This is a genomic window from Arthrobacter rhombi (assembly GCF_039526245.1).
GTDB lineage: Bacteria > Actinomycetota > Actinomycetes > Actinomycetales > Micrococcaceae > Arthrobacter_H > Arthrobacter_H rhombi.
Genome location: NZ_BAAAIV010000025.1, coordinates 224,456 through 279,530, shown reverse-complemented (window position 1 = coordinate 279,530; position 55,075 = coordinate 224,456). Strand labels below are relative to the sequence as shown.

The window sequence follows — 55,075 nt, the reverse complement described above, 5'->3', positions numbered from 1 at the left end:
CCAGCAGCCCGAACGCCACCGAGAGGTCGACGCCGGTGGCCGGGTTTTCCGCCGCCGGGGTCGCGAACGTGTGCTGTTCCGCGGCCAGGGCCTGCATCCACCCGGCGCCCCGGTTCCCGCGCGCCGCGTCGGCGTCCGGCAAGGCCGCGGCGACGGACGCCGGGGTGGCCACGATCTGCTGGTCGATCCGGCCGGCATGGGTGGCCGCATTCGGATCCGCGAGCACGACGACGGTGCTCGCCTCGAGCCCGCGGGTGTACCCGTCGGAGGGGACATCGGAGCGGCCGCAGCCGACGAAGACCAGCAGATCGGCCTCGGCCGTCCGCTCGGCGAGCGCGTCGGAACGGTAGTAGCCCAGGTAGCCGGCCCAGGCGCTCGACGTGTGCGGGACGGCATCGTAGGCGCGCCAGTCGGCGGCGACCGGTACGTGGGCCGCTTCGGCCCAAGCGGCCAGCGTCGCGCCGGCGTTCCGGCCGTTCACTGCTTCGCCCCATCCGTCGCCACCGGCGACGATCAGGGGTCGGTCGGCACCGGCCAGCCGTGAGGCCAGTTCGTCGACCGCGGCCGCCCCGGGCACCGGAGCCGGGACGGGGCGCGGTGGCACGGGCCCGGAGTCCGTCATCCTCACCAGCACGTCCTCGGGTAGCCCGATGACCACGGGGCCGGGCCGTCCGGAGGAGGCCGCGTGCATCGCCTCGGCGACCAGCTCGGCGGCCCGGTGTTCGTCGTCGAGCACCATCACGCGTTTGGCGGTGGTGCCGAACCAGCCATCCAGGCTGAACTCCTGGAAGGAATCACGCCCCCGGTCGGCCACCGGGATGAGACCCACGAAGAGCACCAGGGCGGTGGCATCCTGCCAGGCGGTGTGCACGGAGATCATCGCGTTGGCCGCGCCGGGCCCCCGGGTGACCATGGCGATGCCGGGCAGCCCGGTCAGCCGGGCCTCGGCGAGCGCCATGAACCCGGCGCCACCCTCGTGCCGGGCGACCACGGTGGTGATCGGGGAATCGTGCAGCCCGTCCAACACGTCCAGGAAGCTCTCCCCGGGGACGGAGTACACGCGCTTGACGCCGTGGGCCTCGAGTTGGCGGACGATCAAGTGGCCGGCTGAGGTGCTCATACGGGGTCTCCTTCTAGTGCTTGAAGCCGGGCAGGTCAACGCTCATCCGCGGCGCCAGGTAGCCGGCGACGGCGGTGAACAGGGACAAGACGATCAGGATGGTGGCCGCGGGCCACCAGTGCTTGTCCGCTGCGGCGGTGACACTGACGGCCAGCATCGGGATGAAGCCGGAAAGCATGCCGGCCACATTCTGGGCGAAGCCGACCCCGGTGTAGCGGGTCTTGGCCGGGAAGAGCCCGGTCAGCACGGTGCCGGAGGCGGCGTAGGGGAAGGACAGGGTGGCGACGGCCACGGTCACTCCCAGGATCACCAGTACGTCGTTTCCGCTGTTGACCAGCAGGAAGGCGGGAACCGCAACGACTGCGGAGAGCAGGCCGCCGTAGATGATGACCTTGCTGCCACCGAACCGCTCGCCCAGCCGCCCTCCGGCGATCAGGACCGGGATCTCCACGATGGCGGCGATGATGGTGGCCAGCAGCATCAGCGAGGCGCTGTAGCCGAGGATCTTCGTGCCGTAGTAGACCATGAACGCGGTGACCAGGTAGAAGCCGCCGACGCCGAGCAGTGCCGCCGCCATGCCCACGATGATGTGCTTCCAGCTCTGCTTCAGCACAGTGCGGATCGGGGCCTTCTCGGTGGCTCCGGCTTCCATCAGTTCGGCGAAGACCGGGGACTCGTCGAGCCGCGAGCGGATGTACAGGGCCAGCAGCAGCATCGGGAAGGCCGCCAGGAACGGGATGCGCCAGCCGAAGGAGGTGAAGGATTCCTGCGAGAAGTACAGCGTGGCCAGGAAGAAGCCACCGGAGGAGAGGATCGTGCCGATCGGCGAGCCGATCTGCGGCAGTGCGGCGTAGCGCGCCCGGCGCTTCAGCGGGGCGTTTTCCACCACGATCGTCATGGCGCCGGACCATTCGCCGCCGACGAAGAGGCCCTGGAAGATGCGCAGCAGCACCAGCAGGATGGGGGCGGCGATGCCGATGGCCGCGTAGTCGGGCAGCAAGCCGATCAGGCCCGTGATCAGGCCGATGCCGATGATCGTGACCATCAGCGTCTTGCGCCGGCCGATCCTGTCGCCCATCGCCCCGAAGAACATGCCGCCCAGCGGACGGGCCACCAGGCCCACGCCGAAGGTCGCGAAAGCGGCCATCGCTGCTGCTGTCGCGTTTTCGTTGGCGAAGTAGTGGACGTTGAAGATCAGTGCCGCTGCGGCGCTGAAGAGGAAGAAGTCGTACCACTCCATGGCGGTGCCGACCAGGGCGCCGATGGCGACCTTGGTGGCCTCCTGGTCGGTGACCTGGTGGGTCGCGCCCGCTTCGAGGTTCGTTGGCTGTGTCATGTGTGCCTCCACACTGGTGCTCGGGGCAGGACGGCAACTCTGCCGTGCCCGGGATCACTGTCCATGTTCCACCGTGAGCGCGGTCACCCGAAGAGGAAATTGACACGACTTTACTGCGCCAAAGTGTGCGTAAGCACATAAAGTGGCCCCATGACCTCCGGCAAGGCGTCCAGCACGGTAAAAAACAACAGCACGACGGCGGATCCCGACTCCCGGCGCTGGAATGCACTACTCGACGGCCTGCAGGTGGTCTCGCTGACGGATGACTTCCTGGACCGCGTCCTGCACATGCCCCACTATGAGGAGGGGCGGCTATCGGCCACGGAGTTGCGCCGCACCGGCGAACAGTCCTTCGAGGCACTGATCCGCAGCCTGCGCTCCACCGACCCCACCGGCGCCCCGGCGGATCCGGACGAACTGCGGGACATCAAGCTCGGCATCGCCACCGACGTCGGCGTCTCCCGCGCCCGGGCCGACATCCCGGTCGACGCCCTGATGACGGCCATCCGGCTCGACTTCTCCGTCTTGTGGGACGCGCTGATGGCCCGCGCCACCGCCGACGATGCCCCCTTGCTGGTCTCCCGGGCCAACAGCGTCTGGCATGTGGTCGACGCCTACGCCGCCCAGACCCAGGGCGCCTACATGGCCGAACGCCAGCGCATGGCCACCGAGGCCTCCTCCGTCCGCCAGGGGGCGGTGGCCTCTCTGTTCGGCGAGACCCCGCCGTCGGCGCCCCTGCTCGAACGGGCCGCCACCGCCCTCGGCATCGACCCGGCGGCGACACTCTCGGTGGCCGTGGCCGCCGGCGAGGACGCGGCCGCACTACGCGTGAGCATCGCCCTGGCCGCACGCCGCGGGGCCGAGGTCTTCACCCACCCGCTGGCGGACGCACTCGTGGCCTTCTGGCCCGTCGATGCCCGCCCCGGCTCCGCCCTGAACGAAGCAGGACGGCGGATCACCGCCCTGCGCTGCGGTCTGGTCGAGGCCGTCACGGGCCTGGAGGGCCTGCACGACGCCGGTGGGTTGGCTCTGGAACTCGCCCACCTGGCGACTCCCGACGACGAGGGGGCCCTGGGGCTGGACACCGCCTGGGCGCGACTGGCCGCCTCCCGACTGGGTTCGGACGGCATCCGGCTCGCCGCGAACGTCGACACCGCTCTGGCTACCTGCGGGGCGGTGGAGCGCGAACGGCTCCTGGAGGCGGCACGCGCCTACCTGGCCACCGGCAGCATTGCCGCATCGGCCCAGCGGTTGTTCTGCCACCGCAACACGCAGATGAACCGGATGCGGCGCTTCACCGAACTGACGGGAATCGAGCTATCGGTTCCCGAACAAGCGGCCCGGCTGGTGGTCGCCTGGGCGTGATGGCCCACCGGCCTGTGACTCGACGCGTCACGGGGACTTCTCCCCATCGCGACGGCATCCGACTTCTGCCAGACTGGTACCGATCAACGCACTCACTTTGTTGGAGGAACCTTTGAGCAACCAATATCCCAGCCCTTACGCATCCGCCCCGGTGGCCCCGACCGCCAACGGCGAGGTCCCGCTGGACCAGCCGCTGTATGGAGCCAGCTTCGGCCAGGCCATCAAGCGCTACTTCAAGAAGTACGCCACCTTCAGCGGCCGGGCCAGCCGCAGCGAGTTCTGGTGGGTGCAGCTCTTCAACGCCATCATCGTCACCGTGCTCTATGCCTTCATCATCGGCCTCGGCCTGGCGGGGGCGGATCCGTACACCGGCGAGCCCGGCATGGGCATGCTCTTCCCCTCCCTCTTGCTGATGATCTACGGCCTGGCGGTCATCATCCCCACCATCGCGATGACCGTGCGACGCCTGCACGACGCCAACTTCTCCGGCTTCTTCTACTTCCTGGTCTTCGGCTTTGGCATCGGCGGCTTGGTCCTGCTGATCATGAACCTGCTGCCTTCGGCTCCCGAAGGAGCACGCTTTGACGCCGACGGTGGCGCAGCAGCCAATGCCAACGCCTTTGGTGCCCCAGCCGGCTACCCGGGTGCACCGGCCGGCGGCTACACGGGCCAGAACGCCCCGCAGGGTTACCAGCAGGCAGGCACGCAGCAGGACTTCGGCCAGCCGGGCGGCCCGACCCAGGGCTAATTCGCCCGCTACACTCCGTGGATGTCCCGGCGATGCAGTGCCGCGACGGCCAGCGCGATACACAGCGCGCTGACGCCGAGCAGCAAGACTGCCGACGGGGCATCCACTCCGTTAAGCAGCGGTGGATCCCCGTAAGACCAGTAGTACGGCGAGACGCCTTGCATCCATGCCAGGTCCGGATTCTGGTTGCCCAGCGCATTGAAGACGTAGCCCAGCACGGCCGCCCCGGCGCCGGCGGCGATGCCGTGGACCCTCCGGCCGCCGATGGCCCCTGGTAGGGTCGAGGGGAGATCGCCGCGGCAGCACCGACCCCGAGGAGCAAAGTCATGCAAGACCACGACGGACGCAAGATCCCCCAGGTTGACGAGCATCCGCTCCTGGGCGGAAACCGGGTGACCTCTGCGTTCCGGGAGCCCTTCGACCCGCAGGCCGGACCAAAGAAGCTGCTGCCCCTGGTCATCGGGCTGGTCACCGCGGTGTCGGTGGTGGTCGTACTGCTCTTCGTCGTCTTCTAGACGAAACGAACTGCTGCAGCACTTCTCCCTCTGGATACCCATCAGAGCGTGGCATGTTCCCGATGACCGCACTACCCTTTGTGTCATGGGCGCAATCACGAAGGAGTCTGCGGATTTACGAAAGGCACTTGCCGCCCATCGACCTGCCCTCGACGAAGTCCTCACCCGTTACCGGGCGAGTAATCCGCGATTATTCGGCTCTGTAGCCCGTGGCGAAGCAACGAGCGGCAGCGACCTGGACGTCCTCGTGGACCTGGACCCAAATGGCGGCAATGAGCTACTGCGCGTTGCCGGCATCGGGGAAGAGTTCAGTCGAATTCTCCATCACCGAGTGGATGTCGTCGCACCGGGCCTGCTGCGTGACGCGGTCTCCGAGTCGGCCTTGGCCCAGGCCATCGACCTATGAGCCGCGGGATCCACGAATACTTCCGCGTTGACGCCGCAGTGATCACCGACATCGTGGACACCCAATTGGCCCTCCTTGCCGCGACGATCCGAGAGCATCAAGGACGAGCCGACGGTTAGGACCGGCCCCCAGCCCACGGCCCAGATACCGGTCAGGAAGCCGTCGACCCGCGCACCATCAGCGAGGTGGCCAGGGTGAGCCGCGGCTCATCCAGCGCCCGGCCGTCCATGAGGCCGCGCAGCTGCTCGCCGGCATGGCGCCCCAGCTCCTCGGCGGGCAAGTGCACGCTGGTCAGTGCCGGATTGCTGGTCTGCGAATAGGGCAGGTCGTCGAACCCGGCGACGGCCAGGTCCCCGGGGATCCGCAGACCGGCCACTCGGGCCTCCTGGAGGATGCCGTAGGCGTGCGTGTCGGTGGCACAGGCGACGGCGGTGATCCCCGCGCGCTGCCAGGCGGGCCACGAATCGGCGAAACGAGCAGCGGCGACACCCACGTCGATGGTCGTGGCCACTTGCCCTTCCTCCGGGACCTCGATGCCCCGGGCCGCGGCCTGCTCCAGGAACGCCGCACGGCGCAGCGCAAAGGTCGCCGTGCCGGTGATCCCATCCACATAGGCGACCCGGTGGTGTCCCTGATCGGCCAGGTGGTCCGCCAGCCCGCGGGCTCCCCCCGCCACATCCAGGTCAACGCCCGGCACTCCGGATCCCACGCCCGGGGCATCGAGCAGCACAACGGGCCCCGGGGCTGACAGCTCCTCGAGGAACGCCTCGTCGGGTGCGTCGACCAGCAACCCGGCGGGGCGCAGCGAGAGCAGCTTGCGGGTCTCCTCGGCACTGGGGAACCGCCCGGCGTCGGTGACGGAGAGCAGCAGCTGGTAATCGGTGCCGAGAGCGGCACGGACGCCGGCGATCACGCGGGCGAAGAACGGGTTGGAGATGTCCGGGGCGACGAGGATGACCGTGGAGCTCACGCCCCGGGACAGCGAGGAGCCGATGCCGTCGACGACGTAGCCGAGTTCGCGGATCGCGGCGCGCACGCGCTCCTCGTTCACCGCGGAGACGCGGCCCGAGGATTTGCCGTTGGCCACCAGCGAGACGGTGGCGGTGGAGACCCCTGCCCGTTCGGCGACCAGCGCGGCGGTCACGCGGCGGTGTCCGGGTGTCCCGGAACGGGGGGTCGCAGCTGGAGCGTCGTCGGATTCCATGGTCCCATCCTAGCGAGTGGACACACGAGGCGCGCCAAGGGATCAACCGCTTGACGCCGTCGTCGTGCATCACAGCGTTAAGCGCTTGACGCCGGCGGCGGGGAGGTGCAGAATCTTCCTGAACCCCCTGATCCGCCGGGGCCCTCCCGGCGACCCCAATGACGTGGAGAAAAACATGGGCGCACACCCCGCGACCGACGGCCCCCGCAAGATCATCCTCGACTGCGACCCCGGGCACGACGACGCCGTGGCCATCCTGCTGGCGCACGGCAACCCGGACATCGAACTGCTCGCGGTCACCACAGTGGTCGGCAACCAGACCCTGGCCAAGGTCACCCAGAACGCCCTCGTGGTGGGCACGATCGCCGGGATCACCGGCGTCCCGTTTGCCGCCGGCTGCGACCGCCCGCTGGTGCGCACCATCAAGAATGCCCCGGACATCCACGGCGAATCCGGCATGGACGGACCCGCGCAGCCCGATCCGGCGATCGAACTGGACCCCCGTCACGCGGTGGACCTGATCATCGAGACCGTCATGGCGCACGAGCCGGGCACCGTCACGCTGGTGCCCACCGGTGGGCTGACCAACATCGCCATGGCCGCCCGCAAGGAGCCGCGCATCGTCGAGCGCGTCCGCGAGGTCGTGCTGATGGGCGGCGGCTACCACGTGGGCAACTGGAGTGCCGTGGCCGAATTCAACATCATCATCGACCCCGAGGCCGCGCACATCGTCTTCAACGAGCCGTGGCCCGTGGTCATGGTCGGGCTGGACCTGACGCACCAGGCGCTGGCCACCGACGAGGTCGTCGCCCGGATCGAGGCAGTGGGCACCGGCCCGGCACGGTTCGTGCGCGAGCTGATGGACTTCTTCAAGGCGACCTACCAGGACGCCCAGGGATTCGACTTCCCGCCGGTGCACGATCCCTGCGCCGTCGCCTACGTCATCGACCCGACCATCGTGTCCACCCGCAAGGTCCCGGTCGACATCGAACTGGCCGGGACGCTGACCCTGGGCATGACGGTCGCCGACTTCCGCGCCCCCGCCCCGGCGGACTGCCACACCTCGGTCGCCGTCGAGCTGGACCACGCCCGCTTCTGGGGCCTGGTCACCGACGCGCTGGAACGCATCGGCGAGGTCGACCTCGGCGCAGCCGCAGAGGTGGCCGCGCGATGAGCACCACCTCGACGCGGCGCACCGCCGCCACCGGGGGCACCGGCACCCTGCTCTTCGCACTGCTGGCCGCCTGCATCGCCTTCCAGCTCAACGCCTCCATGCTCAGCCCCGCGCTGGTCACGATGGGCGAGGAACTGCACACCGACCAGGCGGCGATCGGCCTCTCGCAGACCTGGTTCTTCACCACAGCAGCCCTGTTCTCGCTGTTCCTGCCCCGGCTCAGCGATATCGTCGGGCGCAAGCGGATCCTGGTGATCATGCTGGTGCTCACCGCCGTCGGCTCCGTCGTCGCCGCGCTGGCGCCGAACATCGGCTGGCTTTTCGTCGGGCGCATCATCCAGGGCATTTCCGGCCCCACCGTGCCCATGTGCCTGATCATGCTGCGCTCCGCGGTGACCGACCAGCGCCGCTACGGCACCATGATGGGCCTGATCCTCGCCGTCAACGGCGGCGTGGCCGGCGTCGACTCGTTCCTGGGCGGCTACCTGGCCGAGAACTTCGGATTCCGCAGCATCTTCTGGTTCATGGTCGTCCTCTCGGTGCTCGCCGCGGCAGCCGTGGGGTGGAAGACCAGCGAGACCAAACCGCAGGCCGGCACCACCATGGACTGGCGCGGCGTCTTCTGCATCGTCATCGCCGTCGGCGCACTGCTGACCGCCCTGAACGAGGGTGCCGGACTGGTCGGCGGGTTCTCGGCCTCCACGCTGGTGCTCTCACTGGTCCTGCTGGTCGTGGCCATCGCCGCGTTCGCCGCGTTCTGGGCCACCGAAAAGCGCACCCACCAGCCGATGGTGGAGATCGTCCACCTGCGCCAGCGCTCCACCTGGGCCCCGCTGCTGACCACGATCCTGACCATGACCGGCATCTTCGCCGTCATCAACGGCATCATCCCGGCCTACGTCCAGGCGGCCGATCCCGGCTTCGGCATCGGCCCGACCGAGACCGCGCTGCTCATCCTCACCCCGTACGCGCTGTTGGGTTGGATCTTTGGTCCCGTCAGCGGACGCCTGGCTCCCGTGATGGGCTACACCCGGGTGCTGCGGACCGGCATGATCGGCTCCGTGGTGGCCCTGCTGCTCATCCTGTTCCTCGGCTTGGGCAGCCTGCCACTGATGATCGTCGGCACCGCCCTGCTGGGCATCATGTATGCCGGTACCGCGAACATCATGCTCAACGGCCTCGGCGTCGTCCTCTCCCCCGCGGGCAACCCCGGATTCCTGCCGGGCATGAACGCCGGTGCCTTCAACCTGGGCGCCGGACTGAGCTTCCTGGTCCTGCCCGCGGTCCAGGTCGGCACCGCCTCCCTGGGCGCCTCCGGCTCCTATGTGGCGGTCATCGTCACCGGCCTGGTCATCACGCTCGCCGCGTTGGCCGCCTCCCTGCTGATCCCGAAACCCGTCGAAGCGGAGGTCACCGCATGAACACCCCCACCCCGGACCCGGTAGCCGCAGGGCGCATTGTCGTCGTCGGCTCCCTGAACGCCGACCTGACGATCTACACGCAGCGCCTCCCCGGTCCCGGCGAAACCCTGCAGGGCTCCGGCTTCGGGGTGAACCCCGGAGGCAAGAGCGCCAACCAGGCGGTCGCCGCCGGCCGGCTCGGGGCCGACGTGGCCCTGCTCGGCGCCGTCGGGAACGACGCCAACGGGGCCATGCTCCTCGATTCCTGCTCGGCCGCCGGGGTGGATGTTGCGGCAGTGCGCACCGCCGAGGGGGTGGAGACCGGGGTCGCCGTGGTCACCGTGGACGCCGACGGCGAGAACAGCATCGTCATTTCCGCCGGCGCCAACGGGACGCTCTCCCCCGCCGACGTGGACCAGGCTGCCGGGTTGTTCGCCGGCGCCTCGGTGCTCTGCCTGTGCCTGGAGGTGGCCCCGGAGACGGTGCTGGCCGCGGCCCGCGCCGGGCACGACGCCGGCGCCACCGTGGTCCTGAACCTCTCCCCCTACGCGCCGATCAGCGCAGATCTGGCCCAGGCCACCTCGGTGCTGCTGGTCAACGCGCACGAGGCCTCGCAGTTCCTCGACGGCGCACCCATCCCCGGCCCCGACGCCCCCGAAGGCTCGTGGGAGCCGGTCGCCGAACGGTTCGCCGGCCGCGGACTGGACCGCGTCGTCGTCACCCTGGGAGCCCACGGTTCGGTGGTCCTGGATCGAACGCACGACGCCGATGCGCCCATCACGCGCATCTTCCCCACGCGTGTGGAGGCCGTCGACACCACCGGTGCCGGCGATGCCTTCACCGGGGGGCTCGCCAGCCGGCTGGCCGGCGGCGGGAACCTGGCGGACGCCGCGGCCTTCGCCTCGGTGGCCGCCGCCCTGGCCGCCACCCGGAAGGGCACCCAGGCCGCCTACCCGACGGCTGCCGAGGTGGCCGCCGCCCGGGAGGCGAACCCGGCGTAACGCCCGGGCGCGGTACGGCGTGCCTGTGGTGGGATGGTGGCATGAAACTTGCCACCATCCGCCGGCCAGGTGCCGCACAACAGACCTTCGCCGCCGTCGTCCTCGGGGACACCGCGCATGAACTCAGCGGTTTCGGTGATGTCGGGGCGTTCCTGGGTGCCGACGCTGCGGCGCGGCAGGGCGCCTTGGACGCCGCGTCGGGTACAACCGGTGTGCCGGTGGCCGACGCCGGGTTCGGGACGTTGATCCGGTCCCCCGAGAAGGTGTTCTGCATCGGCCTGAACTACCGCAACCACATCCTCGAGACCGGGCAGGAGCTGCCGGCCTACCCGACGGTCTTCACCAAGTTCGCCCGCTCGCTCACCGGCCCCACGGATCCGATCCAGGTTCCGGCGGAGGACCACCGGTTGGATTGGGAAGGCGAACTGGCGATCGTCATCGGCACTGCAGGCCGGCGCATCGCCGAGGAGGACGCAGCGGACCACATCGCCGGGTACGCCGTCTCCAACGATGTCTCGATGCGCGGCTGGCAGGGCCGGACCACCGAGTGGATGCAAGGCAAGGCCTGGGAGGCCTCGACCCCCGTGGGCCCGTTCCTGGTCAGCGCCGACGCATTCCCCGCCGGCGCCAGGATCCGCACGTCGGTCAACGGCGAGGTGGTGCAGGAGGATTCGACAGCCGATCTGGTGTTCGGGCCGGCAGCGCTGGTCGCCTACCTCTCGACCATGGTCACGCTGGCGCCCGGGGACCTCATTCTCACCGGCACCCCCGCCGGTGTTGCGCTGGGCCGGCGCAACGAGGCCGGCCGGCACCCCTGGTTGACGGCAGGAGACGTGCTGGAGACCGCGATCGACGGGCTCGGAGCGCAGCGGAACGAGATCGTCTAGCCCGCGTCAGCCGGCCGTGGTGAACGACAGGCAGTAGGTGAGGTTTGCCGTGGTGCTGCGGGCTGCTGCTTCGCCGTCACCGGCGACGATTGCCTCGAGGACCTCCTCGTGGCCCGCGGCCCGGCATCCGTCGAATCCGGCATGCAGGCGTTGGGCCATCTTCGTGCCGTGGAAGACGTCGCCGAAACTCGCATAGAGCTCCACCAGCAGCGCGTTGCCCGAGGCCCGGGCGACCGCGAGGTGGAATTCCCAGTCGGCGGCGATCCACGCTTCCACGTCTTCGGCCTCCCAGGCGCGGCTCCGTTCGGACAGGATGGCGCGCAGCCCCGCGATCGCCGGGGCATCCGCTGCCGTGGCGGCCAGGCGCGCCGCCTGGGCGTCCAGGGCAAAGCGGACCTGCAGTACATCCTCGTCGGTATGCCGGTCGTAGGCCTGCTGGACGGCCCCTTGGATTTCGCTGCTGGTGCGCACGTAGGTTCCGTCGCCGCGGCGCACCTGGAGCATGCCGGCATGGGCCAGGGCCTTGATGGACTCGCGCAGGGTCCCGCGGGAGACCGAGAAACGTTCCATCAGTGCGGGTTCGGCGGGGATGCGCTCCCCGATCGGCCATTCGCCGGCCGCAATGGCCGCCCGCAACGCCTCGATGACCTCCTGGGCCAGGGGCGTCCGGCTGGCGACGTTCATGCACCCACCCTTTCGGCCCGCAGGGCCTGGGGCCGCCCGGATTCCCCGGCAGTCAGGGCCAGGCACAGCACCATCTGGGCCAACGCCACGCCCACCAGGAGCCACAGCGGCAGCCCCCAGGCCCCGGTCAACCCATGGATCAGACCCATCCCGAACGGGCCGGCGGTGGCCACCAGGTAGCCGACCGACTGGGCAACGGTGGAGATCGCCGTCGTCTCCGCGGCGTTCTGGCCGCTGCGGCTGATCACGATCAGCACCAGCGGGAACACCGAGATGCCCAGCCCCAGGAAGAAGACGGCCAGCACGGAAAGCGAGAGCGGCAGCAGGGCCAGCCCCGCCAAGCCGGCCATCACCGTCACGCAACACAGCATGAACGCACGGCGCAGGCCGTGCGGACGGCCGGCCAGCGGCAGCAGGACCAGCGTGAACGGGACCGTCACCAACTGCATTCCGGCCAACAGCAGCCCCGCCATCGCGGGCTCCATGCCGCGGGAAATCAGGATGACGGGCAGCCAGCTGATCAACGAGTAGGCCAGCAGCGCCTGGACGGTGAACAGGCCGGTGATGAGCAGCCCCTTGCGGGTGCGCAACACCTGCATCGGGGAGAGCCCAGTGGACGTTCCGGGCAGGTTCCGGGGCCGGCTGCCGATGGCCAGCGGGATGAAGACCAGCGCGGAGACCGCCGCCAACAGGGACCAGGCGGCCAGGCCCAGCGTGGGCGACTGAAGCTGCAATGCCAGCGGAACGCCGAGGGCGGAGGCCGCAGTGGCCCCCACCGACATGGTGATCGTATAGGTGCCGGTCAACAGGGAGGTGCGGTGGGCATAGTGTTCGCGGATGAACGAGGGCATGGTCACGTTGCACAGCGCGATGCCGCACATCGCGGCCACGGTGCCCAGCAGCAGCATCCCCACCGAGGGGATCGCCCGGACGCCCAACCCGGCGGCGAGGAGCACCAGCGCCAGCAGGACGGTGCGTTCCAGGCCGACCCGGCGGACCAGCCACGCGGTGGCGGCACCGGCGAAGGCGAAGGTCAGGGTGGGGATGGATGGCAGCACGGCGGCCACCAGCGGCCCATAGCCCAGGACCGCCTGCAGGTCGTGGAACAGTGCCGCGGCACTGGCGATGCCGGCACGCAGGTTCAGCCCGACCAAGACGATCGCGACAACCCCCAGCACCACCACGAACCGGCTGCGTGGGGCCGGGGTGTGGCCGGGGTGCGGTGCGGTGGTCTCATCGGACGTCGCGCCGGGCGCGCTGGGGGAAGGCAGGTGCGGGGGCATGCTTAAACATTAGACGTCTGACGTCTGGGCGGGCGCATGATGTGACGCATCCCCCCCTATGCTGGTTCCATGACGTTCACCACCTGCGACCTGTACGACGACGACGAGACCCTGCAGTCGGTCTCCCTGCAGCTGCAGAACCTGGGCGGCCGGGCCCGCTTCAGCGGTCCGGTCCGCACCATCCGGTGCCACCGGGACAACGGGCTGGTCAAGCAGACCCTCAACGGCCCGGGAGATGGTGCCGTGCTGGTGGTCGACGGCGGCGGTTCGCTGGAGTCGGCCCTCATGGGGGACATGATTGCCGCAGCTGCCGTGGCGAACGGTTGGGCCGGCGTCGTCATCCATGGCGTGATCCGCGACCGGGTCGACGTGGCCGGTCTGGATCTCGGCGTCAAGGCGCTGGGATCCAACCCGCGCAAATCGGCCAAGGACGGGGCCGGGGAGCTCGACGTCGTCCTCGACTTCGGCGGCGTGAGATTCCGCCCCGGGGCCATGCTCCACAGCGATGAAGACGGGATCCTCGTCGAGGCCTGACAGGGACCGCCGCCTTCCGGCGGACCCGATTCGTCCGCTGCGGGCGGGATTCGATATTTTGGTGGGGGTCGCATCCGCGACCCGTCGGCGAAAGGGGATGGCATGAACGCGGCTGCCCCCTTGCGCTTGTGGCGTTCCGCCGCCGTGACCACGACAGTGCTCTCGCTGGCCGCCGGCGCCCACGTCCTCGGTGGCGCACCCCTGCCTGGCGTGCCCGTGCTGATCCTGCTCGCCGCGCTGGTCAACGTACCCGTCGTGCTGCTGGCCGGACGCCGGATGGGGATGCGGACGCTGGTCCCCCTGCTCGGTGTGGGCCAATGGTCCCTGCACCACGCCTTCGCGTGGTTCGGTGCCAGTGGAGCCTGCACCGGGGGATCCGGCCACGGTTCCGCGGGGCACGCCCACCATGTGCAGACCGTGGTGGCCTCCTGCACGGCCGGCGACGGGTCCGCCGCCCTGGCTGACCTCCACGCCACCGGCTGGGGACTGCCCATGCTGGCCGCCCACTTTCTGGCCATCGTCCTGACGGCGCTCGCACTCTCCCGCGGCGAAGACGCCCTCTGGTTGCTCGTCGCCTGGCTGCGCCCGCTGGTGTGGCTTCCGCGCCCCCTCCTCGTCGAGGCACCGGCCCCGCGCCTGCAGGCCATCCGTTCCCTGCCGGTATTGCACCCCCGCTGTCCCGCCCGCGCCGAACGCCATCGCGGACCACCAGCGTTCCCGCACCCGGCACCCGCCATGTCCTGACACAGGAGGGCGGCCCGGGCTCCTTTCGCCGGCCGGATCCCTCCGCCGGTTCCCCGAACCACCCTCCCTGGCCGCGCCCTGCGCGGCCCTGCAAAGGAACGATTTCTGATGACACACACCACCATCCCCGCACGCCACCGTCTGGCCACCACCACGGCCGCCGCAGCAGCCACGGGTGCCCTGATGCTGCTCGGCGCCGGCATGGCTTCGGCCCATGTGACAGTGAGCCCGAACAAGACCGACGAGGGCGCCTACGCCCACGCCACCTTCAGCGTGCCCAATGAGTCCGACAGCGCGAAAACCGACAAGCTCACCGTCTCGCTTCCCGAAAAGACCCCCTTCACCTCGGTCAGCGTCCAGCCGGTGGAAGGCTGGACCGTGAAGGTGAAGCAGGGCAAACTCGCCCAGCCCGTCGAGGTGCACGGCACCACCATCACCGAGGCAGCCACCTCGATCACGTGGACCGCCGACAAGGCCCATCAGATCGGTCCGGATGAGTTCCAGACCTTCACCGTCTCGCTGGGCACGCTGCCGACGTCGGGAACCGATGTGGTCCTGCCAGCCACCCAGCACTACACCGACGGATCGGTCGTGAAATGGGACGATCCGGCGACCACCGACGGCCAGGCAGCGGAGCACCCGGCCCCCTCGTTCACCACCACGGCCGCAGCGGCAGATGATGCCCACGGAGGGTCCGCGGCGTCGTCAGCGCCGGCCGACGAGGCCGCCGCCCCGTCGTCAACGTCCGACAGCGGCGTCGGCATGGCCGGGCTGTGGATCGGTGTGGTCGGCCTCCTGGTGGGCGCGTTCGCCCTGGTGAGGACGTTTGGAAACCGCAAGAACTAGTCTCCGACGTGCCGGTGGCCCGTCACCACGACGGGCCACCGGCCCCTTTGAAAGCGACCCCCATGAACCACCACACCCCCACCACCCGCCTCGGCGCGGTACTCGCAGCCGTCCTGCTGGCACTGCTGGTCCCGATCGGTGCGGCCAGCGCGCATGACACACTCGTGTCCACCGATCCGGCGTCGGGCTCGACCGTGCAGAAGATGCCGCAGAAGATCGGCCTGACGTACGACAACATCCCCATTGCCCTGGGGTCGGAGATCCGCATCATCGACGCCGAGGGCACCAACTGGGCGCAGGGCCAGGCCAAGGTCACCAACCGCGTCGTCAACCAGGGCGTCCAGCCGGGCACTCCGGCCGGCACCTATACCGTGCAGTGGCGCGTCGTCTCCTCCGACGGGCACCCCATCCAGGGGAACTTCACCTTCACCACCCGGACCGGGGCAGCGCCCGGGGCGGCCACGCCGTCGACCGAGGGGTCGGCGCCGGCGCAGCACCAGCAGGACGCACCGGGCCTTCCACCGTGGATCATCCCCGTGGGTGTGGCCGTGCTGATCCTCATCGGTGCAGGGGCCGCCATCGCCTGGCGGCGTCTGGGTACCGACTAGACGGGATCAGGCGTTCCAGAGACCGTACGAATCCGCGAGATCGGCGATCTTCTGGGCGCGGGCAAGACGCGGCAGGTAGGAGCCGTCACCCACGGTGGCACCTGCCGCGTGGGCCTCGAGCAGTTCGTGCGCCCAGGACAGCTCGTCGTTGCTGGGCGAGAGTCCCTGGTTGATGTCGTCCACCTGGGACGGCGCGAGGCTCAGCTTGCCGGTCATGCCCATCGAGGCGGTGACCCGGCAGGCGGCGTGCACATCGGCGGGGGCGGCAGCCGCAGCGGCCGGGCCGTCGATGGCGCCGGGGAGCTGGCCGACGCGCGAGGCGACCACGAGCTTGCCGCGGGCATAGGCCAGGGCCATCGGGTCCTCCGAGACGCCGGTGTCCTTGCGGAAGTCGTTGGTGCCGAACGCCAAGCGGAACGTCCCGGGAGCCGAGGCGATCGCCGTGGCGTTCTCGATGCCGACCGCCGATTCAATCAGGGCCAGCACCGGGGTACCTGCTTGCAGGCGCATGGCCGTGTAGGTCACCTGTTCGGGCTTCTCGGTCATCGCCAGCATGACCCCGCGCAGGCCCTTGGTCTTGGACAGGGCGGCCAGGTCGTCGGCCCAGAAGTCGGTTTCAATGCCGTTGACGCGCACCCACGCGGTCATGCCGGAGTTCAGCGCCTGGACCACCGCGTCCCGGGCGGCAGCCTTCTGGGCGTCCGGAACCGCGGCTTCCATGTCGAAGATGACCGAGTCCGCTTCCGACGCCAGCGCGGCAGCATATGCCTCGGGCTTCGAGGCGTTCACCAGCAGCCAGGAGCGGGAGAGTTTGGCAGGCAGGGACGCGGCGCGACGGTTACGAAGGGACATACCTCCACATTACCGAGTCCACGGCCCGCCATTCCACCGACGGGACGCCGATCACACCGGCAACGTCACCGGGCGGTGGACCCGATCTGTCGACCTGCAGGCGCCGCCCTCTCGCCGAAGGCACCGCGGTAGCGGGCCCCGGGGTGGTTTTCCGGCAGCCGGTCGCGGCCGAAGATCTTCTGGCGCAGCGTACCGGGCCGGTATTCGGTCTGGGCCAGTCCGCGACGTTGCAGCGTGGGCAGGATGCGTTCATTGAATTCCAGGTAGCTGCCGGGAAGCCGCCAATTCATGACGTTGACCCCGTCGATCCCGGCCCCCTGCCATTCCCCGAGCTGGTCGGCAATCTGATCGGGGGTGCCGGCCACGATGCCACGCTGGATCCTCCCACGGGCCAGATCGGCCAAGGTGGGCTCACGGTCCGGATGTGCCCGGCGCAGCCAATCCACGAAGCCCTGCCCGCCGTTGTTGGGAATGTCGCGGAGCTCGGTGTCCTCCGGCAGGCGGGATCCATCGGGAAGGATCCCCAGCGAGGAGTGTGTCAGGTACCCGGTGACTGAGGCGTAGCGGTCATGGTCCTCCCGTTGGCGGTCCACCTCGGCCTGCGTGCTGCCGACAATGAAGCTCAGCCCCTGGAAGAACTTGATGTCCTCGGGGCCGCGGCCGGCGGCCACGACTGCGGCGCGGGCATCCTCGGTGTGTTGGCGGGCGACATCAGGGGTGGGGGGCCCGATGAACACGGCTTCGGCATGCTGGGCGGCGAAGCGGATGCCCCGGGCGGAACCTCCGGCCTGGAAAAGCAGCGGGGTACGTTGGGGGGAGGGCGCCGGCAAGTGGGGCCCCTCCACCGAATAGCGGGGCCCGACATGGTGGATCTTGTGGATGCGCGAGGGGTCTGCATACCGCCCGCCGGCCTTGTCGACCAGAACGGCGTCGTCGTCCCAGGAGCCCTCCCATAACTTGTAGGCCACCTCGAGGTATTCATCGGCCCAGTCATACCGGGCGTCGTGCTCGGGCAGGCCGGGGAGACCGAAGTTCCGGGCCGCGTTCTCCTGGGTACTGGTCACGATGTTCCAGGCCACGCGGCCGCGGGAGAGGTGGTCGAGGGTGGAGATCTGCCGGGCGAAGTTGAACGGGTGGTTCTGCATGACGTTCGACGTATAGGCCAGGCCGATGTCCCGGGTGGCGCCGGCGAGCGCGCCCAGCAGGATGGCCGGGTCGTTCGACGGGATCTGCAGGCCTTCGGTGACGTTGTCGGCATACTGTCCGCCGGCCGGGCCGTAGAGACCGGTGACGTCGGCGAAGAACATGGCGTCGAACAGGCCCTCCTCCAGTGTCCGGGCGAGCTCGATCCAGAGGTCCAGATTGTTGAATTCATGCTGCCGGGCTTCGGGGTGCCGCCACTGTCCGTGGTGGATATGGGACGGCGTGTTCATGAGGAAGGCGTTGAAGAGCAGTGGCGTGCTCATGATGTTTCTCCTGTCGTGGGGTCCGCATCGTGGTTCGGCGTGCCGACATAGATGGCTGTGGTGTGCTGGTCGCCGGTCAGCCGGTGCTGGCCGACTTCCCGGGCACGATAGATGACCGGGTTGTGCTGGCCCAGGACGCGGGCATTGCGCCAATGGCGATCAAGCCCGAGGCCCTCGGATACGGCGGACGCGCCGCCGACCTCGAAGAGCTGGTTCGTCACCGCCAGCGTCTGCTCGACGACGAAGACCTGCGCTTCGGAGACAGCGGCATCGAGTTCCTGCGTGGCGGGCGCATCAAGATCCCCCAAGGCATGCCGCCGGGCCGCCGCCTCGATCCGCTCTCCCAGCGCGTCCAGTACCGCGTCGATGGCGGACACCGAGCTGGAGAGACGGCCAATGACCTCTTGGACGAGCGGATCACGCTGAGCCGAGTCCCCGATTCCATGGGCGAAGGCCCGGGTCCGTCCGCGGACATACCGGACGGCGTCCTGGCGGGCGGCTCCGGCGATCCCTCCGAGGGCAACCAGCAGGTTGGCCTGGACATACGCCGCCGTGAATCCTGGCCCTCCGCGGGGGGCGTCCACCACGTCTTATGGGTCCACGGCGACGTCCTCGAAGTGCGCGGTGCCCGAGGCGGTCAGCCGTTGGCCGAATCCATCCCAGTCATCGATCACGTGCACGCCGTCCGCGTCCCGGCGGACGGTGACACGCACGCTGGCGCCGGTTTCCGTGTCAGCGTGCACCTGGATCCAATCGGCGTAGAGGCTGCCGGTGCTGTAGTACTTGGTTCCGGTCAGGACCAGGTTTCCGCCGCGCTCGATCAGCAGGGTCGAGTTCGTTCCCGGCGCATTGCCCTTTTCAGTGGTGGCGTTTCCGAGGATGCCTCCAGCGGCTATCCGGGCGAACCAGCGGGAACGACGGGTGGCATCCGGCGACGCGAGCAACGACTCAACGGCGGTGAAATGGGCCCTCAGTGCCTGGACCAGGTTGGGGTCGGCCTGGGCCAGCGCACGCAACAGCCGCAGGCTCTGGGACAGGGTGGCCCCACTGCCCCCTTCGGCGCGGGGGATCCGCACGGCGGTGAAGCCGGCCTCCGCGAGCCGGGCGACGGCGTCGTAGGCAAGGGAGCGGGATGCTTCGCGTGCGGCCGCGCCGGCGGCAATGTCCGCCAACAAGGGCGCGAAACGTGCCAGCAGCTCTGCAGTCGTCGGCGGGGAGTCCGTGGTCGGGTCCTCGGTGATGGCCAGGGTGGTCATGGGCGTCCTTCCGGATCGTGGGGTGCTGCCGCCCGGACCGTCCCGGTGGAGGAGGCCAGGCGGGGTGCCGCCTCAAGCAGACGGCGGGTGTAGTCCTGGGTCGGGTGGGCGAAGATCTCCTCGGCCCGGCCCGCCTCCACCACGTGGCCGTCCTGCATCACCAGGATTTCGTCGCTGATGTGCCGGACCACACCCAGGTCGTGGGAGATGAAGATGTAGCTCAGGCCGAATTCACGTTGCAGGGCATCGAGCAGGTCCAATACCTGGGCCTGGATCGAGACGTCCAGCGCGGAGACCGGTTCGTCGCAGATGATGATCTCCGGGCCGCTGGCCAGGGCCCTGGCGATGGAGACGCGCTGGCGTTGCCCCCCGGAGAGCCAGAGGGGCCGGCGGGTGGCCAGCTGGGGAGACAGGCCGACGGTCTCGAGCAGGGCGGCGACTTCGTCGCGCAAGGCGCTGCGGCTGCGTTTTCCGCTGCCTGATACGGCGTCGGCGAGGATCCGTCCCACGCTCCATTGGGGGTCGAAGGAACCCAGTGGATCCTGCGCGATGGTCGCCACGTGGCGGCGGCGGGGTCGACGTTCGCGTTCGGGGGCCGCGCTCCACGGAAGGCCCAGCACCTCGACGCTGCCGCGGTCAGGGCGGGCCAACCCCAAGGCCATGCGGGCCACGGTGCTCTTGCCTGACCCGGACTCCCCCACAATCCCCAGGGTGGTCCCCCTGCGTAGGGCGAAGGACACGTCCCCGACGGCCACGCGGTCGGTGCCGTCGGGGTTCCGGTAGGACTTGCGCAGGTTCACGGCGCTGAGCACGACGTCCGGTTCCCCGTTTCCGGAGGCGTGCGTGCTCGCCCGGGCGGCAATGAGGTGCCGGTGACGCGCCGAGATGACTGTTTCCTCCGCCGACAGCCGACTGCCGCGCGGCTTGTCGGTGGGCACGGCCCGGAGCAGGCGACGCGTGTAGTCGTGGCGGGGGTTGGCCAGCACCTCGGCCGCCGGGCCCGATTCCACGATCCGCCCCGCTTGCATGACGGCGATCTGGTCCGCCAGCTGGGCCACGACTGCCAGGTCATGGCTGATCAGCAGCAGGGCCGAGCCAGCCCGCTTGCGCTCGGCCAACAGGTCAAGGATCTGCGCCTGCACGGTGGCATCCAATGCGGTGGTCGGCTCGTCGGCGACCAGCAATGCCGGGTCGGCCGCGATGGCCGAGGCAATGAGCGCGCGTTGACGCAGACCGCCGGAGAGTTCACCGGAGCGTTGGCGGATGCGTTGTTCCGGATCGGGGATCCCCACCTGGTCGAGCAGCTGCAGGACCCGCTGGCGACGTTGCCTCGGTGGCAGACGGGTGTGGAGGCGCAGGGAGTCGTCGATCTCCGCGCCGATGGTACGCAAGGGGTCCAGCGAAACCAGCGCGTCCTGCAGGATGTATCCCACACGGTCTCCCCGCACGCGGCGCCAGGCGCGGTCGCTGAGGGCCCGCAGGTCCTCCCCGGCCAGATCGATCCGGTCGGCCTGGATCCGGGCCCCGTGTCCGGTCAACCCGATCAGGGTCCTGGCCGTGACCGATTTGCCGGAGCCGGACTCCCCCACGATGGCCAGGCACTCCCCGGCGTGCAGGTCGAACCCGACGCCGTGGACTGCGGGGACGGGGGCGTCGGCGGGGCCGAAACCGATCCGCAGGTTGCGGACGCTGGCCACCGGTGGTGTCTGTGGGGTGCTCATCGGTTCTCCTTCAGGTGTCGTTGCACGCCATGGCCGAGCAGGGTGGTGGTGGCGGCGCTGAGCACGATGCACAGGCCGGGGAAGACGGTCAGCCACCAGGCGTTGCCGATGTAGAGCCGTCCGTTGGAGAGCATCGACCCCCATTCCGGGTCCGGCGGAGTGGCTCCCAGCCCGAGGAAGCTCAGCGACGAGGCCCAGACGATGGCCTGCCCGATGCCCAGCGTGGCCAGGACGAGCAGCGGCGCGGCTACGTTGGGCAGGATGTGGTGCCGGATGATGAACCACCGCGATCGCCCCTGCACCAGCGAGGCCTCCACATAGCCGGAGCGCCGCACCGAGAGGACCTGGGAACGGATCATGCGGGCGTAGCCGGGGGCGGTGGAGAGCCCGACGGCCACCGTCGTGGTGACGACGCCGGGGCCCAGGATGGTGATGACCAGCAGGGCCAGCAGCAGGCCGGGAAACGCGAAGAGGACCTCCAGGAACCGCGAGACCCCGAAGTCCAGCGTCCGGGTGCCCAATCCGGCCAGGGCCCCGAGCACGGTGGCGACGCCCAGGCCGATGACCGTGGCCAGCACGCCGATGAGCAGCGAGCTGCGCGCACCATGGATGACCCGGGAGAAGACGTCCCTCCCGGATTCATCGGTGCCGAACCAGTGGCCGGGCCCGGGCGGGGTGAAGGCCACTGCCGGTTCCATGGTCAACGGCCCGGACGGGGCCAGCAGCCCCGGGATGGCCGCCGCGGCGACCAGCACCGCCAGGATGCCGGCCGGAAGCAGGATGGATGGGCCCATCCGGAGCAGGAGGTTCCGCCTCCTCACGGGTCCCGGGACACCGGGGTCGGTCGGGGCGTGGGAGCCGGCGTCCGGCGCGGCGGTGGCCACCGGGCTGGTTCCGGGGATCGGCGCGCTCATGCGGCACGCAACCGCGGGTCGGCCAGGCGGTCGGCCAGGTCACCGAGCAGGGTGACCACCACGTAGATCGCGGCAACCAGGACCACGACGCCGAGCACCAGCGGGACATCGCGCACCAGCACCGATTGCAGCAGCGTTCGTCCGATGCCGGGACGGGCAAAGACGGTCTCGACGACCACTGCGCCGCTGATCAGCGATCCGATGGCCCAGCCGGACAGGCCGATGGCCGGAAGGGCTGCGTGGCGCAGGGCGTGTCGCAGACTCACCTGCGTCTCCGATTCGCCACGGGCCCGGGCCGAGAGGGCGAACGGCGATTCCATGGCCGTGAGCATCGATTCGCGCATCACCTGCCCCAGGAATCCCGCCAGGGGGATCGCCAGGGTCACTACCGGGAGGATGAGCCCCTGCGCCCCGGGGGCGCCGCTGGTGGCCGGCAACCACTGCAGCTGGACGCTGAAGACCAGGATCAGCAGGCTGCCGAGCCAGAAGTGCGGAACCGCCGCGGAGACGACCTCCAACAGGTTGCCCACTGTGGTGGCCACGCGGCCGCCGCGGGCGGACCACAGGGCCAACACCAGGGCCAACACCCACGCGATGGCCAGGGCAAGGACCGCCAGCAGCAGTGTGCTGCCGAGCTGTTCGCCCAGGATCTTGGCCACCGGTTCACGGAGTTGGTAGGACTGCCCCAGGTCCCCGGTGACCAGTCGGCCGAGGTAGGCGGCGTACTGCACCAGCAGCGGACGGTCCAGCCCGTTGGTCTCGCGCGCTTGCTGGCGCATCGCCTCGGTGGCGTTGTTCCCCGGCCCACCCAGCAGCGCGTCCACCGGGTCGCCGGGGACGAGCCGCAGGGCGAAGAACGCCAGGGTGGCGACGGCCCAGAGCACGACGGCGGCACCCAGGATGCGGTGGACGGCGAGCCGGGCGAACGGTGCCGGGCCCCGTCGTCGTGCAGAGGTCTCGGAGGGTATGGCGGCGGGGGCGGTCTGCACCGCCGGCCGGGTCTCGGTGGGTGTCGTCATGATCGGTCCAACCAGGTGTCGTAGAAGGTGGGCATCCCCAACGGGGACAGGAGCTTGACGCCTTCGACGTCCGCGCGGAACCCGAGCCGGGTCTGCTGGTCGAAGATCGGCAGGGAGAGGTACTGGGCGTCGATGAGCTGTTGCGCCCGGGCGTAGAGCCGGCCACGTGCGTGCTCGTCACCGGTGGTTGCGGCGGCCCGCAGCGCGCCGTCGATCTTCCCGGCCGCCGGACCGGTGAGTCCGTTGTTGTTGGCGTGGTAGCCGCCCTTGATGACGGAGGGAATGTGCGCGGAGTCGTAGACGATGTTTAGCACCGACGGGGAGTTCTTCGTGTAGTAGAGCGGGGACAGCCCGTAGTCCCAGGAGTAGCGCCGGGCGTTGAAGCTGGAGGTCTCCTCCTGGCTGATCCGCAGGTCGAACCCGACGGCCTTGGCGCTGGCCTGGAACTGCTCGAGGACCGACACCGGAACGAGGATCGAGTCATTCTGGATGACAGTGGTCCCCAACCGCTTCCCGTCCTTGCTCCGGTAACCCTCCGCATCGCGGGCGGTCCAGCCTGCCTGATCCAACAGCCGGTTCGCCTTCTCCACATCGGTGGAGTAGACGGCCGGTTCCTGCACGTTGTATTTCGTGATGCTGCTCAGCACCGAGTTCGACCGCGGGACGGTGCCCATGAAGATGCTCTTCAGCGCCGCATCGACGTCGACGGACCTCACGAAGGCCTCGCGGACCCTGACGTCCTCAAAGGGGTCGGTGGTGGTGTTGAACGTCAGGTTCACCACGTGGCCAGGGCGGGATCCGATCAGCGTGTCCAGGGCCGGGTCGGCATCCGCCGCGACGGCGTTTTGCGGCTGCAGGACGTCGATGGCGTCGATCTCGCCGGATTGCAGGGCGGCGAACCGGGCGGCGTGGTCGGGCAGGAAACGCCAGATGATCTTGTCCAGGTAGGCCGGCCCCGTGTGCCCGGCCGTGGGCGGTGGCGTGCCGTAGTCCTCATTGCGCGTGAGCACTACCTCCTGCTGCTTGTCCCACCGCTGGACGGTGAACGGTCCGGTCCCGACCGGCGAGAGGCAATTGGCGTCGGCGCCGCGGGCCAGTGCCTTCTGCGACTGGATCGGCAGCCAGACCTGGGAGAAATGCTCCAGCAGGGCGTTGTCGCGTTCGGAGAGATGCAGCCGGGCGGTGAACTCGTCGACCTTTTCGACGGAGGCGACCTTCTCGACCGCCAACAGCGCGGTGCTGGAAAGCGTCTTCGGGTCCTTGATGTAGGCGACGTTGTCGATGATGGTCTGCGCGTTCAGCTGCTGGCCGTCGGTGAAGTGCACGTCATCGCGGACGGTGATGTCCAGGGAGAGGCGGTCCTTGGACCACTTCCACCGCGTGGCCAGCCACGGAAGGATGTCGCCGTCGTCGTTCTGGAAGAACAGCGGTTCCAGGTACTGCGTGGACACCAGCGCCTGGGGGACGTTCCCGGAGACGATGGGATCCAGGCACGCCGGCTCGACGTCACCGGTGGCAAAGGTCAACGTCCCCCCGGTGACGGGTTTGCCCCCGGAGGCCCCGGTGTCTGCCCGGCTGGTCCCTCCACACGCGCTCAGGGCGAGGGCGAGCACCGCCATCGTGGCGGCCAGCGCCCTCGTGTGGCGCGTTGTCCCGTCCGTGCGGCGATACCGCGAACGGACGGTCGGATCTGGTGGTGCCTGGTACGCCGGCTGGCGATTTTCCACGGATGCTCCTTGACGTCGGCGGCATCCTCGCGGAGAGGTGGATGCCATGCTTCGATGGGACCCCATCCGCGCCCCGCGCCTCAAGCGGGCCGTCATGTGGCGGTTGCCGACGTATTTTCGGGTCACATGACGGAGCCTTCCACCCGCTGTTGAGGGGTTCGCGGCCCGTCAGTGCGTCAGGCGGAGCCACGCGACGACATCTGCTGACTTGTCCTTGACCGGTGGGTCCGCCCCGACTAGGTGCCCGTGGGTGGAATATGGCCACCACGGCGACCCGCTCGGTTGTGGCGCGGATCCCGCACATGTTTGACTTCCCCACAGATGCTTCGACGACCACCCACTTCCCCGAGGAGGTTTCGGATGACCCCGCGACACCAGACAGACCCGGCCCCCGGGACCACGCCTCCGGCCGACGGTGCGGGCAAGCCCTCGGCGCCGCCGGAGTTGACGGGCAGGTCCTGGAAGTACGTGCTCACACGCACCCTCCGGGAATTCACCCGCGACAAATGCACCGATCTGGCGGCGTCGCTGACCTACTTCGCTGTCCTCTCCTTGTTCCCCGCGCTGCTGGCCCTGGTCTCGCTGCTCGGCGTCGTGGGCCAGGCGAAATCGACCACCCAGACGATGATGCGCATCCTCGAGGACGTGGCCAGCCCCCAGGTCGCCGACACGCTGCGCCAGCCGATCGAACAGCTGGCCAGCGCCCCCTCGGCGGGCTTCGCGCTGGTCGCCGGCCTGTTGGGTGCCCTGTGGTCCGCGTCGGGCTATGTCGGGGCGTTCGGCCGAGCCCTGAACCGCATCTACGGGGTCGAGGAGGGACGTCCGTTCTACAAGCTGCGCCCGTTGATGCTCCTGGTCACGCTCGTCATGCTGCTCATCGCGGTCTTCATGGCGATCCTGCTGGTGGTCTCGGGGCCCATTGCCCGGACCCTCGGCGATGCGGTGGGTCTCGGCGAAACAGCGGTCATGGTGTGGAGCATCGCCAAATGGCCCATCTTGGTGCTCTTCGCCGTCGTGCTGATCGCCGTGCTCTACTACGGCACACCCAACGTCAAGCAGCCCCGGTTCAGGTGGATCAGCCTGGGTTCGGTGATCGCCCTGGTGGTGCTCGCCATCGCCACCCTGGGGTTCTTCTTCTACGTCAGCAACTTCGGGAACTACAACAAGACCTACGGCGCCATCGGCGGGGTCATCGTCATGCTCCTGTGGATCTGGATCGCCAACCTCTCGCTGCTGCTCGGGGCCGAATTCGACGCCGAACTGGAGCGCGGGCGCGAGCTCCAAGGCGGCATCCCCGCGGAGGACGCGGTGCAACTGCCCCTGCGCGACACGAAGGCCAGCGACAAGCTCGCCCGGCAGGAGGAGCAGGACATCGAGCAGGGGCGCGAACTCCGGCGGGAAGCCGCAGCCGACGGCGACGACCCAGGAAAAGGCTAGCGGGCCAGCTTCTTCAGGTTCACGGTGGGATCGGCCAGCTGGGCGGGATCCACGCGGATCCGCCGGTCGATGATCCTCCGGGCCGCCCGCACCGCGAGCCCGCCGTCGATGGCGGCGCACCCGGTGAGGTAGCCGTCGTCGTCCAGGCGGAACGCGATGGCCGGTTTCCCGTCGATCTCCCGGATCACCGTGCTCCCCTGGCCCGTCATCGAACCGACACCCTCGACGTGGACGCCGTGGCGGTCCGACCAGAACCAGCTGGCCCCATGGGCGGGCAGGTCTCCGCCGGCGATGGCCGCGGCCGCGGTGTGGCCGGTGTTCATCGCGCTTTCCCAGTGCTCGGCACGGCGCTGCAGGGTCCCGTCGCTGCTGCGGATCCGGGCGGCGTCGCCGACGGCGTAGACGCGCGGGTGGCTGGTGCGCTGGCGTTCGTCCACGATGACGCCCGCTTCCGTTTCCAGCCCGGCGGCCTCGGCGAGCGCCGTGTTCGCGGTGATGCCCACCCCCACCAGCACGGCATCGGCGCCGATGGTCCTGCCATCGTCGAGCCCGATGGCGTAGCTGGTGCCGCTGCGGGTGATGGAGCGGGGGACACCCGTGATCACTTCCAGCCCACGATCGGCGTGCATGTCATGCAGGCGGCGGGCCAGTTCGGGTCCCACCGCGGGCACCAGGGGCGGATCCATGGGGTCGATGAGCACGACGTCGGCCCCCAGTTCCCGGGCTGCCGACGCGGTTTCGGCCCCGATCAGCCCGGCCCCGATAACGGCCAACCGCAACCCGGGACGCAGCACCTCGCGCAGACGGTCGGCATCAGCGCGGGTGCGCAGCTCCAACACGGTGTCCAGATCGCCGCCGGGGATGGGCAGCCGCCGGGCGGTCCCGCCGGTGGCCAGGACCAGGACGTCGGCCTCCAGCACCGTCCCGTCCGCCAGTTCGGCCCGGCCCAGGTCGGGCCGGATGGCCACCACCTCCCCGGTGAGGATTCCGACGTCGTTCCCTGTTGCCCAGGAGGCATCGGCGAGCAGCAGGCCCGCCCGGTCGGTGTTCCCGAGCAGGTAGGCCTTGCTCAGGGGTGGACGGTCATACGGCAGGCCCTCGGGGTCGACCATGCGGATGACTCCCCGGTGGCCGAGGGCGCGCAGCTGCCGGACCGTGGAGAATCCTGCGAGTCCGCCGCCAATGACCAGGACCGAGGAATCCCCCGGTCCCGACGTCGACCCCGGAATCGGGTCCCTGCTGGTGGACCCAGCCATCACATCACTCCTCTGGTTTCCGGCGACAACCGCCCCTGCCAGCCTACCGAGGAACGGGCAGGACATTCCGTTCTGGTCTCGGCGGCCGAATACCGGGCGGCCGCGGCGTAGCATGAGCCCAGAGGCGCCTCCCCCCACCAGCGGTTCCTGGGCTACAGGATCCCCACGTCAACCGGAACGCCACGTACGCGGCCACAGAGCTCCGACCCGTCGGGTCGACCACCGAGTGGGAACGCACCTGTCCCTTCCTGCTCCTGACGCAGCCGCCCGGCTCCATCGTTGCCGCATGGCCCGACCTGCCGAGGCCCATCACCCGTACTTTCCGCAGTTCCCGTATTCAACGTCGAAGCGGGACCTCCACCTCGAGGACACACCATGAGAACCCGATTTGCCCTTCCCGCCCTGACCGCCGCCGCCTTCCTGATGCTGACCGGTTGCGTGGACAACAGCGGAGCCGACGCCCCCCAGGGGGAGGCCTCCGGCAGCAGCGCCGCGGTGACCGTGAAGAAGAACGACGAGTTGGCAGCCCTCCTGCCCGCAAAGATGCAGAAGGCCGGCGTGCTCAATGTGGGCATGGCCAACAACTACCCGCCGAACGAGTTCAAGGACGGCAACGGGGACCCGGCGGGCTGGTCGGTGGACCTGACGAAGGCCATCGGTGCCACGTTGGGCCTGAAGGTGAATTTCGACATCGGCACGTTCGACAACATCCTGCCGGCCGTCAATGCCGGCAAGGACGACATGGGCATGTCCTCCTTCACCGATACGCTCGAACGGGAGAAGCAGGCCGACTTCGTGAACTACTACTCCGCCGGCATCCAGTGGGCGGCACCGGTCGGCAAGACGGTCGATCCGGAGAATGCCTGCGGGCTGAAGGTCGCCGTCCAGGCGACCACGTATGAGGACACCCACGAGGTGCCGGCCAAGTCGAAGGCCTGCGTGAAGGCCGGCAAGAAGCCGATTGAGATCTTCAAGTACGACGCCCAGGACCAGGCGACCAATGCGCTGGTCATCGGGCAGGTCGATGCGATGAGCGCCGACTCACCCGTGACCCTGTATGCGATTTCGAAGACCAAGGAAAAGCTCCAGACCGCTGGCGACGCCTTCGAGGTGGCCCCCTACGGCATCCCCGTCGCCAAGGACAGTGCGTTCACCCCGGTGTTGCAGAAGACGCTCCAGGCGTTGATCGACGACGGCAGCTATACCAAGATCCTCTCCCAGTGGGGCGTCGAGAGCGGCGGAGTCCAGAAGGCCGCCCTCAACGTCGCAGCCAACAAGTAGGCCGGGGTGAGTCCCGACCCCGTGGCGGGCGGCCCGCCACCGACCACGTCTGCCGCCTCCGAAACGTCGGAGGGGGAGGCGATCCGCGCCATTCCGCTGCGCCACCCCTGGCGCATGCTCGTCGCCGTCGTCCTCGTGCTGGGGCTGGCGGTCTTCCTCATCGATGCAGCCCAGCGCGAGGACTACGGGTGGGCGGATGTCGGCAAGTACCTCTTCGACCGGCGCATCAGCGCCGCCGCGTTGGTCACCTTGCAACTGACCGTCTACTCCATGGTCATCGCGATCGCCCTGGGCCTGCTGCTGGCCATCATGCGGCTCTCCCCGAACCCCGTGGTCAAGAGCGTCGCCTGGCTGTACCTGTGGATCTTCCGCGGGACGCCGGTGTACGTGCAGTTGGTGTTCTGGGGCATCGTCGCCCTGATCTACCCCGTCTTCACCTTCGGCATCCCGTTCATGGAGCCCTGGCTGACGGTGCCCAACGACGTCTTCACGAACCTGTTCATCACCGCGATCATCGGTTTGGCCCTGAACGAGGCAGCCTACATGTCAGAGATCGTGCGTGCGGGGCTGCTGTCCGTCGACGAGGGCCAGGAGGAGGCCTCGAAGGCGTTGGCCATGTCGTGGGGGCAGACCATGCGGCACATCGTGGTCCCCCAGGCCATGAAGATCATCATCCCGCCGACCGGCAACGAGGTGATCTCCATGCTGAAGACCACCTCGCTGGTGGCGGCGATTCCGCTGAGCATCGACTTGTACGGGGTATCCCGCGGGATCTCGGCGGTGACGTTCACCCCGGTGCCGCTGCTGATCGTCGCTTCCATCTGGTACCTGCTCTTCACCTCGCTGCTCATGATCGGGCAGCACTTCATCGAGAAGCGCTACTCCCGGGGAACTGGGCGGCGCAAGGACACCGCGGGGCCGGTGCCACCCGGAGTCGCCGCGGCCACCACCGCGCCGACGGGCAACGACCTAGGAGGCAAGGGATGAACGAGATCGACATGGTGCACGCCGACCGGGTGTCCAAGAGTTTTGGCAGCAACCAGGTCCTGCGCAGCATCAGCCTCACCGTGAAGGCCGGCGAGGTGCTGTGCATCGTCGGGCCCAGCGGGTCGGGCAAGTCAACGTTCCTGCGCTGCATCAACCACCTGGAGCGGGTCGATGCCGGACGGCTCTCCGTCCAGGGGCAACTGGTCGGCTACCGGCAGAAAGGGGAAAAGCTCTATGAGCTCCGTCCCAAGGAGGCAGCGTTCCAGCGCCGGGAGATCGGCATGGTGTTCCAGCGTTTCAACCTCTTCCCCCACCTCACGGCGCTGGAGAACATCATCCAGGCACCGATGCGCGTCAAGAAGCTCTCCAAGGCCAAGGCGACGGCCCGGGCCAACGAGCTCCTGGCCCGTGTCGGGTTGGGCGACAAGGGGGACCATTTCCCCGCGCACCTCTCCGGGGGGCAGCAGCAACGGGTGGCCATCGCCCGCGCCCTGGCCATGGACCCCAAGCTGATGCTCTTCGACGAGCCCACCAGTGCGCTGGACCCGGAACTGGTCGGTGAGGTCCTGGAGGTGATGAAGGAGCTGGCCTCCAGTGGGATGACCATGATCGTGGTCACCCACGAGATGGGCTTTGCCCGCGAAGTCGCCGATTCCCTGGTCTTCATGGACGGCGGCGTCGTCGTCGAGTCAGGGGATCCGCGCCAGGTGCTCACCGCGCCCGCCCACGAGCGGACGAAGGCCTTCCTCTCCAAGGTCCTCTGACGGGGCGCCAGGTCCCGGTCAGGGGCGGTGGGAGGCGTGGATCCCTTCGATGATCTCCAGTACGGCGATCGCGTCGGCCGGGTCCACCGGCAGGGGGCCATCGCCGTGCGCGGCGGCGGCAAACCCGCGGTAGAACGCCGGGTAGTCCCCGGTCGCCGCGGGGACCGGCTCCAGCGCACCGGGTACCCCGAGGCTGCCCCACTGGTCCCGGGGCACCTGGCCATAGCCGGGGTCGGTGGGTGAGGCCCCGCCGTCGAGCGCTGCCTCCTGCCCGTCCATGCCCCAGACCTCGTAGCCGGCCTCGGTGCCCAGCACCCGGAATCGGGGCGCGGGGGTGGCGAAGTGCAGTCCCAGCGACAGGTGGGAGTCCACCCCTGAGGCGTGGCGGATCGCGACGAACGCGTCCTCGTCAGCGTCCGATCCCCCTGCGCTGAGCCTGCGGGTTTCGCCGTACACCGAGGTGGCCGGTCCGAAGAGTGCCAGCGCCTGGTCGATGACGTGCGTGCCCAGATCGAACAGGATGCCCCCACCGCCGGCCAGCCCGGCAGTGTCCTTCCAGGCACGCAAGCCCGCAGGTTTCCAGCGTTCGAACCGTGACTCGAACGTGTGCACCGCGCCGAGCGCGCCGTCGGCGACGAGCCGTGAAACGGTCAGGAAATCGGCGTCCCACCTGCGGTTCTGGAACACGGAGAGCACGACGCCGGCCTGCTGGGCCGCGTCGACCACTTCCCGGCCTGCGCGGCTGCTGATGGCGAAGGGCTTGTCCACGACCACGTGCAGACCGTGGCCGATGGCGGCCAACGCCAGCTCGGCATGGGTGTCCGGCGGGGTGCCGATGACCACGACGTCGAAATCGTCGGCGCGCGCGAAGAGCGCCTCGGCGTCGGGCAGGATCTGCGCGCCGGGGTGCAGTGTGGAGGCCTGGGCGGCACGTTCCGGGTTGCCGGTGACGATGGCCTCGAGCGAGTAGGCGGGGTCCGCGACGATCAGGGGTGTGTGGAAGACCCGGCCGGAGAGGCCGAATCCGATGACTGCGGTGCGCAGGGCGGGGTGCTGGTTCACGGCGGCTCCTTCGGGACGGATACAGCCAAACACTACCAATCCGCCCGCCCCCACCGGTCGCGGAACGTATGCTGTTGCCCAGAGCCCCCGTGGCTGGCACACCACCCGTCGAGGAAAGGCATGCAGATGTCGAAGGACCCGCAGAAGAACCCGATGCCCCACCAGGACCCGGTTGATCCCGCCCAGGGCGATCTCGTCGGTGGGACCGCCACCGGACGCCCCGGATCCGAACCGGTGCCGGCCACCACCGCCGAGGACCCGATGCGGGTGACCCGCAGCGGTGTCATGTGGACGGCCACCGTTTTGGCGCTGGTGCTGTTGGTCCTGCTGATCATCTTCATCGCGCAGAACACCAACACCGTGGACCTGCAGTACTTCGGCCTGCGGGGCACCGTCCAGCTGGGCTTGGCGTTGTTCGTCGCGGCAGTGGGCGGCGGCATCGTCGTGGCGATCGCCGGGGCGGCACGGATCATCCAGCTGCGCGCCATCGCCCGCAAGGGCAAGGCGAAGCCGAAGGCCGCGAAGAAGCGCTAGCCACCGCGTGGAATGCGACTGAGACGACCCGCTCTCTGGATCACACGGTGGGGTCGGGAATCGTTCCGTAGGCCAGGGAATTCCAGAAGTCGCCGCGGACATAGCGTTGCTCCGCCCGGGGTTCGAAGTCCCAGTGCTGCACCCGGCCCTGCTGCAGCGCCCTGGCCACCAGCTGGCGACTTCCCTGACTGGCCAGGACCCCGGACTCCAGCGCGGCAAGGTCATACCGTGCCTCGAGCGTCTGGCGTAGCTGGCCGAGCACGTCCGCGTACTCGTGATCCGCGGCCCGGTTGTTCAATTCGTCCGGGTCGTTGCTCAGGTCGAAGAGCTGGTCCGGGTCCCCGGGGCACATGACGTATTTATACCGGCCGCGGACGAGGGTTATCTGGGGTCGGTAGGTGCCTTCCGCCAGGTACTCGATCACGATGTCCCGGTCCTCGGGAGCGGTCTTTCCCTCGATCTCACGACGAGCGGATTCCAGCAGGGACATCCCTGCTGAGCGTGCCTCCGGGGCGCCGGAGAGTTCGACCAGCGTCGGCATGAGATCCAGGAGGCACACCGGGTTGGCGAAGCGCCCCCTCGGCACCAGCTCTTGCGCCCCATGCATGATCAGCGGCACCCTGGACGATTGCTCGTAGGGTGACATCTTGAACCACAGCCCCTTCTCACCGAGCATGTCGCCATGGTCACTGGTCATGATGATGACGGTGTTCTCGGCCAGTCCCAGCTCCTCGAGCCGCCGCTGGATGCGCCCGATGTGGTCGTCGATGTAGCTGACTGCGGCGTAGTACGCGCGACGGGCCCTGCGTACTCCTTCGATGCTCGGATCACGCGTGTCGAACCCACTCATCGCGCGGAGCCGGTGGGTATGCGGATCCTGGTCGGCAGCGGGTACCGCGGGGTTCTTGGGATCCGGGATCGCCACGTCCTCGAAGCGGTCCCAGTGTTCGCGCGGTGGTTCGTACGGGTCATGCGGGTGGATGAATGAGGCCACCATGAGAAAGGGGATGTCTTCGCCCGCCGCCTGGTTTGCCCGCACCCGGTCGTTCAGGTGGCGGATCGCACGAAAACCTACTTCCTCGTCGAAGTCTTGTTGCACCGTGGCCTTCGAGACCCCGGCGTTGAAGACGGCATCGGCGTCGTGGTACCACTGCAACCGCTGGTCCAGCGTGAGGGTCCAGTCCGGAACCATGTCCAGATCTGCGGGGTAGACATCGGTCGTCAGTCGTTCCTCGAACCCATGCTGCTGATCGGGACCGATGAAATGCATGCGGCCGATCAACGTCGTGTGGTAGCCAACGGCGCGTAGGCGATGTGCAAAGGTCGGTGAGGAGGCCGCGAATTCATCCCCGTTGTCGTAGCATCCGACATCCGAGGGCAGCTCCCCCACCATCATCGACGCGCGGGACGGCGCACACAAGGGGGTATTGCAGTAGGCCCTCTCGAACACTGCACCGCTGTTGGCCAACGCGTCGATGTTCGGGGTCTTGGCTGCATCGTCACCATAGGCCCCCAGCGCTTGGGCCGCCATTTGGTCAGCTTGGATGACCACGATGTTCGGTCGTTTCAGGGTCATGGAGATTCCTCTCGGTTGAGGCGTGCAAAGACGGTTCAAGCAACGGTGGTGGCTGCCGCCAACTCCCCTGCCCCGAAGGGTGGGGTCACGGTACGGCGGGGAGCGGCGAGCGCGCCATGGCTCGCGCACAGGTTACGCAGGACCAGATCAGGGGTCTGGCCGGCGGCAGCTGCGCCGGCAACATGAGGTTGGCTCATGGCCAACGCCCGCATGCCGATACAGGTAGCGGGCTTCGTTCCAGAGCGCGCCGTCAGGCAAACTCCACGAAGCCATCGAAGTACACCGGGGGCGGCAGGGGGGGGCGGCTGCCCGGTCAGAACGGAGCCAGCTCGGGCTTCCGGGGGGACCCTGGTTTAGGGTTCGCCGCCCCACCAGCCGATGGCGGCCGGTGACCACGAGTCGTTCGCAAACCCCGCAGGGGAAAGTCCGGCACACGACGTCGGAAGATTGCGGAGAGGGGGTGCCGACACAGCCTTAGTGACGCCTCCACGCATGCGGCGGCGGTCAGCACATAAGGTCGGGTAGGTCATCATCTCGGACACTAACTGGCCCATTAACCACTGTCAACGGGTGGGAGTCTTCCTCAGGACCCCACCGCCTGCTGGCCTGCCATTGAGGCAGAAGTTCGACCGGTTCATCCCGGATCAGCAGTACCTGCAGGAGCGCCCGGCTCGGCGGTGAGGCGTCGCTGCGCCCATGTGCAGCGGGCGAGAGGGTCATGAGGCAGGGTCTGCGCCGCTGGGTGGTCAGGCATGACCTCCCGGGTGGGCCTCCATCGGGTGGGTCTGGACTCATGGCGGCGGCGAATATTAGCCATCACAGAGCACGGCCTGGACGACCCGGACATCGAGGGAAAGAGGCCCAGCCGCGGAACACTTCGCTGATGCGATGCGAAGTTCAGCACCGGGCCAGCTGATGGACGGCGTGCTGACGAACAGCAGCCGATTGGTTGGGTGCCTCGAGGGGATTCCGCAGGTGTGGAGTCCCTTTCCGGAAGGGGCAGCAGGCACCCGGGGAATATGTGCCGAAGCCCTGCCTGTCAGGATTCGGCCCGCCCCGTCATGATGCCGAAACGGGGCCCCAGCGGGATACTCTGACCAGGCTCAAGGCCACCCGGGTCGTTGTATCGGTCCGCGTTGCAGCGTCCGCTGGGGCCCTCGATCAGACCGCCGGTGAGGAAGCCTTGTGGTCCTCGCGGATCATTTCGGCACAGCGTTCGCCGATCATCATGGTGGTGATGTTCGGGTTCACGGTGACCAATTCGGGCATGACCGAGGCGTCGGCGACGCGCAGCCCGGTGACGCCCTTGACCCGCAGCTGGGGATCCAGCGGCGACATGGGATCCTCGGCTGCACCCAAACGCACGGTTCCGGCCGGGTGGTAGACCGTGTTGTGCGTGCGGCGGATGTAGTCGGCGATCTCCTCATCCGACTGCGCCTCGGTGCCCGGGTAGAGCTCCTGGCCCGCCCATTCGGCCATGGCAGGCTGGGAGACGATCTCGCGGGCCTTGCGGATGCCGGCGACCATGACGCGCATGTCGTGGCCTTCTTCATCCGTGAAGTAGCGCGGGTCGACCATGGGCTTGTCGCGGTAGTCGCTGCTGCGCAGGCGGACAGTCCCCCGGGACTTGGCATGGGTGACGTTCGGGGTCAGGCAGAAGCCGTTCTCCGTGGTCGGGTACCCCTGGCGCAGGGTGTGCATGTCGAAGGGCACCGATCCGTAGTGCATCATCAGGTCGGGGCGATCCAGTCCGTCGGTGGTCTGCGTGAAGACGCCGATCTCCCACCACTGGGTCGATTCGGTGACCATCGGCTTCTTGGACTCCCACTGGATGACACCCTCTGGGTGGTCCTGCAGGTGCTCGCCCACTCCTGGCGAGTCCACCCGCACCGGCACGCGGTGTTCCTTCAGGTGCTCTGCCGGGCCGATACCCGAGAGCATCAGCAGCTTCGGCGAGTCGATCGCGCCGGCGGAGACGACGACCTCGTGGCGGGCCGTCAGGTGGAAGGTCTTGCCGAAGGCGTTGTCCACGACGCTGACGCCGGTGCACCGGTTGTCGTCGTCGAAGTCCAGCACCTTGGCGCGCAGGCCGGTGAGCAGGTGGAAGTTCTTCCGATCGGAGATCGGGTGGATGTAGGACACCGAGCTGGAGGAGCGGGTGCCGTCGGCCCGACGGTTGATCTGGAAGAAGTTCGCACCGTTGGTGACGGTTTCATTGTTGTTGAACTTAGCGCGCGGGATGCCTGCCTGTTCGGCGGCATCCAGCAGGGCGACGCCGCTGGGGTCAGCCGGCGGGACGTTCATCAGGTGCACGGGGCCGGAGTCACCGTGGTGCGGGGCATCCGGGCCTGCATCCTCGTTGGTTTCCAGCTGCTGGTACAGCCGGTACGCGGTCTTCGAGTTCCAGCCTGTGGCGCCGAATTTCGTTTCCCATTCGTCCAGGTCCTCGCGCGGGGCCCAGAAGGCGATGCAGGAGTTGTGGCTCGAGCAACCGCCCATGACCTTGGCACGGGCATGGCGCATGAACGAATTGCCGTTTTCCTGCGGTTCGATGGGGTAGTCCCAGTCGTAGCCGGATTCGAGCAGCTCCATCCAGCGGTCCAGCTGCAGGATCTCGTCGATTCCGCGATCGTCGGGGCCGGCCTCCACCAGAGCGACCTCCACGGAGGGGTCCTCACTGAGCCGGGCGGCGACCGCGGCACCGGCGGAACCGCCGCCGATGACGATGTAGTCGTAGCTGGAACCATCCAGCGTCTCAAAATCTGTCATGTCTGTTCTCTCCTAGTTCAGCATCCGAGGGGAAAGGGGGTTAGGACCGCTCGGCGAACCAGCCGGTGACCTGTGGCGCAGTGTTCTGGTAGATGTGCTTGGCCTCCTGGTACTCGCCCAGACCCGTCGGGCCGAGCTCGCGGCCAACACCCGACTGCCCGATGCCGCCCCATTCTGCCTGCGGCAGGTAGGGGTGGAAATCGTTGATCCAGATGGTGCCGTGCCGCAGCCGGCCGGCCACGCGCTGGGCCCGTCCGGCGTCCTGGGTCCACACAGCCCCGGCCAGACCGTAGATGGTGTCGTTGGCGATCGCCACGGCCTCGTCCTCGGTGGAGAACGTCTCGACGGTGACCGTCGGGCCGAACGCCTCGTCCGTGACCACTGACATTCCACGGGAAACCTGGTCCAGGATGGTCGGCAGGTAGTAGTGGCCCTTGCCCAGGCCTGCGCCGTCCTCGTCGGTGGCGGCCCGGCCACCGGTCCTCAGCCGGGCTCCCTCGGCAACGCCCTTCTTGACGTACGCGTCGACCTTCTCCAGGTGGGCTCCGGAAATCAGCGGGCCTGTTTCGGCGTCCTCGTCGTAGGGCCCGCCAATGCGGATGTCCTCGGCCCGGCGGACCAACTCGTCAACGAACCGCTCGGCGATGGACTCGTGGACCACCAGCCGGGCTCCGGCGGAGCAGACCTGGCCGGAGTGCACGAAGGCGCCGTTCAGGGCGTTGTCCACGGCCGCGTCGAAGTCGGCGTCGGCGAAGACCACATTGGGGTTCTTCCCACCCAGCTCCAGGGCCACCTTCTTCACCGTTGCCGCGGCGCTTGCAGCGATGACCCGGCCGGTCAGCAGGCCGCCGGTGAAGGAAACCATGTCGACGTCGGGGTGGGAGGACAGCGGAGCACCAGCCGTGGCTCCGGCACCGGTGACCAGGTTCGCCACGCCGGCCGGGAGGCCGAGTTCGGCGAAGACGTCCATCATGAGGATCGAGGTCGACGGTGTCAGCTCGGCGGGCTTGAGGATGAACGAGCAGCCCGCGGCAATGGCCGGGGCCATCTTCCAGGCAGCCTGCAGCAGCGGATAGTTCCAGGGGGTGATCATCCCGCACACGCCGACGGGTTCGTAGGCGATACGCGAAACGACGGTGTTGTCCCCCGCGTCGACGACGCGCCCCGCATCCTGCCCGGCCAAACGGCCGAAGTACTCGAAGCAGTTGGTGATGTCGTCCATGTCGATGCGGGACTCGAGAATCCGCTTGCCGGTGTCACCGGTTTCTGCGCGGGCAAATTCTTCCTTGCGCTCACGCAGCCGGGCAGCGACCTTGAGGAGGAAGGCGCCGCGTTCCGGGGCAGGGACCGAGGACCAGGCGCCGGAGTCGAAGGAATTCCGGGCCGCGGCGATGGCGCGTTCGGTATCGGCGGCTCCCGCCTCGGAGACAGTGGAGACGTGGGTGCCGTCGGCGGGGCAGATGATGCCGCGGGTTTCCCCGGACGTCGCCGGCTCCCAGGACCCATCGATGAAGAGGGTGTTCACATCGGGGTACGTGGTCTGCGGGATGGCTGACATGGTTACTCCTTTTCGGGATTGCTGGTGGACCCGCGGGTGTTCGTCGGGTCGATGGTTTCGGTCGAAGATGAAGCCGCCGACTCGATCTGGTGGTCGGGACCGGCGCCTTCCTGGACCATCTCGAAGTCGCCCTCCCAATCGGTGATCTCGTCGGTGTCTTCGGCGATCTTGCTGCCGCCGATGCCTCCGTTGTTCTCATGCAGGAAGGCCATGTGGACCTCGTACTGGTCCAGGACGTCGGCGATGACCTGTTCACGGCTGCAGCCCAGCAGGTCGTAGCCGTGGCTTCCCTCCAGTGAGAAGACCTCCATGCGGTAGTACTTCTCTGCCTTGACGGATGCCGTGGCATAGGTGGGAACGTCCAGTTGGACGGGGAAGATCTGGTACTTGAAGGCGCGCTCGTCACCGTGGTTGACCACCAGGTTGACCGAGTCGATGCCGACCAGTTCGACCGTCTCGGTATCCAGGGTCGCTTCGATGCCCTGGGCCGTGAACTCCTCACGCATCTCCTCAAGTGCCGGGCGGGCCACTTCGGTGATGAATCGTTGGGCAGACCGCTTACCCGGGTAGCTGACGGCCCGGGAGAGGCGCTGGCGCCAGCCCCGGCGCGAATCCGCTCCGGCAGCATGGGTACGGGAGGCCAGCACACCGTGCAGACCAGCCCGGAAACTGCCGGCCAGCGCGTTCTCCACGCGCAGTGCCTTGTAAAGGCCGAGCATGATGAACACCAGCACCACCGAGAACGGCAGGCCCATGATCACGGTCGCGTTCTGCAAGGTCGCGACGCCGCCAACCAGCAGCATGGCCAGCGTCAACAGGCCCGTGGCCACCGCCCAGAACACGCGCACCCACTTGGCGGCGTCCTGCTCGGGATCCTTGAGGTTGGAGGTGAAGTTCGCCATGACCAAGGCGCCGGAGTCGGCGCTGGTCACGTAGAACAGCAAGCCGGTGAAGGTGGCGATGGCGGCGCTGAAGGGAACAAACGGATACTGCTCCAGCAGGGCGTAGAAACCCTGCTCCGGTGTGTTCATGGCGACGTCACCAAAGGCCTTGTTGCCGCCGATGATCAGCTCGAGCGCGCTGTTCCCGAAGATGGAGATCCACAGCAGGATGAACGCGAAGGGCACCACGAGCACGCCGACAACGAACTCACGCAATGTGCGGCCGCGCGAGATACGGGCCAGGAACAGGCCCACGAACGGGGCCCAGGCGATCCACCAGGCCCAGAAGAACAGGGTCCAGCCGTTGAGCCAGGCATCAGGCCGATCGTAGGCGAACGTATCCAGTGCCATGGAGGGGAAGCGGGAGAGCGTATCGCCGACGTTGGTGATGATGCCGTCCAGCAGGAAGCGGGTCTTGCCGCCCAACAGGACGAAGAGCATGAGGGCGATGGCGAGCAGGACGTTGAGCTCGGAGAGCCGGCGGATGCCCTTCTCGACGCCGGTCAACACGGAGATGGTTGCCATGATCACGGCAACGGCGATCAGCACCACTTGGGTGCCGGTGCTTTCGGGGATGCCGAACATGAACTTCAGGCCGAAGTTCAGCTGGGCCACCCCAATGCCCAGGGAGGTGGCGATGCCGAAGATCGTGCCCATGACGGCAGCAATGTCCACGACGTTGCCCATCCAGCCGTGGATCCGCTTGCCGAGGATGGGGAACAGTGCCGAGCGGATGCTCAGGGGCAGGTTGTGGCGGTAGGCGAAGTACGCCAGGGCCATGCCCATCAGTGCGTAGAGCCCCCACCCGAGGATGCCGTAGTGGAACAAGGTCCACACCATGGCCTGGCGGGCCGCTTCGGCAGTGCCGCCGTCCCCGCGCGGCGGGGACAGGAACTGGCTGACCGGCTCGGAGACCGAGAAGAACATCAGGTCGATGCCGATGCCTGCGGCGAAGAGCATCGCCGTCCAGGTGAACAGGTTGAAGGTAGGCCGTGAGTGGTCCGGCCCCATCCGGGTCTTCCCGACCTTGCTGATGGCCACCGCGATGACGAAGGCGAGCACCGCCACGACGATCAGCGAGTACCACCAGCCAAAGGATTTGCCGACAAATTCGACGCCGGCGCCGATCACACGGTCGGCGCCCGGTTGGTCGATGATGGCCCACAACGCGATGGCCAGGACCGCAGCGGCGGCGCCAAAGAACACGACCTTGTTGATCGGGTTCCGGCCTTCGGGTGTGTCGGCACCCCTCGTCTCGGCAGGTGGTTTCAGGGCAGATTCAGGCGGATTGCTCGAAGTCATATCCTGCACACTAACAAGTGCGGACTCCCCCGCGCGCGGGTGCGCGCATATTAACATGCAATCTCGGTGATGAACCCCACACTGGCGGGCGGGGCGCCGGGGTGCCCGCCCGCCGTCGCGCTACTGCTGGGAGGCAGCACCGACCGCGGCGGCGACGGCGTCGGCGACCCGCGGATCCAGGGGGGACGGGACGATGAAGTCCGGCGCCAGGTCCTCGGCGGCGAGGTCGGCGATGGCCATGGCGGCGGCGATCTTCATCTCGGGTGTGATGCGCCGTGCTCCGGCGTCAAGTGCCCCGCGGAAGATCCCGGGGAAGGCGAGCACGTTGTTGATCTGGTTCGGGAAATCACTGCGGCCCGTGGCCACCACGGCGGCATAGCGGGCGGCCACGTCGGGCATGACCTCCGGGTCCGGGTTGGAGAGCCCGAAGATGATGGCGTCCTCGTTCATGCCGGCCAGGTCCTCTTCGGCGACCGTTGAGGAGGAGACGCCGACGAATGCGTCGGCCCCGTCGAGGGCCTCGCGGGTCCCGCCCATGATGCCCGCGCGGTTGGTGAGTGCGGCGTACTTGGCCTTGATCGGGTTCAGGTCGTCACGGTCGCGGTGGATGACGCCCTGGGAGTCCAGCAGCACGACGTCCCCGACGCCCACGTTGACCAGGATGTCGGCGATCGCAATGCCGGCGGCACCGGCACCGGAGACGACAACGCGCAGGTCCGCGAGCTGCTTGCCGACCACGCGGGCCGCGTTGGTCAGGGCTGCGAGGACCACGACTGCGGTTCCGTGCTGGTCATCGTGCATCACCGGGCAGTCCAGGGCCTCGATGAGTCGTTCCTCGAGTTCGAAGCAGCGTGGCGCCGAGATGTCCTCGAGGTTCACCGCACCGAAGCTGGGGCGCAGCCGGATGAGCGTCTCGATGATCTCGTCGACGTTGGTGGTTTCCAGGACCAACGGGATGGAGTTGAGGCCGCCGAAGTTCTTGAAGAGCGCTGATTTGCCCTCCATCACCGGCAGCGAGGCGGCGGCACCGATGTTGCCCAGCCCCAGGACGGCGGTGCCGTCGGAGACCACGGCCACCAGGCGCGAGGCCCAGGTGTGCGTGGCATGTTTGGCCGGGTCCGCGGCGATGGCGCGGGACACCTGGGCGACACCGGGGGTGTAGGCGATGGACAAGGCCCGCTTGGAATCCAGCGGCATCGTGGATTCCACGGAGAGTTTGCCGCCGACATGGGCGGAGAAGATGTCTTCTTCGCTGATGGGCGCGGTCGTCGCGGTCGAGTTTTCGGGCGTCACGGTGGACATGGGGATACTCCTGGTGAAAGTCAGCTGATCGGGAAGCGGGCGTGGCACGGATTCCGCGGGCTGCGGCGCCGGCGACTGGGTCGACGGGCGACGGGCAACCTGCCCTGCTCTGCGGAGGCCGGCCAGGGGTGTTGGCTCGCGGCGCTTGCGCAGTGGTCAGTACTTTCTTTAGACCGTTGCACCCACAGTAGGGCATGGACCCTACCCACCCAACCTCTCGGGCCGATCTTTACGGGAGCACCGTCGTCGTTCCCGGAGCAGCGGCGACGCCCGCGGCGTCGAACCGGCGTGCGTTGGAGAGCACCGGCAGCTTGGCGCGCGCGTCGCCGAGTCCTGCCACGTCGAGGTCCACGACGGTCAGGGACGGAGTCAAGGGGGCCGCCGCCAGTGTCTGGCCCAGCGGGGAGATCGCCGCGCTGTGTCCGACCCCCAGTGGCGTGCTGCCGGCAGCCGGGTGTCCGCTGGCGGCCGGGTCTGCCTGGTCGCAGGCGACGACGAAGGTCGTGGTGTCCAGGGCACGGGCGCGGATGAGGGTGTCCCACTGCTCGGCCTTGCCCGGGCCGTCGCCCCAGGAGGCACAGACGATGTTCACGGTGGCGCCCGCTGCGGCGTTGGCCCGGTACAGGTCCGGGAAGCGGACGTCGTAACAGGTCGTGAGCCCGAAGGTGGTGCCCTCGACCTCAAAGGTGGAGATCGATTCCCCGGCAGTGACCGCCTCGGATTCGGCGAACCCGAAGGCATCGTAGAGGTGGATCTTGTCGTAGCTGGCCTCGACCCCGGGACCAGTGGCGAGCAGGGTATTGCGCACCCGGGCCCCCTCGCCGGGAGTGAACATGCCGTGCACGGTGACGATCCCGAGCTCGGCCGACAGCTTCCGCACCCGGGTGGCCCACGGCCCCTCCAGCGGCTCGGCCACCTCGGTCAGCCGGTTTCCGAAGGCGCACATGGTGGCCTCGGGGAAGACGACGACGGCGGCGCCGGCCTCGCGTGCGCGGGTTGCCTGGTCGCGGACGAGCTCGAAGTTGGCTTCCAGATCAGACGTTGAATTGATCTGCGCAATGGCGATTTTCATGTGGGTCCTCCCGAACTTGTTATATACCTTGTGTATGCCAAAGACCCCACCCCCGGCCAGTTCCGGCCGAGACAAAGCCTACGATTACCTGCGCGAACACGTCTTGGTCGACGCCCGGATGCAGGGCAGGTTCCTGAATGAGAAGCAGTTGGCCGAGGAGATCGGTGTCTCCCGGACCCCGGTGCGCGAGGCGCTGCTGTTGCTGGTCGCCGACGGCCTGGTGGAGATGATCCCCCAGCGCGGGGCGCAGATCCCGGTGCTTTCCGGCCGGGACATCTCCGAGCTGATGGAGATGCGCCAGGTCCTGGAGGTGCACGCCGCCGAGGTGGCACTCGCCTCGGGAAATCCCCCCATTGGGGAAATGGAACAGATCATTGCCGAACAGGAGGCCCTGCGCTCCGCCGGTGGCGAGGACAACGCCCAGGCCTTCATCGAACGGGACGCGGCGTTCCACCAGGTGCTCATCGACTCCACGGGCAACGCCCTGATGTCCGCCTCCTACAACAAGCTGCGCGTCCGGCAGGTCCTGGTCGGGGTGGCCGCCCTGTATCGTTCCGCAGACCGGCAGCTCCATGTCTGCCAGGAGCACCGTGGCATCGTCGAGGCCTTGCGCGCCGACGATGCCACCGCTGCCCGCGCAGCCATCGTGAGCCACCTGGCCGTCACCCGCGACGTCCTGCTGAGGGCCTGATCCGCCGGGGCGCTGCCCCGGCGGCCTGGCCCTAGCGGACCGGTTCGGTGACCGGAGCGCCCGACTCGGCGACGTAGGCATGGTCCTCGCTGGTGTTCGAGTCCCGCCCCAAGGCCAGGCCGATGAGCGTGAGCGCGCAGGCCAGCGCCAGGTAGAGCGCGACCGGAACCCAGCTGCCGAAGGCACCGAGCAGCAGCGTGAACATCAACGGGGCGATGGCCCCACCGATGACCCCGGCGAACGTGTAGGCCAGCGAACTGCCGGTGGAACGCAGACGCGGTGAGAACTGCTCGACGACGTAGGCGGCCTGCGGTCCGTACATGAACGAGTGGCACACCAGGCCCAAGACGATCCCGACGATGAGCATGAGCTCCGACTCGCCCTTGAGGACCGCGAAGAACACGAACGTCCAGACCACTGCGGCCACCGCCCCGGCGGCGTAGAGCAGCCGGCGGTTGATCCGGTCGGAGATCGCCCCGGCCAGGGGGATCAGGAACAGCTGGCAGAAGGAACCGATCATCACCGCGGCCAGGACCTGGTTCCGTTCGTAGCCCAGGAACGTGATCCCGTAGGTCAGGGTGAAGACGGTGAACAGTGCGTAGACCACGTCAGGACCGACCCGGCTGAGCACCGCGGCAATCAGGGGCCGCAGTTCGGTGGTCAGGACGTCGCGGACCGGGCTCTTCGGGCGGTCCCCGCGGGCCTCCATGGCCTTGAACACCGGGGTGTCCTCCAGCTGCAGGCGGATCCACAGGCCGAAAGCGACCAGCACGGCCGAGAGGATGAAGGCAATCCGCCAGCCGAAGGAGAGGAACTGCTCTTCGGTCAGCATGAGCGTCAACAGGGCCAGGGCGCCATTGGCCAGCAGGTTGCCTGCTGGCGGGCCGATCTGGGCGGCGGAGGCCCAGAAGCCACGTCGCTCCGGGTCGCCGAATTCACTCGAGAGCAGGACGGCCCCGCCCCATTCACCGCCGACTCCCACACCCTGGGCGAAACGCAGCAGGACCAGGATGATCGGGGCGGCCACACCGATGCTCGCGTAGCCGGGCAACAGTCCGATGAGGAACGTCGCGGCCCCAATCAGCACGAGGGTGACCACGAGGATCTTCTTGCGGCCGATCTTGTCGCCGAGCCGCCCCAGGACGATGCCGCCCACGGGCCGCGAGACATAGCCGACGGCGTACGTCGAGAAGGCCAGGAGCGTTCCGGTCATCGGGTCGGAAGACGGGAAGAAGATCGCCGGGAACACGATCGCTGCGGCCGCCGAGTAGACCGCAAAGTCGTACCACTCGAGTGCCGTTCCGGTCAGCGATGCGGCAAATGCCTTGTAGAGGCCGGGAGGGGCTACGTAGGTGCCGGACCCCTGGGGCCGGACGGTAGATCGTGTCGCCATCATGTTCCTTCGTGTTTGAGGAGGTGATTTCCACCACAATAACACCTAGTGTATACATTAAGCATACGAACTTGCGATGAGTTTCCCTCCGGGTTCCGGACCCCACGGAATCCACCCCGAACGACAGGAAGTTGCCCCATGACCACGCTGGCTTTTGAACTCCCCGACGGCACCATCGAGCGCGTCGACGTCACCACCCTGCTCAATGCCGGATATGCGGGCCGCGAGCAGGAGGAGGTCCAGGCACATATCGACGAGCTGGCACTGCTGGGGATCCCCGGCCCCACCGTGATCCCGGCCCTCTACCCCGTATCGCCCTATCTGGCCCAGCAGACCGCCGAGGTCCCCGCCCAGCACGACCGCACCTCCGGCGAGGCCGAATGGGCGCTGGTCATCACCGAGAACGGCCCGTTGTTGACGGCGGCCTGCGACCACACCGACCGCGATCTCGAAGTACACGGGGTGGCCTGGAGCAAGAATGCCGGCCCGGACGTCATCGCCTCCCGCGCCTGGCGCCTGGAGGACGTCCGCGACCACCTCGACTCGCTGCGGCTGCGGGCCTGGGTCACGCAGGGCAATGGCAGCGAAACGCTCATCCAGGACAGCCCGCTCGCCGCATTGCTCTCCCCCGACTACTGGCTGGACGTCCTTCGGCAGCGCGGTCTGGACCGGCCGGGCACCGTCTTGATTTCCGGCACGGTGGCCATGGTCGACGGCGTAGACCAGTTCGCCGACGCCTGGCGGGTGGAGCTCTCGGACCCGACAACGCAGGAATCCATCGAACTCGGCTACGCCGTCCGCCGCATGCCGCAGCCCATCGGCTGAGCCGGCACGGCATGATGGAGGCATGCCACAGGAGACCACCGCCCTGACGAAGACCACCCAACACGAGGCACTGGCCGGAGCCGTTGCCACCCGGCTGGCCGCCGCGCTGGCCGAGTCGAGCGATGCCACCGTGTTCGTCAACGGCACCGCCATGCGCCTCCCGGCGGCCGCGGCCGACGCGGTGCTGGACCTGCTGGGACGGCTCGCCGGCGGGGAGGCCGTGGTGATCAGTACCGCAGAACGCTGGCTGAACACCTCACAGGCCGCGCGGCTGGCGGGCGTCTCCAACACCTACATGCGCAACCTGACCGACGCCGGGACCATTGCCGTGGAGTACCGCGGTAGCCACCGCCGCATCAAGCCGGCCGATGTCGCGGCCTGGGTGGCCGCCCGGGACGCGGCACGGGCGGCCGGCACCGAGCCCCATGGAACCGGCGAGGCAGGTGACGTCCGCAGCTAGAGCCGGGCCCCGCCGTCGTGCCCCGGACCCCATGATCCGGGGAATCTTTCCGGGAACAACTGTTGCCTCACGGTGAACCCTTGTTGCTACGATGTGAGGGTGAGCACATACCAGAGCAGCACCGCACCGGACCCCGACGCCCTGCCGACCGAGTCGGAAGTGGCCCTCGAACGCGCGGAGGCCTCGGCCCGCCACGAAAGCCTGTTCTCCGAGCGCGCGGCCAACATCAAGCAGTCAGCGGTGCGCGACGTCTTCGACATCTCGCTGCGCCCGGGCCTGGTTTCCCTCGCCGGCGGAAACCCGTACCTGGCCTCGCTTCCGCTGGAGAAAATCGGAGCGATGGCCCACCAGCTCATCGCCGAGCAGGGACTGACAGCCCTGCAGTACGGTGGCGGCAAGGGGACCCTGGAGCTGCGCGAACACATCTGCGAGGTCATGGCCGAAGAAGGCATCACCGGCGTGGACCCGGAGAACATCGTGGTCACCACCGGGTCGCAATCCGCGCAGGACGTCGCCTGCAAGGTCTTCTGCGATCCCGGCGACGTGGTGCTCTGCGAGGACCCCACCTATGTCGGCGCCCTGAACACCTTCGAGGCCCACCAGGTCCAGGTCGAATCCGTCGCCATGGACGAGCACGGGCTGGTCCCCGACGCGCTGCGGGCCCGCATCGCCGAGGTGAACGCCACCGGAAAGCGCATCAAGTTCCTCTACACGATCCCGAACTTCAACAACCCCTCGGGCATTTCGCTGGCGGCGGACCGCCGGCAGGAGATCGTGGACATCTGCCGCGAGGCCAACATCCTGGTGCTCGAGGACAACCCGTACGGACTGCTCAAATTCGACGGCGAACCGTACGCCACCCTGCGCGCCGGCAACCCGGACGACGTCATCTACATGGGCTCGTTCTCCAAGATCCTGGCCCCCGGCCTGCGGATCGGCTGGGCGCTGCTGCCCGCGCACCTGACCCGGCGCTTCTACCTGGCCAGCGAGGCAGTGGTCCTCTGCCCGCCGACGCTGAACCAGCTGCTCATCACCAGCTACCTCGACGGGCATGACTGGCGTGGACAGATCGCCACCTACCGCGGGCTCTACGCCGATCGTTGCGCCACCATGCTCGCCGCACTGCAGGAGCACATGCCCGACGGCGTGGAATGGACGACGCCGGAGGGCGGCTTCTTCATCTGGGTCACCCTCCCGGAGGGGATCGACACCTACCCGCTGCTCGCGCAGGCGATCGATGACGGCGTGGTGTTCATTCCAGGTGCCGCATTCACCCCGGGCGACGAGCCGAACAACCGGCTGCGGCTGGCCTTCAGCGCCGTCGAACCGGAGAAGATCACCGAAGGCGTCAAGCGCCTGGCCGTCGTGCTGCGGCGCGCCATCGACGCCGCCTGACCGCGCGCGTCCTGGCGCACATACGTCGAAGCGGAGCCGGGACCCGACGCCATGCCCGGGTCCCGACTCCGCTTCGGCCGGCGGTCCTACTTCAGGTAGTCGTTGGTGAACGTCTTGGAGAGGTCGATCTCCTTGTCCCCCACCTCGGGGTTCGCCACCCGCTGGGTGTCCAACACCGCCTGGGTGCCCTCTTCGGTGAATTCCCCGTTGGTGCTCAGGGTCTTCTTCAGCTCGTCGATGACCTTGGCGTACTGCTTCTCGTCACCACCGGCATACTTCTTGGGCATCTTCGCCGCGATCTCCTCACCGCTGTGGTCGGAGATCCACTGCAGGGTCTCCTTGATCGCCGCCGCGAGCTTCTTGGCGGTATCGGGGTTCTTCTGCAGCCAGTCGGTCTTGGCGTAGAGGCTCGACGACGGCCAGGCCGAGGCGCCGAAGACCTCCTTGAGACCCTCCGGCGTCCGCACGTCGGCGATGATCTTCGGGGCGTGGCCGATCCTCTTGGCCAGCACCGAGATGTCCGGTTCGAGCATGACGGCGGCATCGACCTGGCCGTTTTCCACCGCAGCGACGGCCGATGACCCGGCACCGATGGCGGAGACGGAGGCGTCCGTCCCCTTCATCCCGTCCTTGGTCAGCAGGTACTTCACGAACATGTCCGTCGAGGAACCGGGCGCGGTGACTCCGACGTTCTTGCCCTTCAGGTCCTTCAGCGAGGTGATGCTGTCCTCGTTCTTGGGTGCCACGACCAGGGCCAGGCCGGAGGAGAGGTTCTCGTTCACGAACGCCTCGATGGACTGCTTCTTGGCCTGCATCTGAATGGTGTGCTCGTAGTAGCCGCTGGTGACGTCGGTGCTGCCGCCGATCATCGCGGTCAGCGCCTTGGAACCACCCTGCAGGTCCTGCAGGTCGACGTCCAGCCCTTCCTTCTCGTAGAAGCCCAGCTGCTGGGCCAGGGTGGTGGGCAGGTACGTCAACAGCGTCTGGCCGCCGATGCCAATGGTGACCTTGTCACCACCGCCGGCCGCGTCCCCGCCCGCTGATTGACCCGGAGGTGCCGCCGCGGGTGCGCCGCAGGCCGAGAGCAACAGTGCCAAGCCTGCTACCAGGGCAGCGCCCTGGGCCGCCCGGCGGGAACCACGTGGTGTGGTGTGCTTTTTCATGGATCTTCCTTTCAAGGGGTGCTTCCGGCCGGGGTGGTCGGGCTAGCCGTTGTTGGTGGGGCGCCAGCGCAGCAGGTGCCGTTCGACGCGGTTGACGAGCAGGTCGATGATCAGGACCACGAACATCAGGATGAACATCCCGGCGAAGACGCCCGTGGTGTCGAAGACCCCCTGGGCCTGGGCGATGGCATATCCCATGCCGGCCGAGGCCCCGAGGTATTCGCCGACCACCGCACCGGTGATGGCGAACCCGACACTGATATGCAGGCTGGAGAAGATCCAGGTCAACGCGCTGGGGATGAAGACGTGGCGGAGCAGCTGGCGTTCGCTGGCTCCGAGCATGCGGGCATTGTCGATCAGTACGCGGTCGACGCTCTTCACGCCTTCCAGGGTGTTGAAGAAGACGATGAAGAACACCAGGGTGAACCCGAAGGCGACCTTCGACCAGATGCCCAGCCCGAACCAGAGCAGGAAGATGGGGGCGAGCACCACACGGGGCAGGGCGTTGAACATCTTCAGGAAGGGTTCGAAGAGCTGCTCGAGGAAGCGCACGCGGGCCAGCAGGAATCCGAGCAGCAGTCCGGCTGCGGCACCGGTGGCGAAGGCCAAGGCCGATTCCTCGAGGGTGATCAGCAGGTGGGGGAAGACAAAGCCGGAACCGACCCACTCCCAGACGGTCTTCAGGATCTCCGAGGGACGTGGGAAGAAGAAGTCGTCGATGACCCCGACCCGGCACAGCAGCTCCCAGGCGACCAGGACCAGAACGGTCAACCCGATCTGCCCGGCGCGTACTCCCGGCCCGGTCACGCCGGACTTGCGGCGGGGGCGCTGGCGGACCGGGTTGGTGTCCCGTCCTGCACGTTCAGTCGTGGTGCTCATGCCGCGCCGCCCTCTTCCCGGACCGTCGATTGGTAGGTGCGGGAGACCTCGATCTTCAAGCGACCCCAGATCTCCCGGTGCAGTTCGACGAACTGGGGGTCGTCGCGGATTTCCAGCAGGTCACGCGGACGGGGAATGGTGATGTCATAGCGGCCAACCACCGTGCTGCCGGGGCCGGCCCCCAGGATCACCACTTCGTCGGAGAGGGCGATGGCCTCATCGAGGTCGTGGGTGATGAAGACGACGGCCTTGCCGGATTCTTGCCACAAGGCGAGCAGTTCGTTCTCCATGATCTGGCGCGTCTGGACGTCCAAGGCCGAGAACGGCTCATCCATGAGCAGGATGTCAGGGTCGACGATCCAGGCCTGCGCCAGCGAGGTGCGCTTGCGCATGCCTCCGCTGAGTTGGTGGGGGTAGCGGTCGGCGAAATTCTTCAGTCCCACCTTTTCGAGCCATCCCCGGGCCCGCTCGTTGGCCTCCGTTTTGGAGACCCCGGCCATCGTCAGCCCGAGGCTGACATTGTCAATCACCGTCTTCCACGGCAGCAGGGCGTCCTGCTGGAACATGTAGGAGGCCCTGCGGTTGACGCCCCGCACCGGTGCGCCGAAACTCGCGGCGGTGCCCGTGCTCGGTTCCAGCAGGCCAGCCGCCATGTGCAGGATCGTCGACTTTCCGGACCCCGTCGGACCAACGATCGACACGAAGCGGCCCGGCTCGACCTTCAGGTCGATGTCAGCCACTGCCTGGTAGGTGCCGCCGTGGGGAGTCGTGAACTCCTTGCTGCATGCGTTCAGTTCCACCGCGTAGTCCGGTGCCCCTGGTTGATCCGACTGCCTCATCATCGCTCTTCCCCGCGTTGGACCCTTGCCACCCGAGGGCCAGGGGCCGAGAGAACGACCACCGCGCCCCACATTGTGGGTTCAGTTTCATATTGCGGTGTTGAGACTAGCAGTAACCCAGATCACACTCAACGCTTTTCCCCAGCGTTACGAGGCGTGCGTCGTCCGTTCCCGAATCCACGGCAGGGAGCCGAGGTGGAGGCGATTGCGGGCGCCGACCGGCCCGGCCTGCCCATCGAGGTCATACGCTTCGTCGCCGGCCCACGCCACGATCGGGCGGCCTTCCCCGTCGACGGTGCGCAGGCTCCTGAATTCGGCGGGGGGCTGGCGTCGGGCCGCTGCCACGGCTTCCGTCGCGGTAGCCTGGCCAGCGAGCCAGCGCAGCGTCATCCAGGTGGGGGGCACCAGGTTGACCAGCCCCTCGCCGTGGCGGCGCAGCGCCTCGGTCGGCGTCATCCAGGCATGATCCACGTGCTCATCCGGGCTCAGGATGATCGGGGCGTCGGCTGCGCCATCGAGGGCAGCCAGGAAGAACCAGGTGCGCAGGCGTTTCGGAGCGGTGGGCGGGGGCGTCCAGATCGAGAAGACGGCCAGCTCGGTCTCGCGGACCGCCAGTCCGGTCTCCTCCCGGGTCTCCCGCACACCGGCCCGCAGGGCCGCGGCCATCAGCGGATCCCGGGCGTCGCCGTCGTCCATCGAGGGGACTTCGCGGTCTTCGGGGTCGACGTAGCCACCCGGGAAGACCCAGGCCCCGGCGAAGGACCCGCGGTGCGACGGCCGTTCCAGCAGCAGCACCTCGGGGCCGTCCATGGATTCCCGCATCAGGACCACGGTGGCGGCGTCACCGTGCAGTTCGGGCGCGCGCGGCGATTCAGGCATGGATGGCCTCCTGGCGATCGTCGTAGTCATCCCGGGCCCCGAGGATGGCCCCGGCATGCTCCTCGGCCCAGGCGCGGACGGCATCGAGGGGCTCCAGCAACGTGGCACCGAGCGGGGTGAGCGCATAGTCGACGCGCGGGGGGACCTGCGCATAGACAGTGCGCGCAACAAGTCCGTCACGTTCGAGCGCGCGCAGGGTCTGCGTCAGTACCTTGGGGGTAACGCCACCTACCGCGGACCGGACCGTGGTGAACCGGCTCGGCCCGTCCTTGAGCGCCTGCATGACCAGGGGCGTCCATTTGTCCCCGATGCGCTGCAGCACCAGGCGCGACGGGCAATCGACGTCCATGACATCGAAGGGCTGGCCTTTGGTATCCATTTGGGTACTTTATGACGTTGAGGTACTGGGTATCAAATGCATAGCATGAGGGCATCAGCCATTCACGAGAGGGATTCACCATGAAGATCGCCATCTATGGAGCCACCGGCATGGTCGGCAGCCAGATCGTCACCGAGGCACTGAGCCGCGGGCACCAGGTCACCGCCGTCTCGCGAAAGGGCACAGCGGTGGAAGGCGCCGAATCCGCCACCGCCAAACTCGGGGATCTGGCCGCCTACCGCGCACTGGCCGCAGACCACGACGTCGTCGTCTTCTCGGTCCCGCCGTCCCGCGAGGGTGGCGACGCGCAGGACTTCATCGACGCGCACGAGGAGATCAGCGAGACCCTGGTTCCCGCACGGGTGTTCATCGTCGGCGGCGCCGGCAGCACGATGGTCAACGGGGGCCTGCTCGTGGACCAGCCCGGCTTCCCGCCGGAGTACGAGGCCGAGTCACGCGCCATGATCACCGTGATGGAAAACTACAACTCCGCCTCCGGCTTGGACTGGACCATGCTGGCCCCCGCCCCGGTCATTGCGCCAGGTGAGCGCACGGGCACCTACAAGTTGGGCGCCGACTCCCCCGTCGGCGACAGCATCTCCACGCAGGACTTTGCCGTCGCAGTGCTCGACGAGCTGGAGGAGCCGAAGCACCAGCACCGCCGGTTCACCGTCGCCAACTGAACCCCTCGGTCAGATGACCTTGGCCGTCTGCTCGGCCTACATGTTGCCGGTGGCCACCCCCTCCAATGCCGTGGCCTTCGGGTCCGGTGAGGTCACCATCAAACAGATGGTCCGCGCCGGCCTCTGGCTGAATGTAGCGTCCATGCTGCTGATCGCCGTCGTGCTGTTCACGCTGTTGCCGCTGGTTTTCGGAACATCCATCTAAGCCAGCTCGCCACGGTCGGCTCCCCGCAGCGTCAGCCCCGGGGAGCCGCGTAGTCGATGCCGCGCGCGGCCATTTCACCCAGTTGCAGAACCAGCCAGGGGCTGAACGCCCACGGAGTCGCCGCAACGGCTGCAGCGAGGTCGGTCGGGGCGACCCACTGGAATTCGGCCACCTCGCTGTCACGCGGCTGCGGGTCGGTGGCGGACCGGGCGAAGTGCACGGGGCAGAACTCGTTCTCCACGATCCCGGAGGCGTCGACGGCACGGTAGGCGAAGTCGGGCAGGACCTCCTGAACAATGCCGAGATCCATGCCCAGCTCGTAGCCGGCCCGTCGCCGGACCGCTTCCTGGCTGGGTTCCCCCGGAGCCGGATGCCCGCACACCGAATTGGTCCACACGCCCGGCCAGGCCTGCTTGGACAGGGCCCGGCGCGTCACCAGGACGCGCCCATCGTCGTCGAAGACGTGGCAAGAGAAGGCGAGATGCAACGGCGTCGTGCTGGTGTGCACTTCCGACTTCGGTGCCGTACCGATCTCCCGGTGCCCGGCATCCAACAACACGACCCGCTCCGGTGGTGTTTGCTGCGGGATCTGCCCCGTCACATCTGCTCCTGCCCGTGGTCCTACCGGTGAGTTCCGGATATCCACTCGAACCCTAGCCGATCAACGGCACGGCCGCGGCGGCATGCGTAGACGCGGCTGGCGAGTCTCGCCCACCGCAAGGATGTGGGCCTGACCCGTGCAGCGACCGCCATGCAGGACCTGATATCGAGCACCGTGACACAACTGGCGTCGCGTGGCACGGGGATCAGCGCATTCACTGGCTGACCGGGCCGCCCTGCCTCCGCGGATTGCGGCCTTAGTCAAGAAGAAGCGCGGGCTCCTCCATGATGGCGGCGACGTCGGCCATGAAACGGGCCGAGAGATCGCCGTCGACGACGCGGTGGTCAAAGCTTCCCCCCAGGGTGGTGATCCACCGCGGGATGACTTCGCCGGAGACGACCCACGGCTTCTGCCGGATGGTTCCGAACGCGACGATGGCCACCTCGCCGGGATTGATGATCGGCGTACCGGTGTCGATGCCGAGGGCACCGATGTTGGTCACCGTGAGCGAACCGCCGCGCATGTCCTCGGGTTTCGTCTTGCCTTCACGGGCCGTGACTGCCAAGTCGTTGAGGGCGACGGCCAGCTCCTTCAGGCTCAGATCCTGGGCATCCTTGATGTTCGGCACCAGCAGGCCACGCGGGGTGGCTGCGGCGATGCCCAGGTTCATGTAGTGCTTGACGTGGATCTCGGCCCCTCCCTCGGGCCGGTCCACCCAGCTGGCATTGACACTGGGGTTGCGAGCAGCCGCCCAGATCACTGCCTTCGCCAGGATCAACAGCGGTGAGACCTTGATGCCCTCGAAGTCCCGGGACTTCTTGAGCCGCTGGGTGAACTCCATGGTGCGGGAGGCATCGACGTCGACGAAGATGCTCACATGCGGCGCGTTGGAGGCGGACTCCACCATGGCCTTGGCGGTCGCCTTGCGCACGCCACGAACGGGTTCGCGGGTAACCCGGTCCTCGTCCACGCTGCCCGGCATCCAGAACGTCGGGGCCTGGTCCTGTTCGGCCTCGCGCTGGCCTTGGTAGGAAATCAGGTCTTCACGGGTGATCTCCCCGCGCAGTCCGGTGCCGCTGATCTTGGCCAGGTCGATCCCCAACTCCTTGGCGATCTTGCGAACGGGGGGCTTGGCCAGGACCCGGTCCAGCAGTTGGGAGACCGACTGGCGGGCGGCAACTGCCCGATTTCCTGTTGTCGCCGGGGTCGGCTGCGGAGCCGCCGCAGGTGTTCCGGTCGCGGGACGGTTCCTCGCGGCCGGGGAGGGCGCAACGGTCGGCACGGGTTCCGGGCCGGCCGGGCTGCCGGCTGGCGTCCCGCGCTGGGTACGCGGCCGGCGTCGTACGGGATCGGCCTTGGGGCCGGAGCCAACCAGGGGGCCGGGAGCCTTCTCCTCCGCTGCCGTCGGCGCCGAATTGTCAGCGACGTCCGCGACGGGAGCCGACTCGACGCCGGGTTCCTGGGGAGCCGGTGCCTCTTGCCCGATCTCGTCGACCGAGAAAAGCGGCTGGCCGACCTCTACGGTCTGGCCTTCGGCCGCATGCAACTCGGTCACGACCCCTGCGTAGGGGCTGGGCAGCTCAACGAGGGATTTGGCGGTCTCGATTTCCACGAAGACCTGGTTGATCTCCACGGTGTCGCCGGGCTGGACCTTCCAGGAGGCGATGTCCGCCTCGGTCAGGCCTTCGCCGACGTCCGGCAGTTTGAAGGTACTCATGGATGGCTCCTTGGGCGCGTGCTGTTCGGGGTGCCGGTTGGCCTAATACTCGAAGGAACGGTCCAGCGCATCGAGCAACTTGTCGATGTCCGGCAGGTACTGTTCCTCGACCTTCGCCACCGGGTAGGGCATGTGGAATCCACCGACCCGGATCACTGGCGCCTCGAGTGAGAGGAAGGCCCGCTCGGAAACACGGGCGGCTATTTCGCCGCCGATCCCCCCGAAAGTAGGGGCCTCGTGGGTCACGATGAGCCGGCCGGTCTTCTGTACCGAGGTGATCACCGTATCGAAATCGATGGGGCTGATCGAGCGCAG

General features: G+C 68.2%; 56 protein-coding genes (2 of these 56 cut by a window edge). 24 read left to right on the top strand and 32 right to left on the bottom strand.

Annotated elements, in window-relative coordinates; genetic code table 11:
• Both ABD088_RS17050 and ABD088_RS17045 read right to left on the bottom strand, forming a co-directional pair.
• Positions 1-1,120: the 5' portion of a thiamine pyrophosphate-binding protein gene (locus tag ABD088_RS17050; protein ID WP_343903162.1), read on the bottom strand. Its footprint begins 545 nt before the window's first position; 1,120 of the gene's 1,665 nt are visible here — the first part of the coding sequence; the start codon lies at positions 1,118-1,120; its stop codon lies off the left edge, out of view.
• A 13-nt stretch (positions 1,121-1,133) separates the two neighbouring features.
• Positions 1,134-2,456 (bottom strand): MFS transporter, encoded by a 1,323-nt coding sequence (locus tag ABD088_RS17045; RefSeq protein WP_343903161.1) that lies wholly within the window; start codon positions 2,454-2,456, stop codon positions 1,134-1,136.
• A gap of 150 nt (positions 2,457-2,606) precedes the next feature.
• On the opposite strand from ABD088_RS17045, the gene ABD088_RS17040 reads away from it, so the two are divergent.
• Both ABD088_RS17040 and ABD088_RS17035 read left to right on the top strand, forming a co-directional pair.
• Positions 2,607-3,821, top strand: coding sequence for an RsbRD N-terminal domain-containing protein (locus ABD088_RS17040; protein WP_343903160.1), 1,215 nt, complete (start codon positions 2,607-2,609; stop codon positions 3,819-3,821).
• 112 nt (positions 3,822-3,933) lie between these two features.
• On the top strand, positions 3,934-4,569 hold the full coding sequence (locus tag ABD088_RS17035) for a DUF805 domain-containing protein (RefSeq protein WP_343903159.1): 636 nt from the start codon (positions 3,934-3,936) through the stop codon (positions 4,567-4,569).
• 8 nt (positions 4,570-4,577) lie between these two features.
• Here the strand turns inward: ABD088_RS17035 and ABD088_RS17030 are convergent, their stop codons facing one another.
• Complete coding sequence (locus ABD088_RS17030) at positions 4,578-4,907, bottom strand: hypothetical protein (protein ID WP_343903158.1); 330 nt, start codon at positions 4,905-4,907, stop codon at positions 4,578-4,580.
• Between ABD088_RS17030 and ABD088_RS17025 the strand changes: the two genes are divergently transcribed.
• The 3 genes from ABD088_RS17025 to ABD088_RS17015 all read left to right on the top strand — a co-directional run bounded on the left by ABD088_RS17025 (position 4,896) and on the right by ABD088_RS17015 (position 5,609).
• Entirely contained in the window at positions 4,896-5,084 is a 189-nt protein-coding gene (locus ABD088_RS17025) for a hypothetical protein (protein WP_343903157.1), read from the top strand. The two genes, ABD088_RS17030 and ABD088_RS17025, sit on opposite strands and share 12 nt — an antisense overlap.
• A gap of 85 nt (positions 5,085-5,169) precedes the next feature.
• Entirely contained in the window at positions 5,170-5,490 is a 321-nt protein-coding gene (locus ABD088_RS17020) for a nucleotidyltransferase family protein (protein ID WP_343903156.1), read from the top strand.
• Positions 5,487-5,609 carry a ribonuclease HepT family protein gene (locus tag ABD088_RS17015; protein ID WP_343903155.1) on the top strand — a complete coding sequence of 41 codons (123 nt, stop codon included), beginning with the start codon at positions 5,487-5,489 and terminating at the stop codon, positions 5,607-5,609. The genes ABD088_RS17020 and ABD088_RS17015 overlap by 4 nt, the downstream gene beginning before the upstream one ends.
• Before the next feature lie 32 nt (positions 5,610-5,641).
• On the opposite strand, the gene ABD088_RS17010 is transcribed toward ABD088_RS17015, so the two are convergent.
• The gene (locus tag ABD088_RS17010) at positions 5,642-6,694 is read right to left on the bottom strand and encodes a LacI family DNA-binding transcriptional regulator (protein ID WP_343903154.1); all 1,053 of its coding nucleotides are present in this window, start codon (positions 6,692-6,694) and stop codon (positions 5,642-5,644) included.
• A 175-nt stretch (positions 6,695-6,869) separates the two neighbouring features.
• Between ABD088_RS17010 and uriH the strand changes: the two genes are divergently transcribed.
• The 4 genes from uriH to ABD088_RS16990 are packed head-to-tail and all read left to right on the top strand — an operon-like array spanning position 6,870 to position 11,156.
• Positions 6,870-7,868 (top strand): uridine-preferring nucleoside hydrolase UriH, encoded by a 999-nt coding sequence (uriH, locus tag ABD088_RS17005; RefSeq protein WP_343903153.1) that lies wholly within the window; start codon positions 6,870-6,872, stop codon positions 7,866-7,868.
• Entirely contained in the window at positions 7,865-9,289 is a 1,425-nt protein-coding gene (gene uriT, locus ABD088_RS17000; RefSeq protein WP_343903152.1) for a uridine transporter UriT, read from the top strand. Before uriH ends, uriT begins: the two co-directional genes overlap by 4 nt.
• Positions 9,286-10,269: a ribokinase gene (locus ABD088_RS16995; RefSeq protein WP_343903151.1), complete on the top strand. Its 984-nt coding sequence runs from the start codon at positions 9,286-9,288 to the stop codon at positions 10,267-10,269. Before uriT ends, ABD088_RS16995 begins: the two co-directional genes overlap by 4 nt.
• Before the next feature lie 41 nt (positions 10,270-10,310).
• On the top strand, positions 10,311-11,156 hold the full coding sequence (locus ABD088_RS16990) for a fumarylacetoacetate hydrolase family protein (RefSeq protein WP_343903150.1): 846 nt from the start codon (positions 10,311-10,313) through the stop codon (positions 11,154-11,156).
• 6 nt (positions 11,157-11,162) lie between these two features.
• On the opposite strand, the gene ABD088_RS16985 is transcribed toward ABD088_RS16990, so the two are convergent.
• Positions 11,163-11,840: a FadR/GntR family transcriptional regulator gene (locus ABD088_RS16985; RefSeq protein WP_343903149.1), complete on the bottom strand. Its 678-nt coding sequence runs from the start codon at positions 11,838-11,840 to the stop codon at positions 11,163-11,165.
• The gene (locus ABD088_RS16980) at positions 11,837-13,123 is read right to left on the bottom strand and encodes an MFS transporter (protein WP_343903148.1); all 1,287 of its coding nucleotides are present in this window, start codon (positions 13,121-13,123) and stop codon (positions 11,837-11,839) included. Before ABD088_RS16980 ends, ABD088_RS16985 begins: the two co-directional genes overlap by 4 nt.
• A 69-nt stretch (positions 13,124-13,192) precedes the next feature.
• Here ABD088_RS16980 and rraA point away from each other — a divergent pair, with 69 nt between their 5' ends.
• The 4 genes from rraA (at position 13,193) to ABD088_RS16960 (ending at position 15,855) form a co-directional block, all read left to right on the top strand.
• Positions 13,193-13,657: a ribonuclease E activity regulator RraA gene (gene rraA, locus ABD088_RS16975; protein WP_343903147.1), complete on the top strand. Its 465-nt coding sequence runs from the start codon at positions 13,193-13,195 to the stop codon at positions 13,655-13,657.
• Between the two features lie 102 nt (positions 13,658-13,759).
• Positions 13,760-14,401 carry a hypothetical protein gene (locus ABD088_RS16970; RefSeq protein ID WP_343903146.1) on the top strand — a complete coding sequence of 214 codons (642 nt, stop codon included), beginning with the start codon at positions 13,760-13,762 and terminating at the stop codon, positions 14,399-14,401.
• A 108-nt stretch (positions 14,402-14,509) separates the two neighbouring features.
• A complete protein-coding gene (locus ABD088_RS16965; RefSeq protein WP_343903145.1) occupies positions 14,510-15,247 on the top strand; it encodes a YcnI family copper-binding membrane protein in 738 nt (245 codons plus the stop codon).
• A gap of 62 nt (positions 15,248-15,309) precedes the next feature.
• Positions 15,310-15,855: a copper resistance CopC family protein gene (locus ABD088_RS16960; protein WP_343903144.1), complete on the top strand. Its 546-nt coding sequence runs from the start codon at positions 15,310-15,312 to the stop codon at positions 15,853-15,855.
• Between the two features lie 6 nt (positions 15,856-15,861).
• Here ABD088_RS16960 and ABD088_RS16955 read toward each other — a convergent pair whose 3' ends face one another.
• The 8 genes from ABD088_RS16955 to ABD088_RS16920 all read right to left on the bottom strand — a co-directional run bounded on the left by ABD088_RS16955 (position 15,862) and on the right by ABD088_RS16920 (position 24,810).
• The gene (locus tag ABD088_RS16955; protein WP_343903143.1) at positions 15,862-16,707 is read right to left on the bottom strand and encodes an HpcH/HpaI aldolase/citrate lyase family protein; all 846 of its coding nucleotides are present in this window, start codon (positions 16,705-16,707) and stop codon (positions 15,862-15,864) included.
• 65 nt (positions 16,708-16,772) lie between these two features.
• Positions 16,773-18,173 (bottom strand): LLM class flavin-dependent oxidoreductase, encoded by a 1,401-nt coding sequence (locus tag ABD088_RS16950; RefSeq protein WP_343903142.1) that lies wholly within the window; start codon positions 18,171-18,173, stop codon positions 16,773-16,775.
• A complete protein-coding gene (locus ABD088_RS16945; protein WP_343903141.1) occupies positions 18,170-18,760 on the bottom strand; it encodes an acyl-CoA dehydrogenase family protein in 591 nt (196 codons plus the stop codon). The genes ABD088_RS16950 and ABD088_RS16945 overlap by 4 nt, the downstream gene beginning before the upstream one ends.
• Positions 18,761-18,763: 3 nt before the next feature.
• Positions 18,764-19,429, bottom strand: coding sequence for an acyl-CoA dehydrogenase family protein (locus ABD088_RS16940; RefSeq protein ID WP_343903140.1), 666 nt, complete (start codon positions 19,427-19,429; stop codon positions 18,764-18,766).
• Positions 19,426-21,150: a dipeptide ABC transporter ATP-binding protein gene (locus ABD088_RS16935; protein WP_343903139.1), complete on the bottom strand. Its 1,725-nt coding sequence runs from the start codon at positions 21,148-21,150 to the stop codon at positions 19,426-19,428. The genes ABD088_RS16940 and ABD088_RS16935 overlap by 4 nt, the downstream gene beginning before the upstream one ends.
• Positions 21,147-22,064, bottom strand: a complete 918-nt coding sequence (locus ABD088_RS16930; RefSeq protein WP_372710797.1) for an ABC transporter permease — start codon at positions 22,062-22,064, stop codon at positions 21,147-21,149. The genes ABD088_RS16935 and ABD088_RS16930 overlap by 4 nt, the downstream gene beginning before the upstream one ends.
• Complete coding sequence (locus ABD088_RS16925) at positions 22,061-23,083, bottom strand: ABC transporter permease (RefSeq protein ID WP_343903138.1); 1,023 nt, start codon at positions 23,081-23,083, stop codon at positions 22,061-22,063. Before ABD088_RS16925 ends, ABD088_RS16930 begins: the two co-directional genes overlap by 4 nt.
• Complete coding sequence (locus tag ABD088_RS16920; protein ID WP_343903137.1) at positions 23,080-24,810, bottom strand: ABC transporter substrate-binding protein; 1,731 nt, start codon at positions 24,808-24,810, stop codon at positions 23,080-23,082. Before ABD088_RS16920 ends, ABD088_RS16925 begins: the two co-directional genes overlap by 4 nt.
• A gap of 360 nt (positions 24,811-25,170) precedes the next feature.
• On the opposite strand from ABD088_RS16920, the gene ABD088_RS16915 reads away from it, so the two are divergent.
• Positions 25,171-26,247, top strand: a complete 1,077-nt coding sequence (locus ABD088_RS16915) for a YihY/virulence factor BrkB family protein (RefSeq protein WP_343903136.1) — start codon at positions 25,171-25,173, stop codon at positions 26,245-26,247.
• Here ABD088_RS16915 and ABD088_RS16910 read toward each other — a convergent pair.
• Positions 26,244-27,503, bottom strand: coding sequence for an NAD(P)/FAD-dependent oxidoreductase (locus tag ABD088_RS16910; RefSeq protein ID WP_343903135.1), 1,260 nt, complete (start codon positions 27,501-27,503; stop codon positions 26,244-26,246). The genes ABD088_RS16915 and ABD088_RS16910 overlap by 4 nt on opposite strands.
• A 375-nt stretch (positions 27,504-27,878) precedes the next feature.
• Between ABD088_RS16910 and ABD088_RS16905 the strand changes: the two genes are divergently transcribed.
• The 3 genes from ABD088_RS16905 (at position 27,879) to ABD088_RS16895 (ending at position 30,535) form a co-directional block, all read left to right on the top strand.
• Positions 27,879-28,784 (top strand): ABC transporter substrate-binding protein, encoded by a 906-nt coding sequence (locus ABD088_RS16905; protein ID WP_343903134.1) that lies wholly within the window; start codon positions 27,879-27,881, stop codon positions 28,782-28,784.
• Positions 28,785-28,898: 114 nt separating this feature from the next.
• Positions 28,899-29,771 carry an amino acid ABC transporter permease gene (locus tag ABD088_RS16900; RefSeq protein ID WP_343903200.1) on the top strand — a complete coding sequence of 291 codons (873 nt, stop codon included), beginning with the start codon at positions 28,899-28,901 and terminating at the stop codon, positions 29,769-29,771.
• Positions 29,768-30,535, top strand: coding sequence for an amino acid ABC transporter ATP-binding protein (locus ABD088_RS16895; RefSeq protein ID WP_425546044.1), 768 nt, complete (start codon positions 29,768-29,770; stop codon positions 30,533-30,535). The genes ABD088_RS16900 and ABD088_RS16895 overlap by 4 nt, the downstream gene beginning before the upstream one ends.
• Positions 30,536-30,553: 18 nt before the next feature.
• Here ABD088_RS16895 and ABD088_RS16890 read toward each other — a convergent pair whose 3' ends face one another.
• The gene (locus ABD088_RS16890; protein WP_343903133.1) at positions 30,554-31,597 is read right to left on the bottom strand and encodes a Gfo/Idh/MocA family protein; all 1,044 of its coding nucleotides are present in this window, start codon (positions 31,595-31,597) and stop codon (positions 30,554-30,556) included.
• 120 nt (positions 31,598-31,717) lie between these two features.
• On the opposite strand from ABD088_RS16890, the gene ABD088_RS16885 reads away from it, so the two are divergent.
• Positions 31,718-32,131 carry a LapA family protein gene (locus tag ABD088_RS16885; RefSeq protein ID WP_343903132.1) on the top strand — a complete coding sequence of 138 codons (414 nt, stop codon included), beginning with the start codon at positions 31,718-31,720 and terminating at the stop codon, positions 32,129-32,131.
• A gap of 40 nt (positions 32,132-32,171) precedes the next feature.
• On the opposite strand, the gene betC is transcribed toward ABD088_RS16885, so the two are convergent.
• The 7 genes from betC to ABD088_RS16850 form a co-directional block, all read right to left on the bottom strand.
• Positions 32,172-33,707, bottom strand: a complete 1,536-nt coding sequence (gene betC, locus ABD088_RS16880) for a choline-sulfatase (protein WP_343903131.1) — start codon at positions 33,705-33,707, stop codon at positions 32,172-32,174.
• Positions 33,708-33,742: 35 nt separating this feature from the next.
• Positions 33,743-33,904 carry a hypothetical protein gene (locus ABD088_RS16875; RefSeq protein ID WP_343903130.1) on the bottom strand — a complete coding sequence of 54 codons (162 nt, stop codon included), beginning with the start codon at positions 33,902-33,904 and terminating at the stop codon, positions 33,743-33,745.
• Between the two features lie 964 nt (positions 33,905-34,868).
• Complete coding sequence (locus ABD088_RS16870) at positions 34,869-36,476, bottom strand: GMC family oxidoreductase (RefSeq protein ID WP_343903129.1); 1,608 nt, start codon at positions 36,474-36,476, stop codon at positions 34,869-34,871.
• A gap of 40 nt (positions 36,477-36,516) precedes the next feature.
• Positions 36,517-38,034 carry an aldehyde dehydrogenase family protein gene (locus tag ABD088_RS16865; protein ID WP_343903128.1) on the bottom strand — a complete coding sequence of 506 codons (1,518 nt, stop codon included), beginning with the start codon at positions 38,032-38,034 and terminating at the stop codon, positions 36,517-36,519.
• A gap of 2 nt (positions 38,035-38,036) precedes the next feature.
• Positions 38,037-40,277 carry a choline BCCT transporter BetT gene (gene betT / locus ABD088_RS16860; protein ID WP_343903127.1) on the bottom strand — a complete coding sequence of 747 codons (2,241 nt, stop codon included), beginning with the start codon at positions 40,275-40,277 and terminating at the stop codon, positions 38,037-38,039.
• 120 nt (positions 40,278-40,397) lie between these two features.
• Positions 40,398-41,579, bottom strand: coding sequence for an NAD(P)-dependent malic enzyme (locus ABD088_RS16855; RefSeq protein ID WP_343903126.1), 1,182 nt, complete (start codon positions 41,577-41,579; stop codon positions 40,398-40,400).
• A 229-nt stretch (positions 41,580-41,808) separates the two neighbouring features.
• Complete coding sequence (locus ABD088_RS16850; protein WP_343903125.1) at positions 41,809-42,651, bottom strand: carbon-nitrogen hydrolase family protein; 843 nt, start codon at positions 42,649-42,651, stop codon at positions 41,809-41,811.
• 34 nt (positions 42,652-42,685) lie between these two features.
• Between ABD088_RS16850 and ABD088_RS16845 the strand changes: the two genes are divergently transcribed.
• On the top strand, positions 42,686-43,342 hold the full coding sequence (locus ABD088_RS16845) for a GntR family transcriptional regulator (RefSeq protein ID WP_343903124.1): 657 nt from the start codon (positions 42,686-42,688) through the stop codon (positions 43,340-43,342).
• Between the two features lie 31 nt (positions 43,343-43,373).
• Here ABD088_RS16845 and ABD088_RS16840 read toward each other — a convergent pair whose 3' ends face one another.
• Positions 43,374-44,735: an MFS transporter gene (locus tag ABD088_RS16840; protein WP_343903123.1), complete on the bottom strand. Its 1,362-nt coding sequence runs from the start codon at positions 44,733-44,735 to the stop codon at positions 43,374-43,376.
• 138 nt (positions 44,736-44,873) lie between these two features.
• Here ABD088_RS16840 and ABD088_RS16835 point away from each other — a divergent pair, with 138 nt between their 5' ends.
• The 3 genes from ABD088_RS16835 (at position 44,874) to ABD088_RS16825 (ending at position 47,415) form a co-directional block, all read left to right on the top strand.
• Entirely contained in the window at positions 44,874-45,560 is a 687-nt protein-coding gene (locus ABD088_RS16835; RefSeq protein WP_343903122.1) for a DUF2848 domain-containing protein, read from the top strand.
• 22 nt (positions 45,561-45,582) lie between these two features.
• Complete coding sequence (locus ABD088_RS16830) at positions 45,583-46,020, top strand: helix-turn-helix domain-containing protein (RefSeq protein ID WP_343903121.1); 438 nt, start codon at positions 45,583-45,585, stop codon at positions 46,018-46,020.
• Positions 46,021-46,119: 99 nt separating this feature from the next.
• Positions 46,120-47,415 (top strand): aminotransferase-like domain-containing protein, encoded by a 1,296-nt coding sequence (locus ABD088_RS16825; RefSeq protein ID WP_343903120.1) that lies wholly within the window; start codon positions 46,120-46,122, stop codon positions 47,413-47,415.
• Between the two features lie 86 nt (positions 47,416-47,501).
• Here the strand turns inward: ABD088_RS16825 and ABD088_RS16820 are convergent, their stop codons facing one another.
• From ABD088_RS16820 to ABD088_RS16800, 5 genes are all read right to left on the bottom strand, one after another.
• The gene (locus tag ABD088_RS16820; RefSeq protein ID WP_343903119.1) at positions 47,502-48,578 is read right to left on the bottom strand and encodes an ABC transporter substrate-binding protein; all 1,077 of its coding nucleotides are present in this window, start codon (positions 48,576-48,578) and stop codon (positions 47,502-47,504) included.
• A gap of 42 nt (positions 48,579-48,620) precedes the next feature.
• Entirely contained in the window at positions 48,621-49,457 is an 837-nt protein-coding gene (locus ABD088_RS16815) for an ABC transporter permease (protein ID WP_343903118.1), read from the bottom strand.
• The gene (locus ABD088_RS16810; RefSeq protein ID WP_343903117.1) at positions 49,454-50,257 is read right to left on the bottom strand and encodes an ABC transporter ATP-binding protein; all 804 of its coding nucleotides are present in this window, start codon (positions 50,255-50,257) and stop codon (positions 49,454-49,456) included. The genes ABD088_RS16815 and ABD088_RS16810 overlap by 4 nt, the downstream gene beginning before the upstream one ends.
• Positions 50,258-50,443: 186 nt before the next feature.
• Positions 50,444-51,175, bottom strand: coding sequence for an NUDIX hydrolase (locus ABD088_RS16805; protein WP_343903116.1), 732 nt, complete (start codon positions 51,173-51,175; stop codon positions 50,444-50,446).
• Positions 51,168-51,554, bottom strand: a complete 387-nt coding sequence (locus ABD088_RS16800; RefSeq protein WP_343903115.1) for a winged helix-turn-helix transcriptional regulator — start codon at positions 51,552-51,554, stop codon at positions 51,168-51,170. The genes ABD088_RS16805 and ABD088_RS16800 overlap by 8 nt, the downstream gene beginning before the upstream one ends.
• An 80-nt stretch (positions 51,555-51,634) precedes the next feature.
• Between ABD088_RS16800 and ABD088_RS16795 the strand changes: the two genes are divergently transcribed.
• A complete protein-coding gene (locus tag ABD088_RS16795; RefSeq protein WP_343903114.1) occupies positions 51,635-52,237 on the top strand; it encodes an NAD(P)-dependent oxidoreductase in 603 nt (200 codons plus the stop codon).
• Between the two features lie 13 nt (positions 52,238-52,250).
• Positions 52,251-52,442 carry an anion permease gene (locus tag ABD088_RS16790; protein WP_343903113.1) on the top strand — a complete coding sequence of 64 codons (192 nt, stop codon included), beginning with the start codon at positions 52,251-52,253 and terminating at the stop codon, positions 52,440-52,442.
• Positions 52,443-52,473: 31 nt separating this feature from the next.
• Here the strand turns inward: ABD088_RS16790 and idi are convergent, their stop codons facing one another.
• From idi to ABD088_RS16775, 3 genes are all read right to left on the bottom strand, one after another.
• Positions 52,474-53,031, bottom strand: coding sequence for an isopentenyl-diphosphate Delta-isomerase (gene idi, locus ABD088_RS16785; RefSeq protein ID WP_343903198.1), 558 nt, complete (start codon positions 53,029-53,031; stop codon positions 52,474-52,476).
• Positions 53,032-53,299: 268 nt separating this feature from the next.
• Positions 53,300-54,760, bottom strand: coding sequence for a dihydrolipoamide acetyltransferase family protein (locus ABD088_RS16780; RefSeq protein WP_343903112.1), 1,461 nt, complete (start codon positions 54,758-54,760; stop codon positions 53,300-53,302).
• Between the two features lie 42 nt (positions 54,761-54,802).
• Positions 54,803-55,075: the end of an alpha-ketoacid dehydrogenase subunit beta gene (locus tag ABD088_RS16775; protein ID WP_343903111.1), read on the bottom strand. 702 nt of this gene lie beyond the right edge of the window; the window shows 273 of its 975 coding nt (coding positions 703-975); its start codon lies beyond the right edge, outside the window; the stop codon is at positions 54,803-54,805.

What these genes read in the sequence shown, in the direction of transcription:
- ABD088_RS17045 (WP_343903161.1), bottom strand. Translation starts at nt 2,456, where the DNA reads ATGACACAGCCAACGAACCTCGAAGCGGGCGCGACCCACCAGGTCACC.
- ABD088_RS17040 (WP_343903160.1), top strand. Translation starts at nt 2,607, where the DNA reads ATGACCTCCGGCAAGGCGTCCAGCACGGTAAAAAACAACAGCACGACG.
- ABD088_RS17025 (WP_343903157.1), top strand. Translation starts at nt 4,896, where the DNA reads ATGCAAGACCACGACGGACGCAAGATCCCCCAGGTTGACGAGCATCCG.
- ABD088_RS17020 (WP_343903156.1), top strand. Translation starts at nt 5,170, where the DNA reads ATGGGCGCAATCACGAAGGAGTCTGCGGATTTACGAAAGGCACTTGCC.
- ABD088_RS17015 (WP_343903155.1), top strand. Translation starts at nt 5,487, where the DNA reads ATGAGCCGCGGGATCCACGAATACTTCCGCGTTGACGCCGCAGTGATC.
- ABD088_RS17010 (WP_343903154.1), bottom strand. Translation starts at nt 6,694, where the DNA reads ATGGAATCCGACGACGCTCCAGCTGCGACCCCCCGTTCCGGGACACCC.
- uriH (WP_343903153.1), top strand. Translation starts at nt 6,870, where the DNA reads ATGGGCGCACACCCCGCGACCGACGGCCCCCGCAAGATCATCCTCGAC.
- uriT (WP_343903152.1), top strand. Translation starts at nt 7,865, where the DNA reads ATGAGCACCACCTCGACGCGGCGCACCGCCGCCACCGGGGGCACCGGC.
- ABD088_RS16995 (WP_343903151.1), top strand. Translation starts at nt 9,286, where the DNA reads ATGAACACCCCCACCCCGGACCCGGTAGCCGCAGGGCGCATTGTCGTC.
- ABD088_RS16990 (WP_343903150.1), top strand. Translation starts at nt 10,311, where the DNA reads ATGAAACTTGCCACCATCCGCCGGCCAGGTGCCGCACAACAGACCTTC.
- ABD088_RS16985 (WP_343903149.1), bottom strand. Translation starts at nt 11,840, where the DNA reads ATGAACGTCGCCAGCCGGACGCCCCTGGCCCAGGAGGTCATCGAGGCG.
- ABD088_RS16980 (WP_343903148.1), bottom strand. Translation starts at nt 13,123, where the DNA reads ATGCCCCCGCACCTGCCTTCCCCCAGCGCGCCCGGCGCGACGTCCGAT.
- rraA (WP_343903147.1), top strand. Translation starts at nt 13,193, where the DNA reads ATGACGTTCACCACCTGCGACCTGTACGACGACGACGAGACCCTGCAG.
- ABD088_RS16970 (WP_343903146.1), top strand. Translation starts at nt 13,760, where the DNA reads ATGAACGCGGCTGCCCCCTTGCGCTTGTGGCGTTCCGCCGCCGTGACC.
- ABD088_RS16965 (WP_343903145.1), top strand. Translation starts at nt 14,510, where the DNA reads ATGACACACACCACCATCCCCGCACGCCACCGTCTGGCCACCACCACG.
- ABD088_RS16960 (WP_343903144.1), top strand. Translation starts at nt 15,310, where the DNA reads ATGAACCACCACACCCCCACCACCCGCCTCGGCGCGGTACTCGCAGCC.
- ABD088_RS16955 (WP_343903143.1), bottom strand. Translation starts at nt 16,707, where the DNA reads ATGTCCCTTCGTAACCGTCGCGCCGCGTCCCTGCCTGCCAAACTCTCC.
- ABD088_RS16950 (WP_343903142.1), bottom strand. Translation starts at nt 18,173, where the DNA reads ATGAGCACGCCACTGCTCTTCAACGCCTTCCTCATGAACACGCCGTCC.
- ABD088_RS16940 (WP_343903140.1), bottom strand. Translation starts at nt 19,429, where the DNA reads ATGACCACCCTGGCCATCACCGAGGACCCGACCACGGACTCCCCGCCG.
- ABD088_RS16935 (WP_343903139.1), bottom strand. Translation starts at nt 21,150, where the DNA reads ATGAGCACCCCACAGACACCACCGGTGGCCAGCGTCCGCAACCTGCGG.
- ABD088_RS16930 (WP_372710797.1), bottom strand. Translation starts at nt 22,064, where the DNA reads ATGAGCGCGCCGATCCCCGGAACCAGCCCGGTGGCCACCGCCGCGCCG.
- ABD088_RS16925 (WP_343903138.1), bottom strand. Translation starts at nt 23,083, where the DNA reads ATGACGACACCCACCGAGACCCGGCCGGCGGTGCAGACCGCCCCCGCC.
- ABD088_RS16915 (WP_343903136.1), top strand. Translation starts at nt 25,171, where the DNA reads ATGACCCCGCGACACCAGACAGACCCGGCCCCCGGGACCACGCCTCCG.
- ABD088_RS16910 (WP_343903135.1), bottom strand. Translation starts at nt 27,503, where the DNA reads ATGGCTGGGTCCACCAGCAGGGACCCGATTCCGGGGTCGACGTCGGGA.
- ABD088_RS16905 (WP_343903134.1), top strand. Translation starts at nt 27,879, where the DNA reads ATGAGAACCCGATTTGCCCTTCCCGCCCTGACCGCCGCCGCCTTCCTG.
- ABD088_RS16900 (WP_343903200.1), top strand. Translation starts at nt 28,899, where the DNA reads ATGCTCGTCGCCGTCGTCCTCGTGCTGGGGCTGGCGGTCTTCCTCATC.
- ABD088_RS16895 (WP_425546044.1), top strand. Translation starts at nt 29,768, where the DNA reads ATGAACGAGATCGACATGGTGCACGCCGACCGGGTGTCCAAGAGTTTT.
- ABD088_RS16885 (WP_343903132.1), top strand. Translation starts at nt 31,718, where the DNA reads ATGCAGATGTCGAAGGACCCGCAGAAGAACCCGATGCCCCACCAGGAC.
- betC (WP_343903131.1), bottom strand. Translation starts at nt 33,707, where the DNA reads ATGACCCTGAAACGACCGAACATCGTGGTCATCCAAGCTGACCAAATG.
- ABD088_RS16875 (WP_343903130.1), bottom strand. Translation starts at nt 33,904, where the DNA reads ATGAGCCAACCTCATGTTGCCGGCGCAGCTGCCGCCGGCCAGACCCCT.
- ABD088_RS16870 (WP_343903129.1), bottom strand. Translation starts at nt 36,476, where the DNA reads ATGACAGATTTTGAGACGCTGGATGGTTCCAGCTACGACTACATCGTC.
- ABD088_RS16865 (WP_343903128.1), bottom strand. Translation starts at nt 38,034, where the DNA reads ATGTCAGCCATCCCGCAGACCACGTACCCCGATGTGAACACCCTCTTC.
- betT (WP_343903127.1), bottom strand. Translation starts at nt 40,277, where the DNA reads ATGACTTCGAGCAATCCGCCTGAATCTGCCCTGAAACCACCTGCCGAG.
- ABD088_RS16855 (WP_343903126.1), bottom strand. Translation starts at nt 41,579, where the DNA reads ATGTCCACCGTGACGCCCGAAAACTCGACCGCGACGACCGCGCCCATC.
- ABD088_RS16850 (WP_343903125.1), bottom strand. Translation starts at nt 42,651, where the DNA reads ATGAAAATCGCCATTGCGCAGATCAATTCAACGTCTGATCTGGAAGCC.
- ABD088_RS16845 (WP_343903124.1), top strand. Translation starts at nt 42,686, where the DNA reads ATGCCAAAGACCCCACCCCCGGCCAGTTCCGGCCGAGACAAAGCCTAC.
- ABD088_RS16840 (WP_343903123.1), bottom strand. Translation starts at nt 44,735, where the DNA reads ATGGCGACACGATCTACCGTCCGGCCCCAGGGGTCCGGCACCTACGTA.
- ABD088_RS16835 (WP_343903122.1), top strand. Translation starts at nt 44,874, where the DNA reads ATGACCACGCTGGCTTTTGAACTCCCCGACGGCACCATCGAGCGCGTC.
- ABD088_RS16830 (WP_343903121.1), top strand. Translation starts at nt 45,583, where the DNA reads ATGCCACAGGAGACCACCGCCCTGACGAAGACCACCCAACACGAGGCA.
- ABD088_RS16820 (WP_343903119.1), bottom strand. Translation starts at nt 48,578, where the DNA reads ATGAAAAAGCACACCACACCACGTGGTTCCCGCCGGGCGGCCCAGGGC.
- ABD088_RS16815 (WP_343903118.1), bottom strand. Translation starts at nt 49,457, where the DNA reads ATGAGCACCACGACTGAACGTGCAGGACGGGACACCAACCCGGTCCGC.
- ABD088_RS16805 (WP_343903116.1), bottom strand. Translation starts at nt 51,175, where the DNA reads ATGCCTGAATCGCCGCGCGCGCCCGAACTGCACGGTGACGCCGCCACC.
- ABD088_RS16800 (WP_343903115.1), bottom strand. Translation starts at nt 51,554, where the DNA reads ATGGATACCAAAGGCCAGCCCTTCGATGTCATGGACGTCGATTGCCCG.
- ABD088_RS16795 (WP_343903114.1), top strand. Translation starts at nt 51,635, where the DNA reads ATGAAGATCGCCATCTATGGAGCCACCGGCATGGTCGGCAGCCAGATC.
- ABD088_RS16790 (WP_343903113.1), top strand. Translation starts at nt 52,251, where the DNA reads ATGACCTTGGCCGTCTGCTCGGCCTACATGTTGCCGGTGGCCACCCCC.
- ABD088_RS16780 (WP_343903112.1), bottom strand. Translation starts at nt 54,760, where the DNA reads ATGAGTACCTTCAAACTGCCGGACGTCGGCGAAGGCCTGACCGAGGCG.